The following is a 57,671-nucleotide window of genomic DNA, read 5'->3' as shown; positions in this document are numbered from 1 at the left end:
TTGCTCACGTTGCAGCAACAGATAAGCGATACCAAACATCATTTGCAGTTTTATGCTCAGTGGCTGCGCGGCAGCGCTGAGATGGAGCAAATCAATGCTCGCTTAGTTAGCGCAAAAGAGCATGGGGTGCAACTACAAGCGCACCACAAACAGTGCGAAATCCACAATCAAACGTTGACGTTACGCTGGCATCAGGGCCAAGCGGCCATCTTAGCGGCACAGTTATCTGCTGGCGAGGCGTGTCCCGTTTGCGGCAGTCTTGAGCATCCACAGCCCGCACAAAGTGAGCAGGTCGTGCCTACAGATGAGGAGCGCGAAGCGGCGCAAGCTAATGAGCAGAGCGCATTAACAGCGTTGACCAATGCTCGCTCAGACTATCGTCAGCTAATAGAAAAATTAAAGGATGTTGAGCAAAGAAACCGTGAATTAGCTGAGCAGCTACCCGGTATCGACAGCCTTACGCAAGCTGGCCTTGAAACCACGCTGGGGCAGCTTGAACAACAATTTGCAGCGGCGACGAAAGCGCAGCAACAACTGGTTGATATTGACAGCCGCCTGACGGCCTTACAGCAACAAGAGGTGCTGCTTAATCAGCAGCTTGAGCAAGAGCGCGAACAATATCGTCAACTGGAAAAACAGTTTAATGAAAGCGCAGGTCAGCTTAAGCAGTTACAGGCCGCGATACCGCAAGAACTCGTTGACTTAACGGCACTCGAGCAAGAGATCGATAAGCTGGAGCAAACTGCAGCGCAGTTGAAGCTGCAGATTTCATCTTTGCGTGAGCAACATGCTAAAGCTGAGCGGCAATCCGCCAGCGCAGCGGCGCAACTGCAATCGACGAATGAGACATTGGCAAGAGCGAATGAGCAGCATCTGCTGGCAGTAAGTGAGTTTGAGCGACAGTTACAAACCTCTAAGTTTGACTCCTTAGCCGCCTTTCAAGTTGCCATGTTAACGGACGAGCAAATTGCTGTTTTAGAGCAGCAGATCAAGCAATATGAGCAGCGCTGTATCACCAACAAAGCCAATATCGCGCAATTAGAGACCAAACTAGCAGGCTGCACACCACCTGATATTGCAGCAATCACAGACAGTAAGACACAGCTTGAGGCGCAGCAGCAAAGTGTACTTAATCAATGGCAACAACTGAGCGGCCGTATGCGGCAACTAGAACAAACCGCGGAGCAGCTCAACAGCCTAGACACGCAATCGAAACAGCTTGAAGCCCAGTATGCCGTGGTCGGGACACTGTCTGATGTGGCCAATGGCAACACAGGTAATAAGATAAGCTTGCAGCGTTTTGTGCTCAGTGTGCTACTCGATGATGTATTACTTGAAGCCAGCCATCGACTGCAAATGATGAGTAAAGGGCGTTACCGTTTGCTGCGCAAGGAAGACAAGACTAAAGGTAACAAAGCCTCGGGACTCGAACTTGAGGTAGAAGATGCCTATACCGCAAAAGTACGCTCGGTGGCGACCTTAAGTGGCGGAGAAAGCTTTATGGCGGCACTATCGATGGCACTGGGATTATCGGATGTGGTGCAGGCGTATGCGGGGGGCATTAAACTCGATACCCTGTTTATTGATGAAGGTTTTGGCAGTTTGGACCAAGATTCACTCGAACTTGCCATAAGAACATTAATGGATCTGCAATCGGCAGGGCGTATGGTGGGGGTGATCTCCCATGTAAGCGAGATGAAAGAGCAGATTGGCAGCCGCCTCGATATCATTAAAACGGCGACGGGTAGCACTATTAAAGTGATTTTACCTTAGTCTTAATTTGTTATTGGTGATCAAGTATATTAGTCCCGACTAGATCTGACAGACTTCTTTGTTTTCGTCTTGCTATTACTGCGCAGCCATCATTGCGACAGTGGCTAATATGATGCATATTGAGAATCGTTTGGTAGCAATTTTTCTGGTTACATAGGCGTATCAATCTCTTTTTAAAGACTCTTTTTTAAAGGTACACTGTGTGCAGTACCCACAATTTAAGCCGTCTTTGCGACGGTAAATACATCAATAACAAAGATAGGACTACAAATGGCAAAGGTCGCATTTTTAGGGTTAGGCGTCATGGGTTACCCAATGGCGGGGCATCTGGTGAAACAGGGGCATGAGGTAACAGTGTATAATCGCACTACAGCAAAGGCGTTAGCTTGGGCTGCAGAGTTCGGTGGACAGTACCAAGCAACCCCATTCGATGCTGCTAAAGGACAAGATTTTGTCATTGTTTGTGTTGGTAATGATGATGATTTGCGTGCGGTGATCTTAGGTGAGCAGGGAGCATTGGCGGCAATGCTGCCAAGTAGCGTCTTAGTTGACCATACCACAGCCTCTGCCGACGTTGCTCGTGAGATTGGCACGGCGGCAGCAGCTAAAGATGTTGGTTTTATCGACGCGCCGGTTTCTGGTGGTCAAGCGGGCGCTGAAAATGGCGTATTGACTGTGATGGTTGGCGGTGCACAAACCACATTCGATGCCGCTAAGCCAGTGATGCAAGCCTATGCTCGTTGTGCGGAGCGGCTAGGTGAGGTGGGCAGTGGTCAACTGACTAAAATGGTTAACCAAATTTGCATTGCAGGTGTAGTTCAAGGACTTGCTGAAGGGCTTCACTTTGCGCGAAGTGCAGGACTTGATGGCGAAAAAGTGGTTGAGGTGATAAGTAAAGGCGCGGCGCAATCTTGGCAAATGGAAAATCGTTATCAGACCATGTGGCAAGGGGAGTATAATTTAGGCTTTGCTGTTGATTGGATGCGTAAAGATTTGGGCATTGCATTAGATGAGGCCAGACGCAATGGCTCGCAACTGCCTCTAACTGCCTTGGTTGATCAATTTTATTGTGATGTACAGGCCAGTGGTGGCGAGCGCTGGGATACTTCTAGCTTATTATCGCGTTTAGAGCGACACCGAAAATAGTCGTCTCAGGCCGCAGTGTTCTGCAGGCATAGTCGGTTATGTCACTTAGGTGGGCCCAGAGAAAAAGGACTGCAATGCAGTCCTTTTTGTTATGCAATAAAGGTATTTATTGGCTTGGATCGAGCACGATATGTTCAAGTTCCACAGGCGCTGAAGCATGCAAGGCGTCCATAGAGGCTCCAACCAAGGAGATTTTTCCCTGACCAGACTCGACCAATACTGCCCGCTTTATCTCACTAAAGTCACGGTTGTGACGCACCATGGCTGATAAGGCCATCTGCATCGGTAGCATAGACGGGTTAAAGGCGGCGTTTTCGGCATAACGCCCACAGAAGGTTTGCCCATCACGCGTTTCGAGCACTACTGCGGCATAACTGCCAGTGTATGGTGCATAACTTAAGCTCGCATGATCTAAGGCTTCAATCACCATGGGATCGGTACTATCGAGCGCAAGTTCATGTTGCTGCTTAGACAACAATGGCTGAGTAATATTAAGATCGCCAGGGCCAAACGCGTAAGGTAAATAATGTGACAGTGGTTGAGTGGCCTGATTAGGTAGGTGGATTTTGATGTGCTGGCCCGCAACTAATTCATTCATAAATTGGCGACAATGCCCGCAAGGCGACTCGTTGACTATGATATCTTCGATGACGCTTTCGCCACTTAACCAAGCATGGCTAATGGCACTTTGCTCGGCATGTATACTGTGAAAAAGGGCTTCGCCATCCAGTTCAATATTTCCCCCCATATAAATGTCGCCGCTTTTACCCTTGGCAATGGCGCCGACATAAAACTCACTGATGGGCGGTTTTGCAAGCGCCGCAGCCACAGGCAACAGTGCTAAGAGCAGTTCATTAACGGGTAGTTGAGTCGCTTTGACTAAATCGGCAATTTGTTGTGCATCGAGATGACCGGCAAAGTCGTCATTTAAGAGGGGCACTAACTTATCAGCCAAGGTTGACGGTAGCTGAGCTATGCAGTGAATAAATCTATCTTGCATGAGCTTTTCCTTAATGGTTAGGCGATTGATAAATCATTTTAGTAATTAAGTTACTGAGTAAATGCGATCAGGGTCGCATTTACTCTGCTTGTCAACTATAGGTTGCTAAGATAATGACATAAGGCTTGAAGTAATTTCTGCTTTTCTTCATCACCTGCAGTATCGTTGAGCAGAGTTTCCAGTTTTATCATGTAATCGGGATCATTGAGGCGCTGCTGACAAAATTCACGCCAGCGGTATTGCTCAGAGTCATCTAGCGTCTCTGGGTAGTTGCGTGCGCGATAGCGAAAGAGCATCTCTTTAAGGCGAGGATCATCAAAATTGAGCTCCAGCGCCGCCAGATTGTGGGGCTGGGTATGACGAATGATCTCCATCTTATTCTTATCGGCGCTACTGAAAAAACCACCGCTATACAGTTGTAGATCGGGGTCAGTTATTTCGTTTTCATGGTCAGTATCGAAAACAGCTACCAGTTTTTCTCTGATCTCAGGATGTTGCCTTAAACGTTTGTATTGCTCTCTGGCAAACATTTTATCTATATCTAACCGCTGGGCATTGTCATCGGTCAGGGTTTTTGCTGGCGCAATAAACGGGCATTTATTGATGTGAACCTGTTTTAATCCAATAGGAAGTTCATCTGGTGCTAAATCTGCGCGCGGCGTATACATACGTTGTTTTATCTGTTCAACATCGAGCTCGATAAGGGGGGTCACATCCATGGTCAAATTGACACAAATAATCGCGTTTTTATTAGTATTGTGATGGGCAACCGGCGCAATGAGAGTAGTGCAGCCATGTAACGCGCTGATTTTTGAGCTGACATGCAGTAAAGGTTGCATATTGAGTACATCGATATGTTTAGCCACCTCAGCCTTTTTGCGTAGCCCAAAGTAAAACTCAAATAGCTTAGGTTGAGCCTGTTTAATCAGTTTAGCCATGGCAATGGTAGCGTATACATCTGACATCGCATCATGTGCTTTTTCATGACTGAGATTATTAGCTTGTGTAAGATGTTCGAGTTTAAAACTGGGGCTGCCATCATCTTTTATTGGCCAATTGATGCCTTCAGGGCGCAGTGCATAGCAGGCCCTGACCAGATCGATAATGTCCCAACGAGAATTACCTTGTTGCCATTCCCTAGCGTAGGGGTCAAAAAAGTTACGATAAAAACCATAACGGCTGACTTCGTCATCGAATCTAATGGAGTTGTAACCTGCGACACAGGTGTTGGGCACCGAAAATAGCTCATGTATTTTAGCCATAAACTCGGCTTCAGGCACTCCTTTCATGTTAGCCAGTTGCGGCGTTATTCCTGTGATCAAAATCGCTTCTGGAGACGGTAAATAATCACTGGCGACTTTACAATAAAAGGTAACAGGTTCTGAAATGATATTGAGATCTAAATCAGTACGGATCCCAGCAAATTGTGACGGCCTATCCTTCGCAGGATTAGCGCCAAATGTTTCATAATCGTGCCAAAAAATTGTTGCGGAATGAGTCGATGACATAGAAAAAACTACAGAGTGAATATTGTTGTCTATCATAGCATCGACACACTGTTTAGTGCCATTGTAAGCCAGTATTTATCGCTACCAGATTGAATTTAGGACATTTTAGAATTAGCAGAAATGTTTCATCGAAGGTACAATAATCCTCTATCTATAGGGAATGTCATGTTTGAATCGTTATTTACTCAACCGCAGCTAATCCATATTTCGACCGCTTCACGTCTGGTGTTAACCCTAAAGGAAAATGTGAGCGAGCAATGCCTTTTACAGACAATGGATGGCCATATTGCTGAATTTATTGTGGTTGATGATTCTGGATTAGCGAGTGGATTAATCGCACGTCTGCATCCCTTATTGCAACTTAACCTAGCACCGTTCGATGATGCTCCCGCGCCATATTTAACACCTTCGTTGCTGCGTGGGCTTGGTCAAGGTGTTCGCTTATTTACGGGACTAGGCTATTCACTCTCGTTATGTATCAGTTTACTCCGTCAAGGATTGATAATTTACATTGAGCCAGAAGGGGCACAATTTCGTTTTGCGACTGACTCTGGTAACAAATGGCAGCTGCTCGAACTCGAAAAAGATCTTCGTTTATTTGGAGGCCCTAGCGCTTTAACACGTGCACAGACGATTCTTGCCCAGCCGTTTGATTTTGAAACGAGTGTGCAAGGTTTATTATTGGCGCTTAGTGAGCTCGATATGGTGCGTAGAGAGTTGACCCGCTTTGCCTGTGATAATGGAATTGAGTCTCAAAGTACCATTATCGATATGGTGGCCAGTCTCGATAGGCAATTGCATCGCCGCCAGCAATTGATTGCCAGACATTATCAGCAATCGGCTGAGCGTACTCATTGGCATTACGCCGCTAATCAGGTGGAACATTCAGACTTATTACAGCGTAAATTAGCATCTTACCAGTCGCTTGCAACGCCAGAGCTCAACGCCATGGTCGAACAAATATTAGTTGATGATAACGACGATTCATTATCGTTAATGACAAACGTGATCCCTATTTGATTTTTGACTGTTTTACATCTTATTTTTAAGTTTTTCTTTTGGACATAACACAATGAACTACCGTTGCCCAATTTGTCAGCAACCTTTAAGCCTTAAGCAAACGACTTGGAGTTGCTCGAATAACCATAGATTCGATTGCGCTAAAGAGGGATATGTCAATTTATTGCCCGTACAGAAAAAACGCTCAAAAGATCCCGGTGATAACAAAGAGATGATGTTCGCTCGTCGCGAGTTTCTGAATAAAGGTTATTATCAAGCCATGAGCGATAGAGTTAATCAGCTCGCGGCAGAATATGCTGCTCAGGCAACATCAGGATTGGATATTGGTTGTGGTGAGGGGTATTACTCACACCGCTTACACCAGGTGATGTCGCAGCGTGGAGCATTTACCTTAAATGGCGTGGATATTTCTAAATCGGCGTTAAAGTACGCGGCAAAACGTTACCCCGATATCGATTTTTGTGTCGCCAGTAGTTTTGAGATGCCTTTTGAGGATGAGAGCTTTGATCTGATGCTCCGCATATATGCGCCTTCACTGGATGCTGAGCTTAGGCGGGTAGCTAAAAGTGGTGCCACGTTAATTACGGTGTCGGCTGGACCGCAACATCACTTTGCTCTTAAAGAGTTAATTTATGATAATCCTCGTCCACACCCAGACATTATCAGCCAAATTGCGGGGTTTACCCATATCTATAGTGAGCGGGTAGAGCAGAGATTACAGTTAAGCGATAGTGACGATATTCAACATTTTTTGACCATGACGCCATATAGTTGGAAGTTAACGGATGAACAAAAACGGGCATTAATGAGTCAGCCTTTTAATTGTGAGCTTGATTTTAAAATTGAGGTTTTTTGCGCTAGTTAAATTGTTAGCTATTGTTTAAGTTATTAATTTTTTTGGTTCGAAAAAAATGGGTTTTCTGTTGGAACTCATTCTTTGGCATGATTTCAAACAACTGACAGAAATTAAAGTAAAAAACCAGATTTAGTATGCCTACTGACTGTTGACATACCGCCAGAATGATTTATAGTGATTACAGCTTGAAAGTTGGGCTTAACTTTATGTGTTCAATACGACCAGTTCGTCCTGTTAACATAAGTAATACCGGCATTTTCCAGCTCTACTGCCGTTTAAGGCTTTATTTTATTTAGTTACAGGATTTATATCATGTCTCAAGTTACTGGCGTTGTTAAGTGGTTCAACTCTGACAAAGGTTTTGGATTTATCGAGCAAGAGTCTGGCCCAGACGTTTTCGTACACTTCCGTGCGATCAACTCTGACGGTTTCAAAACTCTTGACGAAGGTCAGAAAGTACAGTTCACTGTGACTCAAGGTCAAAAAGGTCCACAAGCTGAGAACGTAACTGTTCTTTAAGCTGACCTTTAGTAGCATTAGCTACTAAACAGAATTGTAAGAGCTGCTATTTATAGCGGCTCTTTTTTTGCCTAATGGTTTCCTTTTCATCATCTATCAGCCATCCTCTCCACTAGCTTTATACTTTTATATTCATAAAACATAAACAACCGGAGCAAGCCGCATTTTTATAATAACTGAGTATTTACTTAGTTTGCCTTTGAGCTTTTAATGCTGCTCAGCCCTTGCTTCACTGAATGAAGTTAAATCTATTGTTCGCCATACCATTGTCGCTGTTGATTACGATACGCATTGACCACCGACTCAATCAATCTGAATCATCGAACCGACATCGACAAGGCTAGCACTAAGCTCCTAGCTTGATAATGTGCCGTTTAATAATATGTAATGGGTTAATCATATAGATTACTGGGTAAGCGTTAAATGAACCCTAATAAAAAAGCCAGCGCATTAGCACAGGCTTATTAAATACAGTAATTGGGTTACTCGTTAGAGAACAGTTTGTCTTCTAAGGTTCTACCGCGTTGTAATGTGCGATATGTCCAACCTTGGGATGAAAAAAGTTTAAATAACTGATTTTCTAGCTCAAAATCTTGCATTAAGTTGTACCGAATAACAAATTCGTTGTGTTGATTGCTCTTGATACTGTTAACTTGTGGCCAGTGTGATAACTGGGTCATTAATGCCTCTGTATCGCACTCTTGCATAGTTAACGTTAGGTAGTGTGCTGCTTGATTGTCTTTAATCGATATTGACTGATTTAAGATGCCTTTATCAAGGTAGAGCACTTTATCGCACAGCTTTTCCAGTTCATCTAGGTTATGAGAGCTGATCACAAAGGTAGTTTGGTGTGATTGGTTTCGTACTAGCTCTCTAATGGCTTTGGCATTGGCAGGATCGAGTCCTGCGGTGGGTTCATCGAGTAACACTAATTGAGGTGAACCAATCAAGGCTTGCGCGATGGAAACCCGTTTACTCATGCCATGGCTGAGTGCCAAGGGCTTATGTTTGGCTATCTCATTAAGATCCACAAGGTTAAGCACGCGTTCACATTCAACTAAGGCTGCTTGTTTATTAAATCCTTGTAATTGCGCAAATAAGACCAGTTGTGATTCTATCGTCAAATTTGGGTCTAAGCGTGCGTCTTGCGGTAGAGCGGCAACTTTTCCGAGCAGTGCTTTACTGCCTGGGTGATGACCTAAAATGTGGATCTCACCTTGGGATGGGCAGATGTAGCCACACAATAATGAAAAAAGTGTGGTTTTTCCCGCACCATTGGGGCCCACTAATGCGACAGCCTGCCCAGCCTCAAGCTCAAAACTGACTTGATCTAATGCGCGTTTATGGCCGTAGGATTTACCGACGTTGTGACAGCTAATAAGGCTCATAATGCGATCCTCGCCATGTAAGTTTTTCCTAATATCAATAGTACCGCCGCTTGAACTAGCGGAATGGCCGCGATAGGCAGGCTGCTAACCCCATGGGTATTGATCATCATCGACAGCTGTGCGCCTGGGGCAACCCACTGTAATAGGCTACTCAAATCCGGTAGGTAATAATCCAAAATATTGTTAATGATACTGATGCCAGCCAGCAGGAGTACAGCATAGATGGTGGCCTGACGTGCAGAGTTAGCGTAGAGCGATAAAATGGCCATTAAGGCGGTATAGGGCAGTAGCACTATCATGATGTTAACAAACACAAAGAGACTTGAGCCTAGAGCGGGTAATATGGCACTGATATCACGGTAGGCGACGAGTAACAAAGTCGCAAATAAGGTCAGTAACAGTAGAAGTGCTTGGATCAACAAGTAGCCAGTAAAACGGCCAAAAAATAGCGTATTCCGGCTGGTACGCAAGGTTAAAAAGCGAAAAGTACCTCTCGCTCTGTCTGAGGCAAATTGGTCTGCGCTGACTAAAATACTAAATAGAGGAAACAGGTATAAGGCTGCAACCCACACAATTGCCATTTCAGGCACTTGCCAAGTAAACAGTTCGCTGACTGAGTCTTCACCAAATAGAGCAGTAATAAATTGTTTAAATTCAGTTGAAAACAGGTACACAGAAGCTTCTTTTACTGGATACCATAAAATCAGTAACCAAACTAAGGCAAATGCGATAACCGCGATTAATCCTCGCGTGCTGAACAAGATTTTTTTTAGCTCAAATTGAGCTAATAACATTACCCCAGAAATGGAACCTTTTGGGCTGACAATATCCAATGATTAATCCTTAATCTAAAATTGACCGTACTACACTCACATGAGGTGTAATGCTGCACAGTATTGATGTTATTAATGGTGCTTAATTTGTGTAAATGATACCAATCACCTTAGTTTGGTCGTTATCAAGCAAAGGGGAATATGCTTCTTCGATACAGTAAATTTATAATTAGAATAACTTGTTATCTCAATTTACGTCTTGATATAAACCATTCTAATTATGAATAAATCACTTATTCTATTTAATCGGTTTTATTACTCAGTAGTTGTGCTAGCTGTACTTTTAACTCTGCCACTTCTAGCTCTAATTGTTGAACACGGTCAATCAGTGGTTGTTTATTGTTTGACGATTCTGAGTGGATGGCGCCGCTTGATATCTGTGTTGTGCTGCTGACGCTATGTTGACTGTATTCGATGCCGGGTTGACTGATTAACTCTGTGAAGCGGCATTCACGCTTACCGGGCTCTCGTGGTAACTGTTGTGCAAGTGGGGTTTGCATATTACTGAGGTCCTTTAAGGCTTGATCGACTTCGGCGACATCGGCAAAGGTGTGGAGACGATTACTACGTGTTCGCAGCTCACCAGAGGTTTGTGGACCACGCAGGAGTAATAAACAGATAATGGCGACTTGGGCAGATGTTAATTGCAGATCGCTAAATTCGGTATTGCAAAAGCGGTGTTTATATTTTACGACCCGTGAGCCGAAGCCGCTTTGCTCGGCAATAAGGCGTTTTTTACTCAGAGAATCTAAGGTGATTTGGGTATCGTTTTCACTCAAAGCCATCACGGGATCTCGGCTCGATTTTTGGTTACACGCTAGCGTTAAGCTGTTGAGTGACAATGGATATTGTTCTGGAGTGGTGATTTCTTTTTCTAAAAGGCAACCAATGACACGTGCTTCATAAGGGGTCAGATTCATAGGTGTAGGATATTCCGCATAAAAAAAGCATAGCTTTGTTATATCAGAGCTATGCTTTTATGCAAAGGCAATCGTCGTAAAGGACGGCTTACTGCTGGTTATCTATTCAACTAAACGAATACCGTCGGTGTCGATAGTGATTTTTTGCTGCTTATATAGGCCACCAATGCTCTTTTTAAATGCTTTTTTACTCATGCCCAGTGCGGCATATATTTGTTCTGCATCGGTTTTATCTGTAAGTGGTAAAAAACCGCCAGCTTGTTTGAGTTTGATAATAATGGTGTTGGCATGCTTGTCGAGTTCTTCTTTAACACCTCGTTGTAATACCAAATCAATTTTATCGTCACTTCTGACACGCTTAATAAAGCCTTTGAGACGTTGACCAAAACGTAGCTCTCTAAAAACTTCATTTTTATAGATAACGCCCCAATGAGCATGGTTAATGATGGCTTTGTAGCCCAAATCCGTCGTCCCACCTATGATTAAACTGACCTCTTGGCCATTGCTGTAAGGAGGGGGTGTTTTGTCTAAAAACTTATCTACTTTTGATGAGGCAACAATGCGTTCATCGGCGCTGTTAAGGTAGACGTAGACTAAGTAAGAGCGACCGACTTCAATCTCTTTATGTTGTTCACCGAAGGGTAAAAACAGATCTTTATCCAGTCCCCAGTCCAGAAATGCACCAAATGGACCGGTAGCCACGCATTTTAAGTAGGCAAATTGGCCCACTTCGACTTTAGGGATCTTGGTTGTCGCAATCACCATGTCTTCAGAATCAAGATAGAGGAACACATCGATTTTATCACCGATGTTAAACTGTTTTGGTGCCACTTTTTTAGGCAGTAGCACTTGGCCTAATTCGTGCGCATTAAGGTACACACCGAAATCGACTTGTTTGACGATCTCGAGATTACAGGATTTTCCTATCTCAATCATGGGATTCTCTATGGTATTGGCTGACAAACTCGACTGCGGATTATAGTGGAATTTTACTTAATATGCTGCATTGCACTTAAGTTAACATGGTTTATTTTTTTATGGGGTTAATCGCTGCACCCTGAGTGTCATAGCCCTAAAAGTTAGTTGCAATACAGTGTAATCCCCCTTGTAATAAATTATTGTGATAATGTTACTTGCATTGAGTGAGTTTCGAGGGTTTAATTGCGCGCCTTTTTTACTTTAAAACAGAGTCAATCTAGGCAGTTTAATGACGGGGACTCGGAGTCATTTCTTCGATAGCTGACACTCAAAAATGGTGTTGATGTTGCGGCTTATTTACCTGATATGGTGCGATATTGAGTAACATTAATGTGTTGGTAAGCAAGCAGCTTACTGAATATAAATGTCAATAGACAGGTTGAGAAAATATGAGTAATTGGTCTATTCAAGATGCTTACGCTGGTTATAACGTAAATTACTGGAGCTCTGGGCTCTACGGCATAAGCGAGGCCGGTGAGGTGACCGTATCGCCCGATCCGAATCATCCTGAGCACAGTATTGGGTTAAATGAGTTAGCCAAGGATATGGTTAAGTCTGGTGTGGCTTTGCCGGTATTAGTCCGTTTCCCACAAATCCTTCATCACAGAGTGAATAGCTTGTGTCATGCGTTTAACCAAGCGATCCAACGTTATGAATACCAATCAGATTATTTGTTGGTTTATCCTATTAAGGTTAACCAGCAACAAACTGTGGTTGAAGAGATCTTAGCCAGCCAAGTGTCAAAAGAGGTGCCGCAATTAGGGCTAGAAGCCGGCAGTAAGCCTGAATTAATGGCCGTTCTCGCCATGGCACAAAAGGCCAGTTCGGTGATCATCTGTAATGGCTACAAAGATGTCGAATATATTCGTCTGGCCTTGATCGGTGAAAAACTGGGACATAGCGTCTATATCGTGCTCGAAAAACTCTCTGAGCTGAAAGTGGTACTCGAAGAAGCCAAAAAGTTGGGCGTCACGCCCCGTTTAGGGTTACGGGTACGCCTGGCGTTCCAAGGTAAAGGCAAGTGGCAAGCCAGTGGTGGAGAAAAATCCAAATTTGGTTTATCTGCGGCGCAAGTACTAACCGTTATTGACTCGTTGAAAGCCAATAATATGTTGGATTGTTTACAGTTATTGCACTTCCACTTGGGTTCGCAAATCGCCAATATTCGCGATATTCGCAGTGGTGTAAGTGAAGCAGGGCGCTTTTACTGTGAGCTGCAAAAGCTGGGCGCGAATGTTAAATGTTTCGATGTGGGCGGCGGCTTAGCGGTTGATTATGATGGCACTCGTAGCCAAAGCAGTAATTCGATGAACTACGGCTTAACCGAATATGCCAACAATATTGTCAGTGTGCTAAAAGATATGTGCACCGAGTATGGCCAACCTATGCCAAGATTGATCTCTGAGTCTGGCCGCTATTTAACAGCGCACCATGCCGTGTTGATCACCGATGTCATCGGCACAGAAGCCTATAAGTGTGAACAGATTGAGCAGCCTAATGACGACGCTCCACAGCAACTGAAAAACATGTGGCAATCATGGACAGAGGTCAGCGCCCGCGCCGATCAACGTGCCCTGATTGAAATTTATCATGATGTGCAAAGTGATTTATCTGAAGTGCATTCCTTATTTGCGCTTGGTCAAGTGAGCCTTGCCGACCGTGCGTGGGCCGAGCAGATGAACCTGCGTGTTTGCTATGAACTCAAAGGGGTGATGAGCAGTAAATATCGTTTCCACCGCCCAGTAATCGATGAATTAAATGAAAAATTAGCCGATAAATTTTTTGTTAATTTTTCACTGTTTCAGTCGTTGCCCGATGCTTGGGGTATCGATCAGGTTTTCCCTGTGATGCCATTGAGTGGTTTAGATAAAGAACCAGAGCGCCGGGCGGTGATGCTAGATATCACCTGTGACTCAGATGGGATTGTCGATCAATATGTTGACGGTCAAGGTATTGAAACTACCCTACCGGTCCCTGCATGGAGCGCCGAAAGCCCCTATCTGATAGGTTTCTTCCTTGTGGGTGCATATCAAGAGATCTTGGGGGATATGCACAACCTATTCGGCGATACTAATTCTGCGGTTGTGCGCCTAGAAGACAATGGTGTAGTCAACATCGAATCTGTGCTTGCTGGCGATACTGTTGCTGACGTATTGCGTTATGTGAACCTTGATGCTGTCTCGTTTATGCGAACGTATGAAGAGCTGGTCAATCAACACATTGAAGAGGGTGAACGGGCCAATATTTTAGAAGAGCTGCAGCTAGGTCTAAAAGGCTACACCTATTTGGAAGATTTTTCTTAAGCGCTCATAATAATAGTGTGCAGCATAAAGCCAGAGATAAGCCTACGCTAAAGCTGGCTTTATGCCGTTTGATGAATTTTAGGTAGTTAAGACTATGTTGTTTGAAGGCGCAGAGAAGCGGTTAGAGATGGTGATTGACGATGCCAGTGCATCGCTGCGCGGGTTTACTGGTGAATTTTGGTCATCAGCCTTGGCGAAAGCCGGAGCCGAGATATTGTCGACCCAGACTAATGCCGACTGTGACGCTTATGTATTGAGTGAGTCGAGCTTATTTGTTTGGCATAACAAACTGCTATTGATCACCTGCGGTAATACCAGTTTAGTCGATACGACTCTGCATATCGTAAAAAGCATTGGTATTGACCATATTGTCTGGTTTAGCTATCAACGCAAGAGCGAACTGTTTCCTCATCTGCAGGCAACTCGCTTTGAAGAGGATATTGCTCGATTAAAGCAGTCTATTGCTGGGCAGGCTTATCGTATCGGTGATCTGGACAGCCATCATCACTATCTTTTTTGTAGCGCACCATCTGCCCACAGTCAGTACAGCTGCGCGTTACAGCTTTACCATATAAAGGGTGACGTGGCCGATTATCTGTGTGGTCCGCAGCAGTCTAAAGACACCATTTTATCCTTATTACAGCTGGGCGTTATCTGGCCTGAATTTACCTTTGATGACTATTTATTTGACCCTATGGGATATTCGATTAACGGCATTCATGGGCGCGAATACATTACCCTGCACATTACGCCACAACAACCCAGCTCTTATGTCAGCATAGAGACCAATATGAGGGCGGGGCACCGGCTAATGGATGGGTTAAACTCATTAATTACTGTTTTTAAACCAAGTAGTTGGGATGTGGTGGGGATTAATGCTTCGTTAAGTCATTACGAGTTTATGGCTTCGCAATTATTGGCGCAAACCCACTTAGTATTAAACGATACCAATACCCTTTATATTAGCCATTACAAACCACGCGTTAGCGAACCACTAACGGTAGTGAGCTTGTGATCATTAGTTAACAACATATGGAGCAACCATGACCACGATTGCAGATAAGCCTGACTATTCGCTTTATTCCAATGCATTTGGTTATTTAAGACAACCTTTGGATTTTAAACCACTGCAAAGCGATGCCGATGTGGTGATATTAGGTTTACCGTTCGATATGGCAACCACTGGTCGTTCTGGTGGCCGTATGGGACCTGGTGCTATTCGTCAAGCTTCGGTTAATCTGGCTTGGGAAGAGCAACGCTGGCCTTGGGATTTTAAATTAAGCGAATGCCTTAAAATGGTCGATGCCGGTGATCTAGTATACGATTGCGGTGATGCAGCAGATTTTACCCAACGCGTAGAAGATTTTGCCACGGCAATTATCAGTTCAGGTAAGGCGATGCTGAGCTTTGGTGGAGATCACTTTGTGACTTTACCCTTGTTAAGGGCACACTATAAAAAACACGGAAAAATGGCCTTGCTACATTTTGATGCCCATACAGATACCTATTCTCAGGGGAGCAAGTACGATCATGGCACTATGTTTTTCCATGCGCCCAATGAAGGCATTATCGATGCAGCTCATTCTATCCAAATTGGGATCCGCACCGAGTTCGATACCAGTAACCATCTATTTCAGGTGATTGATGCCGCGACTGCCAACGATTTAAGTGCCGATGATATTGTGGCGCAAATTAAGGCGCGAGTGGGGGATATGCCTCTTTACGTCACCTTTGACATTGACTGTCTCGATCCAGCCTATGCTCCAGGTACTGGCACCCCAGTGTGCGGCGGTTTAACCAGTGATAAAGCGATGAAAATCATTCGTGGCCTGCGCGGTATGAATGTTGTGGGCATGGACGTTGTAGAAGTGGCCCCGGCTTATGACTCGGCTGAGATCACCGCCTTAGCTGGCGCAACCTTAGGGCTAGAGATGTTGCATGTTTGGGCAAGTGCGCATAAAAAGTAACCGTTATAATACAGTTGACGACAAGGGTTTGATTACATACCGCAAGGAAAGGTTGAAAGATGTCTAAGATCAGTGATATCAGGCGAGAATATACTTTAGGCGGCTTACATCGCGATGAGCTGCCTGAGCACCCTATGGCACTATTCGAGACCTGGCTAGAGCAAATTCGTGATGCCGAGGTGTTGACCGATCCCACCGCCATGTCTGTTGCTACGGTGGATGAAACGGGGCAACCTTTTCAGCGTATCGTATTGCTTAAACGGTTTGATAATGACGGATTTGTCTTTTTTACCAATCTTGCGAGTCGTAAGGCGGAGCAGATTGCCCACAACGCCAAAGTGAGCCTGTTGTTTCCTTGGCATGCATTAGAACGGCAGGTGGCGGTTACGGGGGTTGCCGAGCCGCTGTCGACTGCAGAAGTGTTAAAATACTTTATGACTCGCCCTAAAGAGAGCCAGATAGCCGCTTGGGTCTCGAAGCAGTCGAGTAAAATTTCGGCAAGACAAGCACTTGAAAGCAAATTTGCAGAAATGAAAGCCAAATTTAGTCAAGGTGAAGTGCCTTTGCCAAAGTTTTGGGGCGGTTATCTAGTGCGTCCATCGAGTATCGAGTTTTGGCAAGGTGGAGAGCATCGTTTACACGATCGCTTTTTATACACTAGGGCGGACAAAGGCTGGGAGATTGACCGTTTAGCGCCTTAAATTTGTTGGGCTGAACGAATCATCTCGTCTTCCTCGTTACGCTTGTGACTTGCTCGTATGAAACATAAAAAAATCGCCCATCAAGAGGCGATTTTTTTATGGATAGCATTTATGGGGCGCTGTTAGTTTGTGATTAGCACTACCACTTTTTCTTTGGTTGGAACAATACATCAATATCGTCATCATCATTTTTAGGCTGAGGTGCGTTAGGCGCAGCTTGCTTCTGTGCTCCCATGATCTCATCGAGTAATATTTTAGCTTCATCGACTTTTTTGGTAATAAATGGATCGTTAGGCGTCATGGCTTTAATGGTATGCAAGGTCGCCAGCGCCTTGGTCACCATCTGTTTAGATGAGCCATATTGCTTCATAAAACTGGCACTGCGGGCGCGCGATAACATAGAGTCGACATTAATTCTTAATTGTAAGCTGTCGATACGAGCCTCTTCTTGAGCAAAAATGGTAGGATCAATTTTGCCTTTGTTATGCTCGGCTCTCAAAATGGCCTTAAGCTTTTTAAGCACTTGAACTAAGGTGAGGATCTGTTTATCGGTATCGGGTAAGCGAAAACTCTCCACCGACGGATTCTGTTTTGTACCGTTATTGAGGGTTTCGATTTGAGCATTAATGTCTTGTAAGCGGCGATGGTAATCCGTTGCCTGATTGCCACCTAGGCTTACCGACAGTGACAACGCCTCTTGAACGCGTTTATAGAGAATAAGCACGATATTGGTCGAGCAGGGAAACATACCGGTGCAAGACAATACGGTTTCAGTTTCATCTATTATGGCTCTCTGTCTGGCTAATTCTGTTCTTCTTTCTGCCTCGGCACGTTCTTTCTGCTGTTGGATAACATTGATACCGATAACCAGTAGAAGTAATGCACCGATGAGGATCAGAACCAAAGTAAATATCATAGGTCTACCATAATTTATGCAATTCCGTTAATGCTACTATAAATCAACACTCTAGCATAGCTATCTTAGTCTAGCTTTGCGCTAAAGTCGTGTGATCTGCCACAACTCTATGCTATATTCTATTTGCTTTAATTTTTTTCGTATACTATAACTAATTCTTATACTTAGCTTCCTATTTAGGCGGTGTTAAGCCTTGGAGCACAGACCTTGCTAAAGGATAGACGATGAAGCTGCAGCAACTTAGATATATCGCCGAAGTGGTTAATCATAACCTAAATGTTTCTGCCACAGCTGAAAATTTATATACATCGCAGCCGGGGATCAGTAAACAAGTCAGGATGCTCGAGGATGAACTGGGCATTCAAATCTTTGGCCGCAGTGGTAAACACCTTACCCATGTCACACCCGCAGGTTTGCAGGTGATCAGTATTGCCAATGATATTCTCGGCAAAGTCGAGAGTATCAAAAAAGTGGCTGAGGAATACACTAAGCCAGATCAGGGCGAGCTGAATATTGCCACCACAGACACGCAGGCACGTTATGCCTTGCCTAATATTATTCGTGGTTTTATCGACCGTTATCCTAAAGTCAATTTGCATATGCATCAGGGTACTCCCTCGCAGATAAGTGAATTGGCCGCCCGCGGTGATGCCGATTTTGCTATCGCAACCGAAGGGATGCATCTGTATTCAGACTTAATTATGTTGCCGTGTTACCACTGGAATCGCTCGATTGTGGTGCTTAAGGATCATCCTTTAGCAACACGGTCAAAGATCAGTATTGAGGATTTAGGCCGCTTTCCATTAGTCACTTATGTGTTTGGGTTCGATAGAGAGTCAGAAATCGAGAAAGCCTTTAATCAGGCGGGCATCGATCCCAGAGTCGTGTTTACTGCCACCAGTGCTGATGTATTGAAAACCTATGTTCGCTTAGGCTTAGGGGTGGGGGTGATCGCTTCAATGGCTATCGATCCTGTAATCGATAAAGATTTGGTGGCGATTGATGCCAGCCATCTTTTTGCCCACAGCACCACTAAAATTGGTTTTAGAAAAGGTAACTTCTTACGGACATATATGTATGAGTTCATCGAACATTTTGCGCCACACTTGACCAAAGAAATCGTGGAGAAAGCGGTGGCATTACGGGATCCACAGCTGATTGAAAATCTGTTTGCCGACATAGAGTTGCCTATACGTTAAGCCCTTGGATGTTACCTTAGGTGTTGCGACTAAATTTTAGGACAAATACCAAAAGTGATACTCGTCAGAGACAGTCGATAACAGCATTTGATAGTGACACAAACCGATAGTAATAAAAAACTCGCCAAGGCGAGTTTTTTATGGGGATTTTTTTAGTAAAAGCGGTGGGCTTTAGGTTTGCTGCCTGCGCGTCTATGCTTAAGCTCCATAATCGAGCGAGGCTGAGGTTATGGATAATAACCTCGAGAGCGTGCTCGGCTAAAGGTTAAGTTAACTGCTAACATCAGGGCACAGTGACAAGCTGAGCCGGAGGCGGCAGATGCAGTATTGTCAGCTTAACACTCTACAATGTTAACCGCTAAACCACCTTTGGCGGTTTCTTTGTATTTGCTGCGCATGTCTTTGCCGGTATCCATCATGGTTTTAATCACCTTATCTAATGACACCTTATGATTACCATCACCGCGCATCGCTAGGCGAGAAGCATTAATTGCCTTAACAGCCCCCATAGCGTTACGTTCAATACAAGGCACTTGCACTAAGCCTCCAACCGGATCGCAGGTTAAGCCTAGGTTATGCTCCATACCAATTTCGGCGGCGTTTTCTACGTGTTCTACCGTGCCGCCCATGATCTCGGTTAGCGCTGCAGCGGCCATAGAGCAGGCTACACCGACCTCACCCTGACAACCCACTTCAGCGCCAGAAATTGAAGCGTTTTTCTTATATAAAATTCCGATAGCGGCTGCGGTTAATAAATATTGGCAGCAGATGTCGATATCGACCTCTTGAACAAAAGTATCGTAATAACATAATACCGCAGGAATAATGCCCGCCGCGCCGTTAGTGGGGGCAGTAACCACGCGATCGCCTGCTGCATTTTGCTCATTAACGGCTAATGCAAATAGGTCGACCCAGTCCAGTGCCGTTAACGGATCGACAGTATTTTTACCTTCGGCTTTAAGGCGACGATAAAGGGCTGGAGCACGACGGCGTAATTTGAGGCCACCAGGTAAAATGCCTTCTTTTTGATAGCCACGCTCCACGCAAGTTTTCATGGTTTGCCATATATGCCATAAGCGCTGCTTAATTTCTTGCTCTTCACCCACTGAGCGCTCATTTGCCATCATGAGTGCAGATATGCTCAAACCGTTGTCGACACACATGTTGAGTAGTTCAGCTGCACTATTAAAATCGTAAGGTGCAGCCTCAATGGGCGCCGCAGGTGAAGCATTTTTAGCTAAAATTTCATCTTCATCGAGAATAAAGCCGCCACCCACTGAGTAATAAGTACGTTGATAGATACACTCGCCTTTTTCATAGGCATAAAGCGTCATGGCATTAGCATGTGCAGGGAGGCTCTTGCGTCTGTGGTAGGTAATGCCATGCTCGCGGCTGAAGCGAACCACTTTTTGATTTGGCATGTTTAATGATTGAGTGTCATTAACGTGAGCTAAAATCCCATCGATGGCATCGGTGTCGACCGTTTCTGGTTCTTCACCCATTAAGCCTAAAATTACGGCTTTACCCGTACCGTGACCTTTACCAGTTTGTCCAAGAGAGCCAAAGAGTTCAGATCTCAGTTCATCAGTTGCTGCCAAATGACCATGCTTTTCTAAATCTTTGATAAAGATATTACCTGCTTTCATCGGGCCCACAGTGTGTGAGCTCGATGGTCCAATACCAATTTTAAACATGTCAAATACGCTAATCATTTATAAAACCCTGCTTGTGTTCATGGTGATCGTTATTCAATCTTATTATTTTAGGTCTATTCGTCAGTTTATGCTGACCATACCCGTGAAAATGTTGTGCTAAACGTGTCAGCAAATTAAGATTGATAAAGTAGCAGTATCCCATACTTCTGCACTATATTTCGCATTAGTTATTTTTGGGGTAGGCTGTTCGGATTAGGCATATTATGCATATGTGTATTGTAGCGTGAAGCAATTTTACACAATTGAATCCATTTCTTTTTAGATACATATATTTATAGATAATCGTTATTTTTTGATTTTTACATTACAGCATAGAGAGCCGTAGTGTTTAGCGTGTTTTAGGGAGATAAAGTGAGCTATTTAATGATGGACCTGCTGTCCACAACCTTGTCTGAGCAGGAGAAAACCCAGTTACTGCATCCTATGGTCGGCGGTATTATTTTATTTAGCCGCAATTATCATGACCGGGCACAGTTATGTGAGCTAGTGGCATCTATCCGTGCGCAGCGGCCAGATCTGTTAATTGCCGTTGATCATGAAGGTGGGCGAGTACAGCGCTTTCTCGATGGTTTTAGCCGCATACCTACCATGGGTGACATCTTGCCAAAAGCCAACGGCGATATTGAGCAGGCTAGCCTGTGGGCTTGCGAGTTGGGTTTTTTAATGGCAGTTGAGCTATTGAGCTGTGATATTGATTTGAGCTTTGCCCCCGTGCTTGACCTTAATCGAATAAGCCAAGTGATAGGCACTCGCGCCTTTAGTGGCCAACCTCAAGAAGTGATCCGCTTAGCCGATGCCTTTATTCAAGGAATGAGCAGTGCAGGTATGGCCGCGGTGGGTAAACACTTTCCCGGACACGGTAGCGTTGCTGCCGACTCCCACATTGCACAACCGGTGGACTCAAGATCCGAGCAAGAGATTAGGCAACTCGATATGCTGCCCTTTAAGCACCTCATTGCTCAGCAACAATTGCAGGGGATCATGCCTGCTCATGTGATTTACGATAGCGTCGATCCTAATCCCGCAGGCTTTTCTCATTACTGGTTACAAGAAGTACTGCGTAGCGAATTGCAGTTTAATGGGGTGATTTTTTCTGATGATCTTGGGATGAAAGGTGCCGGTGTGGTGGGGGGATATCGACAGCGCGCTAAAGCTGCCCTCGATGCAGGCTGCGATATGATTTTGGTGTGTAACGATAACCGCGGTGTCACCGAGCTGCTCACCGACTTCAGTTGGCCAGTGTGCTCGCCTAAGGCTTCGGCTTCGCTATTACGTGCCGATCCGGTGCAAGTGGCTAAGGCATTACAAGATGAGGCTCGTTGGCATAAGGCAAAATTGTTAGCCGAGCAGATTGTAATGAGCTAACTTTGATATAGCGCAACGAGTAACAGCGGTAAGTTAGCTAAGGTTAATGTTCAATCTTTACCAGTAGGTGACAGGATGATCCTCTATTTTCATGGCTTTGATGCAACCAGTCCGGGTAATCACGAAAAAATGCGTCAATTACAGTTTATTGACAATGATGTACGCTTAGTCAGTTACAGTACTCTGCATCCAAAGCATGATATGCAGCATTTGCTTAATGAGGTGAGCCGCCAGTTGCAGGTGTGCGACGATCCGCACCCCATGGCCATTGGCGTAGGCTTAGGAGCGTATTGGGCTGAGCGTATCGGCTTTCTTAATGGGCTCAAAACCGTGCTGATTAATCCTAATCTTCATCCTGAAGTCACTATGGTGGGGAAAATTGATCGCCCAGAAGAGTACGCCGATATTGCCAATAAGTGTGTCAGTCAATTTCGAGAGAAACATCGTGGAAATGGTTTGTGTATTTTATCTCGCCATGATGACGTGAATGACAATCAAGCTGTGGCTAGTGCGTTAAGCCCTTATTATGAAGTGGTATGGGATGAGGAGCAGCACCACAAATTTGCTTCGCTGGCGGCCCATCTCGCTCAGATTAAAGACTATAAGTTAGCCTAAACCTCTCTTGACTGAGCCACTTCGCGATAGCCTGATTGAGCTAAGTAAGATTGTTGCTCTGCACTATTGATCCAATCAGTTTATCTGCCTTGGCTGAGTCATTTGGTATCGCTTTGGTTTCTCGCAAGCCGGTTCCCCATGAGCTTGTTTAACGATTATTTATTTTCAGTATTTTTTCCTTAGTGTCTTTACCGTCAGCACTGTTATCTAGGGGCATTGCGCGTGTTCGTATGGTTTTTGTTGTGTGAACGTTTTTTGGGCAACAAGATAACCCTTTAAGTGCAGGAGAATAAAAGTTTACGCTTTTTAGTGTGTTTCCTCTGCCGAGATATAGCTTTAACAATAGGTTTTGTGATACAAACTGATACATATTGTTTCGCTTGGGTCTAGTATAGACCGTATCCGTTTGCGTATGTCGCCCGATGCAGCTAACCACTTTATTCGTTAGCTGTTTTTTTTGTCTGAATTTTGCCCATCTTACGACTTTAGGTTATCTTCAAAGGGGTGAGTCGAGTAAATGAGGCACAAATGAAACGGGTATTATTGACGATATCAGGTAAAGTTCAAGGTGTGTGTTTTAGGCGTTATAGCCTGCAAAAAGCCAATGAATTTGGCCTGACAGGTTATGTGAAAAACTTGGATAACGGCAACGTTGCCGTGTTATTACAAGGCGGCAGTAATGCGGTCGACCGATTCATCGCTTGGAGCCATGAGGGCGCACCTCAATCTCGTGTGCAAGATGTGTTAGTGGAAGAAGATGATGCAGATAATATCTACCTCGATTTTTCGATCCATTGAGGCCGATGTGCTGCTTGTTGTGCCCAGCAGCAAGAGGTCAAGCCTTGGCCTTATCATCGATTCTTTGTGCAATTTGGTACACACCTACATTTAATGTACACCTAGGGTATTGATTAAAGACGCGGTAACATCATTTGAAACAGCGTGTTAGTCAATGAGTTATAAGCCATAATAGGTGGAAAGATAGATAAGTATCGCTTCGTGATCTTCAGCTGTTAATTCATTCATTCCCTGCTCATCGACCATCCACTGCAAGGTCTCATCCCAGCTTGCTTTGCTTAATCCTTGTTGTGCAACGAGATGCAGTGAGTGACACGAAGAGCAAACTGCAGCGACGAGCTCCATGTTCTCTCCCGGGAGCAAAATACCATCCCCCGCAGATTTTACTGGCAATTGGGCTGCTGGAGTGAGCCAATTTGGCGGTACAGGGTTTTGAGTGGCAAGCCACGCAATGATGGCTGCGCGGGTACCTGGATCTTTTATACCCGGAAATGTCATCTTGGTGCCTGGGGCAAATTCACTGGGGGATGCCAAAAATGCATCGAGCCTTTGCGCATTCCATTTTCCCTCATATTGCTTTAAACCATCACTGTAATTAAAGCTGTTAATACTGGCTATTTCTCTCTCGGCTAACCCCCACAGTGGAGGGCCTACTAACGTGACCCCGTTGGGCGTCATTTGATGGCATGACTTACAAACCATGGCTTGTTGTCCACCGGCTAAAATGAGCGCCTCGTTTGCTGAAGCTGGTAAGCTAATCAATATAAATAGACAAAATGAGAGCGGGAAAACCCGCTCAAATAATTTCAGTTTGTTCATTACTGTCAACCTTTAACCACTAATGCCACACGGTGAAAGGTATTATTGAGGTAGCCTTTAGGATTCCAAGCAATAGCAAATGGTTGGCTAATTCCATGATCATCAATCGCTTTAGCCCACACTTCATAGTATCCAGCCTGAGGGAACTTCACTTTAGTGTTAAAGGTTTGCCAAGCCCCTTCATTGGATGGCGCAGAAAGCTTTGCGTCCATCCAAGTTGCGCCAAAGTCGATAGAAACCTGTACTTTATCAACCTTGCGATCGCCAGACCAAGCATGACCTCGAACTAATACTTCGCTGCCATGGACTTGGGTATTGGTTTGGGGAGAGGTGATCAATGACTTCACAGGCATACGTTCGATAATCTCGAAGTCTTCATTAGCGACTTTTTCACCCGGTGCAATAGGTCGATTAGGTACACGGTAAGCGGTGCCAGTCATTTTGGGGCCATCATGTATTTGATCTCGAACCTGTATGCGTGTGAGCCATTTTTGCGAGCACGACCCTGGCCAACCGGGCACGACTAAGCGAAGAGGAGCCCCATTCATCGGGTGAAGTGGTTTGCCGTTTTGTTCAAAGGCGATAAGGTTTTCACTGCCCATGGCTTTCGCGATGGGGAGACCCCGGGAGATAGGAAGTTTTCCCTCCTCGCCAGAGAGGTGCTTATCTGCACCGTAGTGAGCCGTGTAAACTGCGCCATCCTTAACTCCAGCGGCTTTAAGCACATCAGCGAGTCGCACGCCTGTCCAGTTCGAGCAAGCTACAGCACCGTAGGTCCATTGATTACCTTTGGCTTTGGGGTCAAAGAAAGCGCGGCCATTACCTCCGCACTCCACTAATAGTTGTTGCTCCACTACATCGAAATTTTGCTTGAGATCACCGATGCTGAGTGTCAAAGGCTTATCGACCAATCCATTAATGGTAAGGGTCCAGTGTTCGGGGTTGACCGCAGTTGGTGGAATACCGTTGTTTCGAATAAAATGGCGCGAGGTTGGGGTGATGTCGTCATTCAAGAGGTGAGGTGGCGTCTCTGCGTTCATCGGCCTGTCGTTGAGTACCGTCAGCCCCTCTTTTCCTTCGATCATAATATCATCGAGGCCTTCTGCAAACGCCGCTGGGATAATACCTGCTGGCATATTACGATGAAAGGGGATAGCGCCGCCAAGTACCGCGGCCATGGTCGCCAGCCCCGCCCCTTTCAAAAAGCCTCGACGGTCGGGATAACTGACTCTGCCGAAGATTTTTTCATCGGCTGACTCTGGGTGTTTCGCGTAATACTCGTAGATCCCTTTGTGATTTTTGTGCTTTCTGTCATCCATATAAGGTTCCTTTTTAGTCAACGTCTAAGCGGCACGCGTTTATTGAAAGTCAGGTGAGTCGGTTTCAATAACATACGATCCAATGATGCTGCTAACCTGTAATATTAGTTGACTATACGGCCTTAACAAGATTGATTGCTAAAATGCTTTAGTAAAACGGCAAGGGATATTTGCTGAAAAGAGTGGAGTCTTTAATTGTTTGATGGCTACACATTCGGTCTGATAGAAGAGGGCGTTGCGGTAGTGAAACCTTTTTGTATGAATATGGCCTAAGGTGATACCCATGCATTAGTATCATGGTGTCACAGCTTGCTGCAAGAGTGTAGATAACGCTAACCACTAGCGTTATCTATCAATCATACCTTAATACGATAAAGTCTGATGAGCCGTGTTACCTGCTTGTTCTAGGCTATCTGTTGCAGGCGTTGGCGAGGTGGTATCGAGCGTTACCCCCATCTGTTTTAAGGTATCAGCGCTGATCTCGCTCGGGTGAGTCATTTTTCTGATTTGTAAAATAATGCCCATATTCGGGTGATCAAAATAATGAATTTCATCACTTTTAACACGTCTATTTTGCGCCATCCAGATCTTAAAGAGATAGGGTACTTTAGCCTCAGCGTTATGGGCGGGCAGGCCGTCAGTGGTTTGTGCTGGCAATACTTTGGTACCTTCTTCGCGAAGCGTTAGCGCGGTTTCGACATATAAGTAATGGTTAAGATAGATATTGATCTTCCCATCGAGCTGCCACAATGGTGCAGGCGTGGTGGTTGGGTTGAGGCCAAGTTCGAAATTGAATTCAGGGATCTCACTTGGTGTTATCTGCTGAGATATCGACATACCATCGGGGTCATAACGGCCAGAAAAGTCTTCACCAGCAAACAAGCGTACAGGAGTGGCTAAATGGCGTGGCAGCATCGACTGTTGCCATGTCATGTGCAGTAAGCCGCGATGGCCTGACTCTCGATTGAGTTTCTTGATGATGTCGCCAAATTGTGCCTGAGATTGCGCCAATAACACCGTCGACTGGCCGACTTTGGCATATTGAGGAGTGCTGGCGGCGACCGTCATCGGGATGCGACTAGGATGACTGACTTGGTTCGATTTAAGTTGCTGATCGCATCTATTGGCATCGTCGATCCACTCTTGGGCGCTGCAGCCTTCAAGCCCAAGACTCGCCCCAGTAATATCAGTGCTAAACAGTGGCGTTATCATATCTATAGGCGCACGTTTATTGATATTGGCGGGGTTTTTTACCATCTCTTCAAATGGCGTGCCTTGGCGCTCAAATAGATAAATCTCCACTTCAAACCAGCGCTCATCGGCGGCCAATACTGAACTGGAAAGGGTGAGCAGTGTGGTGACCAATAATAGACTTTGTTTAAGCACGTGGTTCTCCAAGGCGGTGTTGCATCAGTTGCGAGATCAGCAATGAAAGTAAGGCTAATCGCTCTTTATCGGTTTCTGTAGGCATGATGAATTTTAACTTACTTGGTCCATCCATACGATAATTTTGTGGCTGGCTTTGCAGCAGACCGATGATAAAGCCGGGATCAACAATATGATCGTCTCTAAATTCAAGGCTGCCGCCTTTGGCGTGCATCTCGATTTTTGCGATACCAAGAGCCGTGGCTTGATGTTTATAAAGGGTTAATTCGAGTAAGTTTTTGGCGGACTGTGGTAATAGACCAAAGCGGTCGATCAGTTCCACTTTTAACTCATCGAGGGCGTTTTCATTACTGCAGTTGGCAATACGCTTATACAGCGATAAGCGAATATTGACATCATGCACATAATCTTCAGGCAGCAGGGCTGGTATGCGCAGGTCGACTTCACATTGGCCTCTAAGCATCTGCTCTAATGACGGCTCTTTGCCCTCTTTAAGCGACTTGACGGCATCTTCTAACATTTCCATGTAGAGGGTAAAGCCAATTTTAGAGATGTGGCCGCTCTGTTCATCGCCCAGTAGTTCTCCAGCGCCGCGGATCTCTAAGTCTTGGGTGGCGAGCATAAAGCCTGCGCCGAGATCTTCCAGTGCACCAATGGCTTCAAGCCGTTTTCTGGCATCTTTGGTCATGCGTTTGGGGTGCGGTGTCATCAAATAAGCATAGGCTTGATGGTGCGAACGCCCCACGCGGCCACGCAGTTGATGCAATTGCGCCAAGCCAAAATGATCGGCGCGCTCAATCACAATGGTGTTCGCACTGGGCACATCGATACCGGTTTCGATAATCGTGGTGCACACTAACACGTTGTATTTTTGGTGATAAAAGTCAGACATGACTTTTTCGAGTTCACGCTCGCGCATCTGACCATGGGCGGTGATCACCCGGGCCTCTGGCAGCAGGAGTTCTAATTCTCGCGCGCGCTTTTCAATCGTCTCGACATTGTTATGCAGAAAATAGACCTGACCCCCACGCAAGATCTCACGCAGTAGCGCTTCGCGCACAGTGGCTTCATCGTATTCACGCACAAAGGTTTTTACTGCTAAGCGCTTAGCTGGTGGGGTGGCGATAATAGACAGATCTCGCATGCCCGACATGGCCATATTCAAGGTGCGGGGGATGGGCGTAGCGGTCAGAGTAAGAATATCGATATTAGCCCTAAGAGCTTTGATTTTTTCTTTTTGTCTTACACCAAAACGGTGCTCCTCATCGATGATGAGCAGGCCTAAATTGTCAAATTTCGCGTCAGTTTGCAGCAACTTATGGGTGCCAATAACGATATCCACTTGACCATTGCTGAGTTGCTCGAGAATGGCCTGTTGCTCTTTGGCCGTTTTAAAGCGCGATAGTACTTCAATTTTAATCGGCCAATCGGCAAACCTGTCTTTAAAGTTTTCGTAATGTTGCTGGGCAAGCAAGGTGGTAGGCACCAGTATGGCGACCTGCTTGTTGTCATTTACGGCGACAAAGGCGGCGCGCATGGCCACTTCGGTTTTACCAAAGCCAACATCACCACACACTAAGCGGTCCATGGCGATAGGCGAGCACATATCGTTGAGTACCGCTTCGATAGCCGTTTCTTGGTCGACGGTCTCCTCAAACGGAAAACTGCCAGCAAACTGCGCATACTCTTCTTTGTCGAGTTTACAGGCGGTGCCGGGTCTAGCTTGGCGTCTGGCGTAAACATCTAATAGCTCGGCGGCCACATCGCGGATTTTTTCGATAGCCTTGCGTTTTGCCTTGGTCCAGCTTTCGTTACCCAGCTTATTAAGGTGAGCCTCATCATCGGGGCCGACGCTGTAGCGGCTAATCAGATTGAGTGACGCCACAGGCACATAAAGTTTATCGCCACCCGCATATTCCAGCTTTAGGTACTCTGCAACCAAGCCGCCGGTATCTAAGGTTTCGAGGCCTTGATACAAGGCCACACCATGATCTAAGTGCACTATGGGTTGGCCAACTTTGAGTTCGGCTAAATCTTTAATCAGTGCATCGCTGCTAATTTGGCGCTGTTTATCGCGGCGGCGTTGCTGTGAAATCCGTTGGCCAAACAGCTCGGTTTCGCATACCAATGCCCAGCGTTTATCATTTTTGCCGCTAATAATCGCGCCCTGAGACAAGGGCGAGACAATCAAGCCAAAGGCAACGGGTTGGTTGACATATTCATAAAAGTGCTCAAACAGCGTGGGCTTGATGCTTATTTTGGCCAGCAGTTCAAGTAAGGCTTCTCGGCGTCCTTCAGATTCGGCGCAAAACAATATCGGCATACCCGATTGCACATATTGCTGCAGCGCCAACAGTGGTTGCTTTAATTTATGGTTGGAGGCGATATCGGGTAAGGCTTCAACCTTGGCAGCAATACTGGTGCCTTGATAATCAGAGCCTTTACATAAAATGCGGGGCAGACGTTTGAAGGCTTCAAAAACTTGCTCTGTTAACAGGTATAAGTCTTTAGGCGGCAGCAGTGGCCTTAAAGGATCGACACGGCGATTTTCATAGCGCTGGCTTACCTCATTTAAATGGCTCTTGGCGGCGGTATCTAAGTCACCAATGCCCACTAATTGAGTATGCTCTGGCAGATAATCAAACAGCGTGGCCGTTTCATCGAAAAATAGCGGTAAATAGCTTTCAATGCCTGCGGGCATCACTTTTCGGCTGACCATTTGGTAAACCGATTCGGGCTCTTTAACCACGACCTCAAATTGACGGCGATAGCGCTGACGAAACCCTTCTATAGCGGCATCGTCGGTGGGGAACTCTTTGGCTGGTAATAGTCGAATGGCGTCAATTTCACCGCTGGAGCGTTGGGTCTCTGGGTCAAATTGGCGAATTGACTCCACTTCGTCATCAAACAGTTCGATACGGTAAGGGTGGTTCGATCCCATAGGGAAGATATCGATAATAGAGCCGCGCACTGCAAATTCGCCGTGTTCGTAGACCTGCTCGACCAGTTGATAGCCAGTGTTTACCAACTGTTGACGCACCTGTTGCAGCTGATACGTATCGCCTTTATTGAGCAATAGCACGTTACCGGTTAAAAACGACTGCGGCGGTAATCGCACCATCAGGGTGCTAATAGGCACAATCACCACACTCTTCTTCGCGCTGGGTATACGTGACAGCGTTTCTAGGCGTTGGGAAACCAAATCTTGATGGGGTGAAAAGCTGTCGTAAGGCAAGGTTTCGCGGTCGGGAAACAGCAACACAGGTATCGATTTCGCGCCCAGTAAATAGTGAAGCTCAGTGTCGAGTTGCAAGGCGCTGGGCGTATCGTGAGTGACCACTAAGGTTAAGCCATCATGGGCATCACAAATATTGGCGAGTGTGATGGCCTGAGCGGCGCCATGCAAGTGGCTCAGTGTTTGCGGCGTTTTAACCCCTTTGACTTTCGGGGGCGTTAAGACTGAAAAAGCATTCATTGGGATGAGACTAGTGGCCAAAAATCGACAAAGATGCCCGACATTGTAGAGGCTTAGTCTCGCTAGTGCCAGTGAAAACTAGGGGGCGGTTTGATTGTCTTTTTTCCGTTGTTGTAACTGTTTTTGTTGCACATTAAGGCTGGCTTTGACCAATTGTTCAATATCTTCATCGAGGATTTGGCTAAAGCTTAAGTCACAGAGAAAGCCGTTATCTTGGTCATCATTGCCGGCAATGGGGGCGCAAGCGGTGCATTGCGCCATGCACAACATCGAAATCAATGCCTCTTTTATGTGTAGCGTGACCCTATATTGACGCCCCACAAGTAAAGGCTGATCACTGATGACCCGAATGCCACTGCCGCCAAAACACTCTCCAAGGCATTTATCACCTTCATAGGTTTGTTGTTCAAGCACATGTTGCAATACTAAATCGATTTTACGCGATTGCAGCTTTAAGTATTCGACCACGGTACGGGCGTCGTCATCGAGATTTCTCAGCTGTAATAAACAGCCTGCTTCCATGGCTTTTACTTCGCTGATAAGTTGCAGCCCTAGGGGCAACATCGCTTTGAGCTGGCTTTCAGAGGGAAGAGGCTGATCCTCTGGCCACGCCGACAGGTATACCGAAAACCTGTGCTTGACGCTAAAAAAGGAGTTTGAGTCGGTGTTCACAGGATTGCCTCTTGTTTTTATAGTGCTATTACCCCTATTATCGTGCGCATCTCAATGATTTATCAAGGCTCCTGAGCAAAGAGACCCAGCGAAACATGAATTTAGCGTTATCTTGGACCATAGGTTACCGATATTGGCGTGCACGCAAAGCCAACTCCTTCGCCTCCTTTATTACCCTTTTTGCCGTGTCAGGCATTGTACTTGGTGTGGCAGCGCTGATCATTGTCAGCTCTGTGATGAACGGCCTCGAAGGCCAATTAAAACAGCGTATTTTAGGCGCAGTGCCGCAGTTAACCGTGTATAGCGAACAGGATATGGCGCAGTGGCAACAGGTTGCGGCTAAGCTCATGCAACTGGATGATGTGGTCGCGGTGAGCCCCAGTATCTCGACTCAGGCGATGTTGCAGTCGCCGAGCAACATCAGCGCGGTGCAAATCTATGGCATCTACCCCGAAATAGAACAACAAAACGTGGCCCTGATGAACCCCCGTTTTCATCGTTCATTAGCGGTATTAACGCCAGGCGATTACCAAATCGTGCTGGGCGCCGAATTGGCTCGCCGTTTAAGCGTTTCTCCAGGTGATAAAGTCAGGGTGCTCAGTGGTGATGGCGTGGTCTATTCTCCCTTAGGACCTGTGCCAAGCCAACGTCATTTTTATGTGGCAGGCGTGTTTGAGATGGGCTCGCAAGTCGATGCTAATTTGGCCTATGTACACCATGACGATGCCCAGCGCGTGATGCGTCAACAAGCTGGAGAGATCAAACAGTTAAGGTTATATCTGCGTGACCCGTTTAACGCTTCGACTCTTCAACCTCAAGTGGTGGCCGCTTTTGCCGAGGAGGGGGTTAGCGTCACCACCTCAGATTGGCGCGATAATTATGGCCACCTGTTTTCGGCGGTGAAGATGGAAAAAAATATGATGTCGTTAATGCTTAGCCTTATCATCGCGGTCGCGGCGTTTAATATCGTGTCGGCTTTAGTGATGATGGTGGTTGATAAAACCACCGATGTAGCCGTGCTAAAAACCCAAGGGTTACCCACCGCCAGCGTGATGGGCATTTTTATGATCCAAGGCTCGCTCAATGCGATATTAGGCTTAGTGGGCGGGGTATTATTGGGGGTACTTATCACCCTCAACCTTAATAGCATTATGTCGAGTTTAGGCATCTCCATCTTAGGGGCAGGGCAGTCGTTGCCAGTGCAGTTAGCTCTATCGCAGTTGAGTGCGATTGTGATTGGCACCTTGTTAATCACCTTTTTAGCCACGGTTTATCCAGCATTACGCGCGGCCAATGTTCAACCCGCCAGCGCATTAAGGTATGAATAGTAATATGACACAACAGCAAGACAAGAGCTTATTGTTACAAGTTAACAATGTCAGTAAACGCTACCATGAAGGCAGTATTGACACCCAAGTGCTGCAAGGTGTTAATCTCGATGTGTATCGCGGTGAGCAGCTCGCCATTGTGGGCACATCGGGCTCGGGCAAGAGTACCTTGCTGCATATCATGGGCACGTTAGATCAACCCAGTAGCGGTACAGTGACCCTGCTTGGCGAAGATTTATATCGGCTTTCGGCGGCGCGCCAAGCTAAGGTGCGTAATCAAGATTTAGGTTTTATCTATCAGTTTCATCATCTGCTGCCTGAGTTTACCGCGTTAGAGAACGTGGCGATGCCGGGACTGATTCAGGGACGACCCCGTCAAGAGGTCGAGCAGCAAGCTAAGGCATTGCTGGAACGAGTCGGCTTAAGTCATCGATTGCAACACACTCCCAGCGAAATGTCAGGTGGTGAGCGGCAACGCACCGCCATCGCACGCGCCTTGATTAATCAACCCAAATTAGTATTAGCCGATGAGCCCACGGGTAACCTAGATGCGGCCAGCGGAGAGGCTGTCTACCAACTTATACGCGAGCTGGGTAGTCAGTTTGGGACCGCATTTGTGGTGGTGACTCACGATCCTAAACTGGCTGAACGTATGGACAGGCAATTGCAAATGCAAGATGGCATACTTTATGAGCAAAGTCAGCCATTAAGTGTGGAGAACTCATGAGTCAGATGCTCTCCTTGTGGGTTGGTTGGCGGTTTTACCGTGCGCGTCAATCGAATCGGTTTATCAGTTTTATCTCTTTTGCCTCAACAGCTGGCATCGCCTTAGGGGTGGCGGTATTGATCATTGTGTTGTCGGCAATGAATGGCTTTGAACGTGAATTAGAACAACGCCTGCTGGGCGTCGTGCCCCATGGTGAGCTGACCGGAGTCAATGAGCCTATTCGTGATTGGCCACAAATAGCCAAAGATGCGCAGCAAATCGCCGGGATTGTTGCCACTGCGCCTTTTGTGCGTTTACAAGGTTTAATCCAAAAGCCGGGCGGATTCCAAGGGCTCACCGTTATCGGTATCGAGCCGAGCCTTGAGTCCAAGGTGTCTAATATTGCCCACTATATGAGCCCACAAAGTTGGCAGTCACTGCAACAAACGGGTAATAATATTGTGCTGGGCCGCGGGCTTGCCGACAGTTTATCGCTGCAAGTCGGTGATAGTTTAAGCCTTTACACCCCTAATTTGAGTGCGAAATCAAATGAGACTAAACGCATTGGCGCGGCTAAAAACCATCGATTTGTGGTGTCGGGCATTTTTGAAATTGGCGGTGAATTAGACCTGACCACCGCCTATATACCGCTGCAATATGGTGCGACCATTTTAGGGCTTGCTGACGGGGTGAGTGGCGTGCGCATTAAAGTGGATGACGTATTTGCCGCGCCTAGTTTGATCCGCAGCCTTGGTTATAGCCAGCAACAATATATGTACCTTTCCGACTGGACCCGAACCCAAGGGCATCTTTATCAAGATATTCAGTTGGTTAGAGCTATAATGTATTTAGTGCTTGCCTTAGTGATCGCGGTGGCCTGTTTTAATATCGTCTCGACCTTGGTGATGGCGGTGCGCGATAAACAGTCTGAAATTGCCATTTTGCTGACCATGGGTATGGCTAAAGCCACGGTAATGGGGATATTTATTGTGCAAGGGGCGTTAAATGGCATGCTTGGCTGCCTCATTGGTGGGGGGCTAGGCGTCACTATCGCACTGAATTTAAGCATGATTGCCAGCAGCATTGAGCAACTCTTAGGCATACAACTGCTGTCAGCCGATATCTATTTTATTGATTTTTTACCCTCGCAGCTGTATTGGTCAGACGTGGCGATGGTGATCGCTTTAGCCTTGGTGATGAGCCTTATTTCGACCCTGTATCCCGCGTGGAAAGCCAGTCGTATTCACCCAGCGCAGGCTCTTGCTGGACGTTGAGTTTAAGGTCAACATGTAGAGATAAAACAAAGGCATTGGTGCAATTAAGTGCCAATGCCTTATTTTTTGCAGGTGCTGAGTCTGCTACGGTTGACCATGCTTATCGCTCAATACTGTCGTTTCTTTCGCTTCCACTTGAATAAAATCGAGTATTTCCACAAGTTGTGAACCACAAAGTACCCTACGGTGGCAAAAATGATCGCAAATGCCAAGCATCCCAGCAGAAAGGGCGGGCCTATGGTTGAAAGCGAGGCTTCAATCCATTGCCAGCTGGCTTGAAAGGTAAACTCTTGTGGCGGATGGCTGAGTAATTTGGCACCAAAAAGATAGGCGGCGTAAAACATAAAGGGCATGGTAACGGGGTTTGTCACCCAGACTAAGGCTACGGCGATGGGCAGATTACAATTAAATATGATGGCTAACGCCGCCGCGAATACCATTTGAAACGGCATAGGGATCCACGCGACAAACAGACCTACGGCAAATGCCATTGGCGCCGAGCGACGATTAAGCGCCCATAAATTGGGTTTATGCAACAACTTCCCAAACATCTGCAAGTGTTTATGATTTCGCAGTGTTTCTGGTTTTGGCATAAATCTTTCGATGATTTTTTTTGGCATAGCTTAGGTTTGCAGTCTTAAATGATTCAATATGAATCCATTTATGTTCGGTTACTGTGCCACTGTCATCACGGCACTTCTCTGGCCCTCTCTACTGACAACAACCCAAGCTTGGTGCTGTGTAGCGGCCGCTATTGTTATCATTCGCTGGTCAAAACTCTTGGCAGGCGGTGTGTTTGCACTCGCTTGGGTAAGTTTGTTTAGCCATCAGTTATTAGCGTTGGAAACGAGTAATGATGATGCCACGATCTCAGTGAGGGCGGAAATCATATCACTAGTTCAGCGAAACAGCGACCAGATAAGTGTCGATATTCGCGTGTTAGACGATAATTCTTATCTCTTTTTTAATAAATTTATGCGTTTAGAGTGGCAAGTCTCCCACCCTGTAAGCCTAGGCGAGGAGTGGTTACTCACCCTCAAGCCTAAGTCGATTTCTAGCCCACTGAATCAAGGGGGCTTTAACCGCCAGCGTTATTACCTTGGTCATCATATTATAGGTAAAGGTAAGGTGGTTGCGGCGCAGCAATTACGCAGTGCCAGTGGTTTACGCTTTAAACTGATTGAGCGACTGCGTCAGCAGGTGAGCCATTTAGCCAATGGTGACTTGATGTTAGCCTTGATGCTCGGGGATAAACAGCAGGTAAGTGAAGCGCACTGGCAAGGGCTGCGCCAAAGCGGTACCGGGCACCTTATTTCTATTTCAGGCTTGCATCTGTCTGTGCTGGCGCTGTGGTGTGTGGGGCTCGCGCGTTATGCGCTCAATCGTTGGCGCCTTACGCCCTCAATGACTAATTGGCATTTAGCAGGCATCATCGCTTTGGTAATGTGCAGCTTTTACGCCTATTTGGCGGGATTTGCCCTACCGACCCAGCGCGCCTTAACTATGCTGCTGTTAGTGATAGCGCTAGGAATGCTGCGCCGTTTTTCAGCCCCGTTTGAGCGTTTGTTGTGGGCGCTGTTTATTGTATTAGTACTCGATCCTTTAAGCATTATGAGCGCCGGATTTTGGCTCTCTTTTGGCGCGCTGGCGATTATTTTGTGGTTTGCTCACCGTCAGCAGAAGAGGGGGAGTCGCATTGATGAGCATGAAACGGGTGGCTGGCGAGGTTATAGGCAAGGGCTTTGGCAAAAGCTGGTTCAACTCTGGTCAATTCAGTGGCGTCTAAGTCTGTTGCTTGGCCTATTGCAAGGCTTGCTGTTTGGCGGTATTGCACCCTATTCATTGATCTTTAACTTAGTGTTTGTGCCTTGGTTTAGTGTGGTGGTGATCCCCTTAACCTTTGCTGTGATGCTGATGTGGGGCTTGGCCGACCTTATGCTAAGCAGCATAGGTTTAAGCAGCTTGAGCATGGCGCCACTGCTCAGCTTGTTAGATAGTGCCATCATGCCACTCACGGCGAGTTTCTCTCTGTTAGGCTCATTGCCTCTAAACTGGGTAGCCTTGCCAGCTAATGTCGCGGTAGCACTGATATTTGCCTTATTAGGGGGTTTTTTGCTGCGGCTGTTATATGCAAGCATCATTCCTGCGCTAACAATGCACGCTTTTTTAAATGGCCGCGTACATCCGGTGCCCTTAAAGGGAGCTGAATCTGATGGTTCGGCTTGGGGTAATTCAACCACTAAGGTGGCTCGCGTCAGCGATGCCAAGCTTTCGGTAAGTGCAGTGATTGTGGTGGGTATCTTATTATTGCCCAGTTTATTATTGCTGCTCACTCCCCGGTTGGCTCAATATGACAAGCGATGGGCGCTGCATTTACTCGATGTGGGCCAAGGCTTAAGTGCGGTGGTGATTAAACAGGGCCGCGCAGTGGTGTATGACACTGGCGCCGCCTTTGGCAGTCAATTTAGTTACGCTAAATACACGGTTATTCCTTTTCTGCAACGGCAGGGGATAACGGAGGTGGATTTTCTGTTTCTGAGCCACGGCGATAACGATCATGCCGGTGGTGCCGATGTGCTGATATCCATGTATGCGCACACTCAGGTGGTAACTGATCTTGATCATCCTGGTGCGATTGCTTGTCGTCCTCAACGTTGGCATTGGCAAGGGCTGGTGATTACGCTGCTTGGACCACAGCAACCCCAGCAAGGCAACAATGGCTCCTGTATCGTGCGTATTGGTGACGATAGACATCAAGTATTGTTACCTGGCGATATTGAAGTTGAAGCCGAGCAGCAATTAATTGAACGAGCCAAGAGGCAGGGCTTGCTTATGGCGGATATCAGCCAAGGCACGGCATCGCGCGGCGATGGTGTGAGTGATGATGTTACTAATAGTGTTAAACATGACGTTAATAACGGCAACGGCTTTGATGATGCATCTAAGGACCCAGCGAGCGGCAGGTTTCATGGCGGACTGCGCAGCAGTATCTTAGTCGCCCCTCATCATGGCAGTAACACCTCGTCGAGCGAGGCGTTTATCCGAGCCGTATCACCCGCCGTTGTGCTGTATGCGGCGGGCCTGAATAATCGTTATGGATTTCCTAAAGTAAAAGTGATTGAGCGCTATCAAATGGCCGAGGTTGAGCAATACGCTGTGGGACATAACGGCCAGCTCAGCGTGATTTTTGACCAAGATGATGTGAAAATAAAAGGCTATCGGTATGATTTTGCACCGTTTTGGTATAATAGAACGTTTGAATTTGGTCAGATGCTCAATACAGAGTAGAATGTGTTTCTTTGCACCAACATATAGAATCGTGAATGACAAACTCTTCTAAAAGTGAAGTGAGCACTGTTTTTTTCAGGTTGCTGACTTATCTTGTCCCCCTTAAAGGGGTGCTATTTTTGTCTATCGTTGGCCTAGTGTTATACGGCCTTGTAGACGCAACGTTTATCTATTCGATCACCCCGTTTATCGATCAAGGATTTGCTAGCAATGTGCCAAGCACACCAAGCATAGTCAACGGCGTTGATATGGGCTTAAGTGGTGGCTTTAATTCCGATAATGATGTGCTAAAAATAGCTCCCTTTGTGGTGGTTGGCTTATTTACCCTGCGGGGATTAGCGAACTTCTTATCCACTTATGGCATCTCTTATATTAGTGCGCGCATGATAATGGATATGCGCCAGCAGGTATTCGAACATTATCTTAAGCTGCCTGTGGGCTATATCGATTCTGAAAGCAGTGGCAATCTGATCTCCAGAGTCACCTATGATACCGAGCAGATCGCCAGAGCTTCAGGCAGTGCGCTGATCACCATAGTGCGTGACGGTATTACGGTTATAGGTATGCTTGGGGTGATGTTTTATAACTCGTGGAAATTATCCCTGTGTATTCTGATTGTCGGCCCCTTGATTGGCGTTGTGATCACTGTCGTCAGCCGTAAGTTTCGTAAGGTATCTAAGCAGATCCAAACGGCCATGGGAGGCGTTACCTCTGTGACCGAACAGATGATCAAAGGTCATAAAAACGTGCTGGTCTTCGGTGGACAAAAAACGGAATCTGCACGTTTTGCTCAGGTGAATAACGAAAACCGCTCACGCACCATGAAGCTGGCCCTAGCGCAAGCGATTAGCCAACCTTTGGTGATGGTAATAGGTTCATTTGCATTGGCATTTGTGCTCTATGCGTCAAGCCTTGACAGTATGAAGGCCGACCTTACCGCGGGTACGTTTGCCACCATATTGGCCGCCATGATGGCGATGCTACAACCGATTAAGAGCTTAACTCGCGTGAACGCCGAGTTTCAGCGTGGTATTGCTGCTTGTAGCACCATTTTTGAAATTTTAGATACGCCAGCGGAAGTCGACACTGGTACCTATGAAACCGATCGCGTTGAAGGCCGTTTACGCTTTGATAACGTCTGTTTTCGTTATAATAACCAAGAAAACTTGGCGCTTAATGGCGTGGATTTTAGTGTTAACCCTGGCGAAACTTTGGCCTTGGTTGGGCGTTCGGGATCGGGTAAATCCACTATTGCTAGTTTGATCACCCGTTTCTATTCCGATCTAGAGTCGGGCGATATCACTCTGGACGATATCAGCTTACGAGACTACAAGTTGGCGTCATTGCGCAACCAAGTGGCGCTCGTGTCACAACAAGTGACCTTGATCAATGACACCATAGCAGCCAACATCGCCTATGCCTATCCGGGTGAAGTGACCGAAGAAAAAATCATTGAAGCGGCTAAATTGGCCAATGCGTATGAGTTTATCGCCGATCTGCCTGAGGGTATTTACACTCAAGTGGGTGAAAATGGGGTGATGTTATCGGGGGGTCAACGTCAACGTATCGCCATTGCCCGAGCCATATTACGTGATGCGCCGTTATTGATCTTAGATGAAGCCACCTCGGCGTTAGATACCGAATCGGAAAAAGCGATTCAGGGGGGCTTAGATAATCTAAGGCAGAATCGCACCTCGATTGTGATAGCCCATCGATTATCGACAATTGAGAATGCCGACCAAATCTTAGTCATAGATCAAGGCCGCGTGGTTGAGCGTGGCTCACATGCGGAGCTACTGGAAAAACAAGGCATCTATTACAACCTGTACCAAATGCAATTTAGTAGCTAAGTCAATGCAAGGTTTTGTTAATCGTCTCTGGTACGCCAAGGCAAGTGTGGGTTATCGACTGCTTGCCTTAGCCTTGCTGCCACTTTGTGGGTTGTTTTATCTGGTGACGGCCACTCGGCGGCTGTTGTTTCGAGTTGGCATCAAGTCAGCGACTCAGATGCCAGTACCGGTTATCGTAGTGGGCAATATCACCGTCGGTGGCAGTGGCAAAACGCCTACCGTTATCTATTTAATTGAGCTGCTACGGCGTCACGGCTATCGTCCCGGTGTGGTGAGTCGTGGTTACGGCGTGGACTTTAACGGCGTTAAGTCGGTATTACCGGGCATGCCCGCCCGAGAAGTTGGTGACGAGCCCGCGATGATAGTGGCGCGAACCCAAGTACCTATGGTAATTGGAGCCAAGCGAGTTGAAGCCTGTCATGCCCTGCTACAAGCACATGATGTTGATATCATCATCTCCGATGATGGCCTACAGCACTATGCGCTGGCCCGAGACATTGAACTGCTGATTCTCGATGGCGAGCGCCGTTTCGGTAATGGCTATCTGTTACCCGCAGGCCCGCTGCGAGAAGGGCGCTGGCGTCAGCAGGCGGTTGACTTTACTTTAGTTAATGGTGATGAGTGCCAAGAGGGTGAATGGTTAATGCAACTGCATGCAGCTCAGTGGCAACCAGTTAAGCCCCCACAGGGTGATGGCTTATCGGCAGCGGTATTTAGTGTTGAACCACAGGCGGTCGCCATTGCTGGCATTGGCAATCCTCAGCGTTTTTTTAATACTCTAAACCAGCTGGGGATCACGACGCAAAAGCAACATGCATTTGATGATCACCACCCGTTGACCTTAGCCGATATCGATGCCATTGCCTGTGGTGCACAGGTCTTGATGACAGAGAAAGATGCGGTTAAATGTCGCGAATTTGCAAAGCAAAACTGGTGGTATCTGCCAGTAGATGCCAAGATAGCTCCACAGTTTGAACAGCAGTTGATAGCTCAGTTACAACAGCGTAAATCAGTACAACAAGGAAATTCAAATGGCGTTTGATAAGAAACTTTTAGAGATAGTGGCCTGCCCAGTTTGTAAAGGCAAACTTGAATATAATAAAGCTAAACAGCAGCTTATCTGTAAAGCTGATCGTCTCGCTTATGCAATAGATGATGGGATCCCGGTATTATTAGCCAATAAAGCTGAGCCGTGGACCGACGAGGCTTAATTTGCCACAGGCGCGCTTGTACAGGCGCGCTTGCTTTATTTCTCATCTGTTATCTTGTCCCCATTGCCTATAGTTACAGCAGCTAAACGGCGATATATTGATTTTCTCTAATCGACTGCCCATAATCCCCCCTCAGCCTAATCGGAGTTCAACGTGTGACTAAACCTGCTATACAAGCTGTTATCGATAAAGTGTTAGCCGACAATAAGGGTAAGCGGGTAGTCAGTTTCAATTTTGAAGGCCAGACTTACTGGTTGAAGCAACCTGAGCGGTTAACTGGCGCCATGCGATGGTTAAAATCACAACCGTTACAGTCGTTTCAACTTGAAATTAGCGCACTGCAAAGCTTAGCTGCGAAAGGCGCACCAGTGCCAGAATTGGTCAGCTTTGGCGATGATTATTTCGTGGTCGCCGATGCCGGTATGCCTGTCAACGGTCTGTTGGCCGATAGTGATGACCCACAACAAAAGTTACAGATTTTAAAAGACAGTGCTAAAGGTTTAGCCCAATTGCATCAAGCCGGTTTTGCCCATGGGCGCCCAGCACTGCGTGATATATGTTGGCAAGATGGCAAGATCACCTTTATCGATTTTGAAGCCAACCAGCAAGATAAAAATATGGCGCGCCAGCAGGTACGTGATCTACTTGTGTATATCCATAGCCTGTATCGTTATTTAGGCGCCGATCATCAGCTGATTGATCCGGCACTAGCCTATTACCGGCAATGCGGCGGCGAAACGTGCTGGCGTTATGCGCAAAAACGTCTGTCGCCTTGGCAATGGCTAGGCCAACTTTTATGGCCATTTCGTTATAAAGGTGGCAAGGATCTTAAGCCAATGTACTGGGTGCTTAAAGCCTTTCGTCGCCGCTAATATCAAGCCATACCGATCCCATCTGCTTTATCTACCGTTTGTTTATCACACTGGCTGTAAAACCCTATTGTCAGCGGGTGTCACCTCGCCAAGGCGCTGCCAGGATTACAATGTTTCGCGGCATATGACGGCTTGGTGAGCACCTCATGTGACTAACGGCTCATACGGCAATACTGATGATGTTGCCTCGCCTTATCGAGATGATGTCATCGCCCTTGAATGTTGCGGTAACGTATTTTTGGTTATCACCTATAGCAGGTTGTTTTGTTATTGTTGCCACCGGGCTTTGCCTATCGTATGGCTATTTCGTGACAACAGATTATTTTATTTTTTTCTTTGACTTTGATTCCGATACTAATTCATAAAAAGTATATTTGTTAGTTCAAAAAAACATCTTTATTTGGTTGAAATATCACCACTCGCTTTGCTAGTATGCCGGCTGTTTTGCTCTCAACGCCAGTATATATCAAGGGTTGCCCCTATGATGGTGTGAGTAAACTCGATCTCACCATTTAACTCATCTGCCCCGTTTATTTTCGGTGTTGGATTAGTTTTATTTTGTTTTTAGGGAATGTAATTGAATATCACTACTTTGACCATGATGCATACATTGTTTGCTGTGTCATGTCGCCGAAATCTGGCATTAACCCTGTCTCTACTGCTCTTAACGTCTACATTGGTTATCGATGTGGCCATGGCGGTTCCTCGTGAAGCCGATAACGATAATATAGATGTCACTGTCGGTAATGCACAACGCTTCTTACATCAGCGGCAAGTTGAGCAACAGACCCTTAAGTTAACCCGTTTGATGGATCACTATGGTCGCGACTCAAAAGTAGAAAAACGTCGCACACTCAACTCAATTAAAGCATTGGCCGCGCAGCGTCAATTAGCACAGCAAGCGTTACTAAAGTTGGATCCCATGGCTGCGGTACGTAGCACTGTACCTATGAGTAAACGAGCGGCGATGCCAGATGACGTATTAAGCCTGTTAGCGCAAAAAAAGCAATTGCAGGGGCAGTTATTCATCGTATATCAGGATTATACTGATAGTGCTTCACACCGTCTACGCTACGAATTAATGACCAAAACAGGGCGTATTCAATTACACCTGCCGCAGAGCATTGATACTACGCAATTACAATCGGGTATGACTGTTAAAGCAGATGGCTGGTTATTTAATCATCAGTCAGAGTCAGAGTCAGAGTCAGAGTCAGAGTCAGATCAACTCGGCACGTTAGTGTTAGATGATAGTCAAGAGAGTATTTTTACACTGGCAGCCACAGAGGACGTCAGTAATACCGACGAGCCCCTCAGCAAAAGTACGAGCGTCAATAACACCTTGGGTGAGCAGAAAGTACTGGTGCTGATGTTGAATTTTCAAGATAGCCCTAATTTACAGCCCTGGAGCAAAGAAGATGTTCAACAGATGGTATTTGGTCGAGTCAATGATTATTACCAAGAAGCCTCTTATGGTCAGACATGGCTTAGCGGTGATGTGAGGGGGTATTACACCTTACCGCTAGACACCAATTGTGACTACTTTGGCATGGACCGTTATGCGCAACAATTGGCTACTGATGATGGTATTGATTTAAGTCAATATCAACGTTTGGTCTATCTGCTTCCTCAAAACAGCAGTTGCGGTTGGCGAGGTCAAGGTACACTTGGGGGGAATCCTTCTCGTGCTTGGATTAATGGCGAATTGAACCTGCTCACTATCGGCCATGAGCTAGGGCACAACTTGGGCTTAAAGCATGCTAAGGAGCTTAGTTGTGGCGATGGTTATCTGAGCGATGCTTGTGTCGCGATCACTTATGGTGACACGCTGGATATCATGGGCAAATCTGAGGGACACTTTAACCTATTTAACAAAGAACGTTTAGGGTGGTTAACGCCGGAGCAGGGCGATGTAATCAGTGCCGATGATGATGGCAATTATCTATTATCGCCTTATGGCAGTGCGCTCGACGGTCAAGCAAAGGGGCTCAAAGTTCGCCGTGGCAGCGACGCGCAAACAGGTGAGCCCTTATGGTATTACTTAGAATATCGTCAAGGTACGGGTTTTGATAGTTTCCTCGCCGGTAAAGCTGTGACGCAAGGTGTGCTACTGCATTTGAATCAAAGCGATGAGGATATTGAAAGTAGCTTGTTGCTGGACATGACACCTAAAAGTGGATTGAGGGATCTCGATGATGCTGCCTTAATCGTGGGGCAAAGTTATACCGATGCGGCTGCCGGAGTGACGATCACTACGGAATGGGCGGATAAAAGCGGTGTGTCAGTTAACGTGAGTTACGCTGGGCAAAGTTGTATTCAATCGGCTCCGAGCCTCAGTATCACCCCCAATGAAAGTCCATGGGTTGAGGCCGGTAGTAAGGTCGATTATCGAGTGAATATCACAAATAATGATAGTGTCGGCTGTGGCGATGCCAGCTTTGCTATTAGTGCCAATGTACCTAGCGGTTGGTTATCGCAAGATCAAAGCTTGTATCTCGCGCCAGGTGAAAGCGCTGCAACTTCTGTCAGTGTGACTTCTGCAACATCAGCAAGTGAAGGATTTTATGATATTGCTATTAGTGCCACAAATGTCGCTAACACTCAATATAGTCAGGTATCTAAGGTAAGTTATGTGGTTGAAGAGCCAGAATTGGCCTGTGTGTTAGCCGCGCCGAGTTTTAGCTTAACGCTCGATAGTAGTGAACCATTAATGGCAGGAACTCAAGTCGTGTATCGGGGGACGCTTATCAATCGAGACAATAATGCGTGTAGCGCAAGTGATTATGAGATAGCGGCCAATGTTCCAACGGGGTGGACCGCCAATCATCAGAGGATCAGTTTGTCGCCCGGTGAGCAGCGCGATGTGAGTATCTATGTTACTTCACTGCCAGAGGCGAGTGCCGGTATTTATGATTTTGACATTAGCGCCCAACATGTCGATGAACCGCTTTATCGTGTGACAGACAGCGCGACCTATACGGTAGCTTCTCCAGTGGCGGTATGTGAGCGTGCAGCCCCTATCCTGACGCTGATCAGTGCTAATGACACCGAGGTCGTAGCAGGGACACAGGTAAGCTATGGCATTAGCGTGACCAATAAAGATACCGAAGCTTGCGACAGTAGTTCGTTTGACCTGTCAGCCCAATTGTCATCAGGGTGGCACAGTAGTCAGAACCAGTTACTTTTAGCCCCGGGACAAACCAGCCAAGCTAATATTGTAGTGACCTCAGATCTTAACAGTGAGTCAGGCGCTTATGAGGTGTTACTGACTGCGAGTAATAGCCAAGACGGTCGTTACGTTGCAAGTTATAGCACCCAGTATACCGTCAAGCCAGTAGCGAATTCGGCCCCCATCGCTGTCGATGATAAGGTCAGCATGACATCGAAAAATGCGGTGCTTATCGATGTGTTGGCCAATGATAGTGACGCAGAAAATGAACTGGTAATAGTCTCTGTGACTCAAGGGGCTAAAGGGAGTGTTGAGATAACCTCCGCTGGCCAAGTTCGCTATGTACCAGCAAAGAGTTTTAAGAGTAGCGATAGCTTTAGCTATACCATTTCTGATGGTGACACCACGGCAACGGCTAGAGTGATACTTTCATTAAGCAGTTCGGGTGGTAATGGTGGAAATAAAGGTCAGGGTAAAAAATAGAGATGCCCTGATAGCAGAAGTAGCACGAGGCAAGGCCTCGGCTACTTCAGTCATTGTAGGTAATGGCAGGGTTATTCGATAGTGTTCACTTCAATAGCCACATCATTGGTTGAAACATTACCTTCATCATCAGCAACACTGACGATAACGTCATCGAGGAAAGTAATCGGATCGGTATTTTCTAATCCTGGTTTTAACTCGATAGTAAAGGCACAACTATAGGTATCATTGGGCGAACCATTATAAGTCAGCTCTTGCCCCTCATTGCAAGCTGGGTAGCTTATGCTGTCGTGCATTCCGCCGTCATTGATTAACATGAAGCTGGCCGTATCATCTTCTGTAAATACGTTAGCCCCACCGACGGTCATCAATGTTAGGTTCACATTTTCAATGCCCGCATTATGTAGCTCTAATACCACGAGTAGACTGGCAGCGAACTTCATATCGGTAGCTGGTTGGCTTGGTAAGAAGGTCACTGTCGCATCGTCGAAATCTGATACGGCTTGACCATCGTCATCGACACCATTAATTGTTGCTACATTGACATGCACATCGCTTGCATTACCGGTGAGCGATTTCGCAATGGTACAACTTGCATTATGGTTAGGGTCGAGCATAAAGCCATCGAGTGGCGTAGGTGTAATAGGCGCACCATCAACGGTATCAACCATACATTCAGCGGTAATATTACCAAACATGTCATCGGTTAAACTGCTAAAGGTCACAGTATCGACACCGGCCGCATCCACACTGAATAGGAAAGTGTAGTCAACCGAACGTGAGACACTCGGATCGTCACCCGTTTCGAGTACTTCGATAGGATCTGCGGTTTTCTGGAGATCGATCATCGAAGGAACATCGTTAATGACCACGGTTTCTGAATCCGCATTGCTGGCTTGATCATTTTCATTGTCGAGAGCTTTAGCGGTCACAATATTGGTGTGTGAGCCCGCTTGGCTGCCACTGATAAATTGACTAAAGCTACAACTATAAGTGCCGCCTTGTGCGATATAGCCGTTAATAGCACAGTCACCTTGGCCATCTAAATTACCAAATTTATTATCCATTAGTGAGCTAAGCAATAATGGAGAATCCCAAGCATCAGAGGTATTAGTGACATCCACGGTATAAGTGACATTGCCGCCCGACTCTGGTACTTGATCTGGGCTCGCTGTTTTCAAGACCGTGATGCTTGGTGGTAAGTTAGTTACGTTAACCTGCCGCGTTTCACTACAGTGTTCGCCATCGATACCACTGACGGCTGCGCAAGAATTACCATCAACAACTGGATCGCCATTACGGTCAATTAAGGCCAGTTTGACTAAGTCATTATACAATTCTGGTTGTTGATCGTCGGGTAGATCAGAATCAACGATATGTACACTGAATTGACAGCTGTAGGATGCACTGGGTAAGACCTCACCGGGGCCATTACCGATATCGGCGGGCTGCGCACAGTTAGTGTTTGTGAGATAAATACCATCAGCTGCGCCGACTGGCACAGTTGCTCCCCATAAATCGATAGAGGTTTCATAACTGCCATCGGCAGCAGTATCTATTTCATCGCTGAGCGAGGTGATAAAAATGGATGTTTGTGCATTTGGATTAGTGAAATTAACCGTAAAGGTATAGAGGCCGCCCGGTTCGGTATGGGTATTGGTACCGACAAGGGTTTTTATCACTTGAGGAGGATTGGGGCGAATAAAGACATCAATATCGAATGCATCACAGCGACACTTAGAAGGTGTACCAGGTGCGGCTGGATCATTTTCACTACAATCGGCGCCCGTTTTATTATGCCAAGCGGCACAATAATTAAACTCGGCTTTGCCTGAGTTATCGTCATCACGACAAAATAGGGTGATCTCCTCCTGTTCATATAAGTGAGTGGGCGAGAAGCCACGTGCCTTACTGATATCGGCGCAGCTATCTAACCCTTCCTCAAGGTCAACGCCGGGACCATCGGTACGACCCAGTAAGATAGAACATTCGTTATTTGGGTTGCTATCTTGTGCGCTCCAATTACCTTCTGGAAGATAAACGGAATAGTCATACCTTTCATTGGCCGTTGTGGTAATGGTGACATCGGCAAGGAAGGTGACTTCTTCACCGAGCACACATTGTACAGCTTCGCCAGGGTTATCAATATTAGTGATGTTATCCACTTTACTGACCCTAACGTCGTTAGCAGTACAATTGAGCCCAAATCCAGCTTGTTCGGCCATACAGGCCGCATTCATCTGTTGTGGAAAAAAGGATGCGTTGGCAGCTGTGTGGTCAGCGCCATATAAGATGGTGCTGCTGACTAAGCAGATACCGAGCGCCTTGATAAGTCGATTACATTTAAAACGTTTCATAATATTTACCTTCATATCAGTGAATATGGATAAAACGAGCGTGCTTACTTAATGCGTTTCATGAGCCATATACCGGCTATCGTGTTGATGCATAGCGTTGATATTCGTGACTGCTATCTTGGGCACACTTTATCGTGCCAGCGCAGCGACAGAGCCTAAGTGCTTGGCTGAACAACGCAGTGCTTTATCTAAAGCAAGCATCAGGCCATAAGGTAAGCTTTTGATAATTAGCTGCTTTATTCTTTTGGGGACGATGAGGTTCGATGAAAGTGTTACTTTTCAGTAACACTAAGAGGCTAGCGAGAAGAGGATGTGACAGGATGGTATGTACGCTTTTGTTATATAGTGGTTTTTATTGAATGGTAGCGGGTCTAGCTGTTCGCTTTAGTTAACAACGATTGTAACAGCGCCTGACCGATGGCCGCCTGGGTTGCAGATGGTGTCGGGGCTGCATTTTGGGGGCTTTTATGATAAGGATTAATTTCTTCACTGGTCACTGCTTGGTGACTGTAGCGCTTCAATAATCGTATTAAAGGTCTGATAGTTTTGTGCTCCCACAATTAATTTAGGATTGATGATGCGGTTATTCTCTATATTACCGACTAAGAAACTGGGTGTGCCACGAATGCCTAATGATGAGCCGTAGGCGACATCTTGCTCTATTTTCGTTAACGTGCCCGGTGCCGATAGACACTCGGTAAATTGTTTAATGTCGAGCGATAATTCGCTGGCACTGTCTTGATAGAGTTTGTCACCTAGCGATCGGATGTTATTAAACAGCAAGTCACGCATCGGCCAATAGGCATTTTGTTGCAAACTACAGTTGGCGGTCATCGCGGCTCCTTTGGCTTTAGGATGAAAATTTAGCGGAAAATCACGTGCGATATATTTCAGCTTTCCGGTGTCGATATATTGAGTTTTTAGGAGGGGAAATGTTTGATCAATATAACGTTTGCAGTAAGGACATTGGTAGTCTGAAAATTCAATAATCGCCATTTTTGCATCATCATCGCCCAGTGTTGGTAGCTGACCATTGTCATCAATATTATCTTGAGTCGGCAAGGTTTTATATTGAGGCGTGGTCGATGCCATGGCAACACGGTGAATATCGTTCACTTTACTTGCCATCATGCGAATATCCTGTTTGAGTTGCCCTAGCTCTTGCTTAAGCATGGTGAGCTCATCTGGTTGAGGCGGGGTCTCTTTTTGACAGGCGACAAGCAGCAGAGTGCTCAGCACGAGGGGAATGACTTTCAGTGATGGTTTAAACATAGTAAGACTCCTCAGTCTGACGGATGTTGTAGTTGAGCGTCAGAGTTTTATCTTGCACTTTTTGATGAGCCGATAAAAAGTTGTGCGGGAAATATTGAGTTCTCGCGCTGCCGCTGAAATATTGTGATTGTTGCGTTTAATGGCATCGAGCAATAACTCGGTATCGATATCGGTACGATGCTGAGCTAGATCGATAACATCTTGATTGGTTGTTGGGCATTTACTCGATGTTAGGCCCAGATCGATTTCGCTTAGGTGTTCACTACTGGCCATGATCACCGCGCGATGGATACGATTTTTTAATTCGCGCACATTACCAGGCCATTCATATTGCTCCATCACTTGGCGTGCTTTATTGGTGAGGCAGTAATGGGTTCTCGGTGGTGAGAATTTTTGTAAATAGGCATTAGACAATAGATTAATATCTTCGCAATGATCTCTGAGGCTGGGGATCTCAATATGAAGAATATTGATTCTATAATATAAATCCTCTCTGAAACGCCCTTCATCGACGGCGGTTTCTAAATTAATATGACTGGCAAAAATGATGCGGCAATCAATGTCAATTTTCTTGTTACCCCCGAGGCGCTCAATATAATGATCTTCTAGGAAGTGTAATAAATTAATTTGTAAATCTAACGATAAGTCGCCGATTTCATCTAAGAAGAGAGTGCCGCTATTGGCTCGTTCAATGCGGCCAATATATTGCTTATCGGCACCAGTAAACGCCCCCTTTTCATGACCGAATAGTTCGGAGTGGATCAAGCTTGCGGGTAGGGCACCACAGTTAACAACGACGAAAGGGCCAAGGTGACGTCGAGAGAGGTTGTGAATTAAATTGGCACACAAGCCTTTACCCGTGCCAGTTTCACCACTCAACAGTATGGGTTCGTCCGCAGCGGCAATTTTGGTTATTTGTGCTTTTAAGTTGCAGATGGCGGCTGAATCGCCAAGCAGCAAGTTCAATGACTTATCCGCAGTGCAGTGCTGATGGCGCGTGTTCATTATCGCAACCCCGTAGGCATGACCTAATGTGTGCTGCAACTTTTCCCAGTCGATGGGAAAATGGTGATAATCAATGAAGAAATCAGTTAAACAAAATGTGAGTCGGTTGGTGATGCATTTATCATCGGTACACAGGGCTACCCATAATAGTTGCTCAAACTGGCTTTGAAGTCGTTCAATAGCATGGGTCACTTTAATGACAGAGGCTGTCGAAATGAGCGCTATTGCGACATAACAGGCGTGTTCTTGAAGTAATTTAAAGGCGCACTCAAGCGAGTTGGCATGCATGATATGCCATTGATTATCGCTCAAGGGCTTGTCACAAAAGTGGTCTTTATTCGTAAGGTTTAACACCAAAAGTGTACGATTGCCTTCGGTGATATTTTTGCTTATATGAGTCACAATAATTCCTATATGGAATTTGGTGATGGTGCAGAGTGATAGATATCATTAAGTCTAGGAAACCTTCTCCATAGTGCAAGTCACTTCCCGACCGTCAGCATTCTATAACAGATCACATAAAATGGAGACGGCGGCATGTTAGCTTGGTTAATTAAGGTGATTCAGGGGATATAAATCATTTAAGATCTGCATCCGTTTTACACCAAGGAGTCAAACGCTGTGCGCGCTGCTGTGCCGTAATGAGTTTGATGCCGGCTTGGTGGCGCAGGCGATATAGCGCTTGATAACACAGCGGCACCAGATAGAGGCTAGTGATGGTGGAAAAACTTAAGCCGCCTATGATGGCAATGGCCATCGGCGCGTAAGCAGGGCCACCGCCACCGAGTTGGGTGTCACCCATCGCCAAGGGGATTAAACCGAGTACAGTCGTTGCCACCGTCATCAACACAGGACGAAGACGGGTAATACACACCTTGTGTATGGTGTCAGGCAGCTGTGATAATTGCGGTGTTTGCTGATTAATTTGATCCACCAAAACGATGCCGTTATTGACCACGATCCCCATTAAAATCAATATGCCAATCATAGACATAATATCCATAGGCGTATCGGTTATTAGCAGTGCCCAAAACACGCCAGTGATGGAAAACAAGATCGAGGTGATAATGGCTGTGGGCAGCAGCAAGGACTCAAACAGCGCCGCCATGACTATGTAGATCATCGCCACCGCCAATATCATGTTGGTGGCCATAATTGCTTGGTCTTCATCTTGGCGCTCAAATCCGCCGCGCAGTGAGTAACCGTATCCAGGAGGGAATGACACCGCCTGCATCACATCTAAGATGGCTTGCTGCGCCTCTTCAGTGGTGATGTCGTCAAGATTAGCGCCAATTGATAATGCCGTGAGTCGCCCGTAATGGCGGATTGTATCGAAGCGCGGCTTAATGCTGATGTCGGCAAGGCTTTGCAGCGGATAAACGCGATTGTCGATACGTACTATGGGCAATTGCTTGAGTTTTTCAAGTGAGGTTTGCCACTGCTTTTCATAGGCAAGTTCGATACGCAGCTCACCGTTGGGATCGTGTCGAAATGAGCGCAGAGGCACGCCGCGCAGTGCGAGAGATACGTTTTGCGCCAGCTCAGTCAAGCTTAGCCCGAGCCTCGCCGCTAAAGTACGGTTAAGCTGGATCACAACCTCTTGCTGAGTGCCATTAAGCTCAGAATGGACATCCGTTAGCCCTTTGATGTTGCTTAATAAGGGGACCACTTGTTCGCTGATCTTGATTAAATCTGATGTTGAGCGGCCTGTTAAGGTGACACGTATGCCGCTATTTTCATCGCCCCAGCCAAATTGCGGCGTAGCGATCGAGAACTTAGGAAAGCCATCACGAATTTGGCGTTTAAGTGCCTTGATATCGATATCCATATCTTCTTGCAGTAATAACGTGGATTGACCGCGATCGGCCGCGTAGTAGCTGTAAACTGAATCGATATAAAACGCCTCTTTGTTGGCGTAGAGATAGTCCTCCATACGGTTTATCATCGCTTCGGTGACGGCTAAACTATGACGCCCATCGACTTGATAATTAATATAAAGGCGATTATTGCCTTCACCGTCAGATTGATCTTGTTTCACTTGGCTCAGGGGCAGTGTGGTGGAAGCCAATATAAGCAGCGCAAAGACGCCAGCACGTTTTGGCCGGCGTAAGATCCAGTCAAGGCTTTGCTCATAATAGGCTTGTAATGTGCTGGATGTTGGCGTGCTATTTACCTTGAAGTGCAGTTTACTAAGCATCAAGGGGATTAAGGTTTTCGCGACCAGCAGTGATGCGGCCAATGAGATACAAATGGCCACGGCCACATGTTCAAGGAAGATGGTCAACTGCACTTTGACCCCAAAAATATTGGGTAAAAATACAATGGCGGTGGTGAGCGTGCCAGCCAGCACCGCTAAAGCCACCTTGTTCACGCCATTTTGTACCGCTTGTTCTGCACTGGTGTTATTGGCGTGTTGTTTTTCCTGTAATACGCTTTCTGTCACGACCACGGCATTATCAATCAGCATGCCGACGGCCAGCAGTAAGCCCATCATGGATAAAATATTTAAGCTGTAACCTAAAAAGTACATGCCGGCTAACGTCATACACAGTGAGATAGGCACCGAGGAGACCACCACCAAGGTCATTTTGAGATCCCGCAGAAACAGGTACAGCACAGCAAAGGAGAGCAGGGCGCCCATTAAGCCGGCCAGCAGCAGATCTGACAATGACGACTTTACCCCATAAGCTTGATCTTCCATGATAAACAGCTTGATCCCTTGAAATTGGGGATCTTGTTTGGCCGCGTCAATTACCTTGAGTACGCGCTCAGAGACATCGACTAAGTTGGCTCCCGACTCCTTAAACACATCTAATCCTACGGCATAATTTTGGTCCAGATGGCGGCCATCGAGCCGTTCGGGCAGGGCGTAACGCACGCTGGCAATATCGCCTAAGGTGATGCCCGGCGCTAAGACTAAGGCCTGGATCTCATCTAAGCCACGAAACTCGCCTTTAGGCGAAACCTGATACACCTTATCATTGGCGCGTATTGTGCCAGCGCTGACAATAAAGTTCGCTTGGCGCAGCCGCGCTTGTAATGTGTCAAGGGATAGGTTGCTGGCTGTGAGCTTATCGGCATCGAGCCTTATCTCTATCTGTTTTTGCTCCACGCCATACAGGGTCACTTGCGATACCCCCTCGACCCGCTCCAAGGGCCTTTTTAACTGCTTATCGAGCAGGTCAAAGGCGCCAGATAATGCACGGTCGCTTGAGATCCGCACCGTCAGCAGTGGCATATCGGCGGTGGAAAACTGCCTGATAAACACCCGCTCAACATCTTGGGGCAACAGGTGGCGCACGGCATCGACCTTTTCTCGGGCTTCTAGGCTTTTCGTGGCGACGTTCTCGCCCCATTTCATCCGCAGTTCAATTTCGGCGCCATTTTGTGATGAGCGCGATCTTAACTCCTCAATCCCGCCCATGGTCGCCAATGATTGCTCTAAAATATTGGTGATTTCGCGCTCTACTTCGGAGGGAGTTGAGCCCTTATAAGGCACCTCTATCAATACCTGAGGAATATCGATACCGGGAAACATCTCTAGCGGTAACAGTCGGCTGGAGGCAAGGCCAAACAGTAAAATGGCGACAAAAAACATGCTGGTGGTCACGGGACGCGCAATCGCTAAGCGGGTGATATTCATTGTGCCTCTCCCATGGCTGGCGCAGCTGATGCAGGCTCAGGTTCTAGCTGAAACTGCTTACGGTCAAAGAGTGAGTAAAGGGCTGGGATCACCACCAAGGTTAATAGGGTGGCAAGGCTCAAACCAAAGATGACGGTTATCGCCATAGGCGCACGCACTTCACTACCATCACCCAGCCCTAATGCCATCGGAGCAAGCCCCAGCGCGGTGGTCATGGTGGTCATGATAATAGGGCGCAAACGGGATTTGGCCGCTTGTTCTATCGCCTGCGCTTTTTCTATGCCTTGCTGGCGCAGTTGATTAATTCTATCCACCAAGACGATGGCGTTGTTGACTACTATGCCGGCCAGCATGATTAGGCCAATAAACACCACCACGCTTAAGTGGGTTTGTGTAATGTATAAGCCCAATATACTGCCGCCGACAGCCATGGGCACGGCAATTAAGATAAGTAGCGGATGGATAAGGGATTCAAATTGACTGGCCATCACTAGGTAGACCAAAAATATGGCCAGCACTAAGGCGATTTGCAGTGACATGAATGAGTGTTCCATCTCTTCATTTTGGCCGCCAAAGCGGATCTGTATGGTGCTTGGTATGGTTTGCTGGCGTATGAGTACCTTGGCTTCAGCTACCGCCTCACTTAAGTCACCAAAAGCCAAGTTTGCCGAAACAATGGCTACACGTTGCTGACTGATGCGATTAATCGCTGACGGTCCTAAGTTTAGTGACACCTCTGCCACAGCGCTCAGTGGAATGGGCTGGGCGCTGTTGGGGTTGATTATCATCGAATCGATATCGCTTATCTGGTTACGCTCTTCAATATGGCTGCGCACCAAGATATCAATTTTACGATCTCGCACTGTGTATTGGCTGGCGATAGTGCCGCCAATGCGCTGGGCGATGCGGTTAGCAACCGTTGGGGCATCCATCCCTAAGGCGGCAAGCCGTGCATGATCGAAGCGAATACTCAGCTCGGGTTGGCCATCGCGTAGGCTGGTGTTGAGGTCGGCAAAACGCGCTGACTCAGATAGGGTATTAACTAGGTTATCGGCCGTGTGTTTTAACTGGGCTAAATCGTAGCCAATCACTTCGATTTCCAGCGGTGTTTTAAAGCTAAACAATTGAGGGTGCTCGATAGTAGCGTTGAGCGCTGGAATGCGCATGGCGGCGCTTCTGAGCGCTTGACTGACTGCAATAAAGGCATGGTGATCGGCTAAAACCACCTGTAATCGGCCCCAGTTTTCGCCGCCGCGAGAGGTGTCGGATGTCATTAAGCCACCGCTACCGGCTTGACTATAAGCGTGCTTAACATCACTGCGGTCTTTAATCGCCAAGGCGAGGGTTTGCAGCACCTTGTCGGTTTCGCTCACCTGTGTCCCTGGGGGTAACTCGATCTCTAGGTAGAATTCGCCTTGATCCATCACCGGAATAAGTTCCATGCCTAAACGAGGCACTAAACTCATGGTGCCCGCAGTCATGACCATGGCAATAACGACGGTAAGCCTGCTCTGCTTGAGCGCAAAGGGGAGCAAACCATGATACGCCTGCTCTAATAACTGATAACCGCGATTAAATAACTGACTGATGGGGCGCATAATAAGGCCGACTAACCACGCAAGTACCCGAGTGAGCATTAAGCCTAAGGTCAATATTAGCGAGGGTAAATAGCTAAATAGCAGTACAAATGGCAGCGAAAATACAGTGGTAGTGTAATGTTTTGCTTTCGCCATCTTAGTGTCTGGCAGCGGCTTTTTAGCCTGGGGTAATAGTTGTGGCAGGGCGCTAAAGCCCTTACGCGAAGCAAGCATAGGGATGGTGGTTAATGCCACCAATAATGAGGCGAGCAGGGCAAAAGTGACAGTTAATGCCTGATCTGAAAACAGCGCCCCAGCGACCCCGTCGACAAAAACCAAGGGCACAAATACTGCCAAGGTGGTTAGGGTCGAGGCAAAAATGGCGCCTGCGACCTCTTTGGTGCCAGTGACGGCCGCGTCGAGTTTACTCATGCCAAGCTTTTTACAACGGTCGATGTTCTCTAGTACCACAATCGCGTTATCAACCAGTAAGCCTACCGCCAAGGCAATACCACCAAGCGACATGATATTGAGGCTGATGTCGGCAAAATACATCATGTTAAAGGTGGCGATAACCGAGAAGGGAATAGAGATGGAGATTATCAATGTGGGCAGAATATCGCGTAAAAACAGATAGATCACTAACATAGACAATAGGCTGCCCAGTAGTGCAGCCATGGTGACTTCACTGACCGCGCTTTCGATAAATTCAGATTGATCGTAAATGACTTGCAGCTGAGTTTTTTCGCTGAGCTTATTGAGCTTTTCCAGTTCAGCTTTGATGTTGCGCGCTACCGCGACCGTATTGGCATCACCTTCTTTATAGATAGCCAGCTCGATAGATTCTTGCGAGCCGATGCGGGTGATGTCACTGCGCTCTTTGTGGCTGTCGATAATGTCGGCGATATCTGACAGTCGCACCAATGTGCTGTTATCACGGTAGATGATGATCTGCCCGAGATCTTGCAAGGAGTCAAATTGATTTAGGGTGCGTACCAGATATTCTTTCTCGCCTTGTACCACCTTACCAGCAGATAAGTTAATGTTTTCAGAGGCTATGCGCTCACGTATGGTGTCGGCGTTAAGATTAAGTTGGTTTAACTTTTGTTGGTTTAATTGAATATGAACCTCTTGCTCTAGGCCGCCTGATAGCCTAACCGCCGCGACGCCACTTAATGCCTCAAGCTGGCGTTTAAGCTCCTCTTCGGCAAAGGTGCGCAGTTGTTTGAGTTCAATGGGCGTAGCCTCTGGTTGCGATAAGGCTAGACGTACAATAGGGTCGAGGTTAGGGTTAAAGCGTAGTAATAGGGGTTTATTCACATCGAGTGGCAATGCGATAGTGTCGAGTTTTTCACGCACATCGAGACTGGCCATATCCATGTCGGTGCCCCATTCAAACTCAAGCACCACATCTGACATACCAGAGCGTGAAATTGAGCTGATTTTACGCAGCCCTTTGACAATGCCAGCGGCCTCTTCGATGGGTTTAGAGACTAACTGCTCAACTTCAACGGGCGCAGCGCCGATATATTGCGTGCGAATAGTGATGGTAGGGTAACTCAAGTCTGGCAGCAGTTTTACCGCAAGGCGAGAAAAGCCCACCATACCAAATAGCAAAACCGCCAACATGAACATCCATACCGAGACAGGACGCTTGACTGATGTAGTAATTATTGACATAAGCTCAACTCCTGTTATTGCTGCGCACGGGCAACATCGAGTGCACTTATGACATCAACTAACGATTGATCTTTCAGGTTTTGCTGACCTCGAACCACAATTTGCTCACCTGGTTTGATCCCCGAGATCACTTCGACTGTGTCGGCTTCACGATACCCGAGGCTGACTTGGCGACGAGTGGCATTGTCTCCTTCAATCACATAAAGCGCATACTGGTTATCTTGATTGATCACTGCGCTGTAAGGCACAGTGATCACATTGGTGTGCGTGTCGTATCTGAGTTCAACCCGGGTAAACATGCCGGCTTTTAATTGGGCCTGTTGGTTGGGCACCGACAGAGTCACCTTAAAGGTGCCACTTTGGGCATCGACAATGGGGCTGATCCGCAGCACTTGGGCGACAATGCCGTTATCGGCTTGCTGACTGGCAAACAGTTGTGCGTCTTGCCCCAGACGCAGGCGATCGAGCTGCACTTCAGGCAGGTGCACTATGGCATATAATTCATCTTGGTTGACCACGTAGAAGAGCTCATCAAACTCTTTAGCCATATTGCCTTGCTTAACAAAGCGGGTGGCGATGACCCCGTCGATAGGCGAACGCACCAGACTCTCCTCTACTTGCAATGCAGCTAGGTCACGTTTTGCGCTGGCCGCTTGCAGGTTATATTCAAGTTTTGCCATCGTATCGGCGCTGATAAAGGCTTTATCGGTCATTTTGTTGAGCCGGTTGAGTTCTTGCTCGATGATCTCAACCTCGGCTTGAGAG

At 46.6% G+C, this 57,671-nt stretch carries 42 protein-coding genes (2 of these 42 running past the window's edge); 22 read left to right on the top strand and 20 right to left on the bottom strand.

The window, feature by feature from the left end; genetic code table 11:
- Positions 1-1,773 carry the 3' portion of an AAA family ATPase gene (locus DVO77_RS01695; protein ID WP_119977032.1) on the top strand. Its footprint begins 1,284 nt before the window's first position, so 1,773 of the gene's 3,057 nt are visible here — the last part of the coding sequence; its start codon lies off the left edge, out of view; its stop codon occupies positions 1,771-1,773.
- Between the two features lie 270 nt (positions 1,774-2,043).
- Positions 2,044-2,919, top strand: coding sequence for an NAD(P)-dependent oxidoreductase (locus DVO77_RS01690; protein WP_119977031.1), 876 nt, complete (start codon positions 2,044-2,046; stop codon positions 2,917-2,919).
- Between the two features lie 106 nt (positions 2,920-3,025).
- Here DVO77_RS01690 and cdd read toward each other — a convergent pair whose 3' ends face one another.
- Entirely contained in the window at positions 3,026-3,919 is an 894-nt protein-coding gene (gene cdd / locus DVO77_RS01685) for a cytidine deaminase (RefSeq protein ID WP_110456682.1), read from the bottom strand.
- Between the two features lie 95 nt (positions 3,920-4,014).
- The gene (gene sbcB, locus DVO77_RS01680; protein ID WP_110456681.1) at positions 4,015-5,427 is read right to left on the bottom strand and encodes an exodeoxyribonuclease I; all 1,413 of its coding nucleotides are present in this window, start codon (positions 5,425-5,427) and stop codon (positions 4,015-4,017) included.
- A gap of 165 nt (positions 5,428-5,592) precedes the next feature.
- Here sbcB and DVO77_RS01675 point away from each other — a divergent pair, with 165 nt between their 5' ends.
- From DVO77_RS01675 to DVO77_RS01665, 3 genes are all read left to right on the top strand, one after another.
- A complete protein-coding gene (locus DVO77_RS01675; protein WP_119977030.1) occupies positions 5,593-6,447 on the top strand; it encodes a hypothetical protein in 855 nt (284 codons plus the stop codon).
- 52 nt (positions 6,448-6,499) lie between these two features.
- The gene (gene rlmA / locus DVO77_RS01670) at positions 6,500-7,312 is read left to right on the top strand and encodes a 23S rRNA (guanine(745)-N(1))-methyltransferase (RefSeq protein WP_119977029.1); all 813 of its coding nucleotides are present in this window, start codon (positions 6,500-6,502) and stop codon (positions 7,310-7,312) included.
- 303 nt (positions 7,313-7,615) lie between these two features.
- Entirely contained in the window at positions 7,616-7,822 is a 207-nt protein-coding gene (locus DVO77_RS01665) for a cold-shock protein (RefSeq protein ID WP_028764848.1), read from the top strand.
- Positions 7,823-8,304: 482 nt separating this feature from the next.
- Here DVO77_RS01665 and DVO77_RS01660 read toward each other — a convergent pair whose 3' ends face one another.
- From DVO77_RS01660 to DVO77_RS01645, 4 genes are all read right to left on the bottom strand, one after another.
- A complete protein-coding gene (locus DVO77_RS01660; protein WP_119977028.1) occupies positions 8,305-9,210 on the bottom strand; it encodes an ABC transporter ATP-binding protein in 906 nt (301 codons plus the stop codon).
- A complete protein-coding gene (locus DVO77_RS01655; RefSeq protein ID WP_110456811.1) occupies positions 9,207-10,004 on the bottom strand; it encodes an ABC transporter permease subunit in 798 nt (265 codons plus the stop codon). Before DVO77_RS01655 ends, DVO77_RS01660 begins: the two co-directional genes overlap by 4 nt.
- 281 nt (positions 10,005-10,285) lie before the next feature.
- Entirely contained in the window at positions 10,286-10,963 is a 678-nt protein-coding gene (locus DVO77_RS01650; RefSeq protein WP_119977027.1) for a YceH family protein, read from the bottom strand.
- 102 nt (positions 10,964-11,065) lie between these two features.
- Complete coding sequence (locus DVO77_RS01645; protein ID WP_110456676.1) at positions 11,066-11,899, bottom strand: CvfB family protein; 834 nt, start codon at positions 11,897-11,899, stop codon at positions 11,066-11,068.
- A 431-nt stretch (positions 11,900-12,330) separates the two neighbouring features.
- On the opposite strand from DVO77_RS01645, the gene speA reads away from it, so the two are divergent.
- The 4 genes from speA to pdxH all read left to right on the top strand — a co-directional run bounded on the left by speA (position 12,331) and on the right by pdxH (position 16,912).
- Positions 12,331-14,244 carry a biosynthetic arginine decarboxylase gene (gene speA, locus DVO77_RS01640; protein ID WP_119977026.1) on the top strand — a complete coding sequence of 638 codons (1,914 nt, stop codon included), beginning with the start codon at positions 12,331-12,333 and terminating at the stop codon, positions 14,242-14,244.
- Between the two features lie 94 nt (positions 14,245-14,338).
- Positions 14,339-15,259 carry an adenosylmethionine decarboxylase gene (locus DVO77_RS01635; protein WP_119977025.1) on the top strand — a complete coding sequence of 307 codons (921 nt, stop codon included), beginning with the start codon at positions 14,339-14,341 and terminating at the stop codon, positions 15,257-15,259.
- A 28-nt stretch (positions 15,260-15,287) separates the two neighbouring features.
- Positions 15,288-16,211 carry an agmatinase gene (gene speB, locus DVO77_RS01630; RefSeq protein ID WP_110456673.1) on the top strand — a complete coding sequence of 308 codons (924 nt, stop codon included), beginning with the start codon at positions 15,288-15,290 and terminating at the stop codon, positions 16,209-16,211.
- A gap of 59 nt (positions 16,212-16,270) precedes the next feature.
- Positions 16,271-16,912: a pyridoxamine 5'-phosphate oxidase gene (pdxH, locus tag DVO77_RS01625; RefSeq protein WP_119977024.1), complete on the top strand. Its 642-nt coding sequence runs from the start codon at positions 16,271-16,273 to the stop codon at positions 16,910-16,912.
- 139 nt (positions 16,913-17,051) lie between these two features.
- Here the strand turns inward: pdxH and DVO77_RS01620 are convergent, their stop codons facing one another.
- Positions 17,052-17,828 carry a hypothetical protein gene (locus tag DVO77_RS01620; protein WP_119977023.1) on the bottom strand — a complete coding sequence of 259 codons (777 nt, stop codon included), beginning with the start codon at positions 17,826-17,828 and terminating at the stop codon, positions 17,052-17,054.
- 224 nt (positions 17,829-18,052) lie between these two features.
- On the opposite strand from DVO77_RS01620, the gene cysB reads away from it, so the two are divergent.
- On the top strand, positions 18,053-19,027 hold the full coding sequence (gene cysB, locus DVO77_RS01615; RefSeq protein WP_110456670.1) for an HTH-type transcriptional regulator CysB: 975 nt from the start codon (positions 18,053-18,055) through the stop codon (positions 19,025-19,027).
- Positions 19,028-19,362: 335 nt separating this feature from the next.
- Here cysB and DVO77_RS01610 read toward each other — a convergent pair whose 3' ends face one another.
- Positions 19,363-20,739, bottom strand: coding sequence for an L-serine ammonia-lyase (locus DVO77_RS01610; protein WP_119977022.1), 1,377 nt, complete (start codon positions 20,737-20,739; stop codon positions 19,363-19,365).
- Between the two features lie 354 nt (positions 20,740-21,093).
- Here DVO77_RS01610 and nagZ point away from each other — a divergent pair, with 354 nt between their 5' ends.
- The 3 genes from nagZ (at position 21,094) to DVO77_RS01595 (ending at position 23,520) form a co-directional block, all read left to right on the top strand.
- Positions 21,094-22,107 (top strand): beta-N-acetylhexosaminidase, encoded by a 1,014-nt coding sequence (gene nagZ / locus DVO77_RS01605; RefSeq protein ID WP_119977021.1) that lies wholly within the window; start codon positions 21,094-21,096, stop codon positions 22,105-22,107.
- A 75-nt stretch (positions 22,108-22,182) separates the two neighbouring features.
- Positions 22,183-22,722: an alpha/beta hydrolase YcfP gene (gene ycfP / locus DVO77_RS01600; RefSeq protein WP_119977020.1), complete on the top strand. Its 540-nt coding sequence runs from the start codon at positions 22,183-22,185 to the stop codon at positions 22,720-22,722.
- Between the two features lie 528 nt (positions 22,723-23,250).
- The gene (locus DVO77_RS01595) at positions 23,251-23,520 is read left to right on the top strand and encodes an acylphosphatase (protein ID WP_110456666.1); all 270 of its coding nucleotides are present in this window, start codon (positions 23,251-23,253) and stop codon (positions 23,518-23,520) included.
- A 159-nt stretch (positions 23,521-23,679) separates the two neighbouring features.
- Here DVO77_RS01595 and DVO77_RS01590 read toward each other — a convergent pair whose 3' ends face one another.
- From DVO77_RS01590 to DVO77_RS01570, 5 genes are all read right to left on the bottom strand, one after another.
- Positions 23,680-24,339 (bottom strand): c-type cytochrome, encoded by a 660-nt coding sequence (locus tag DVO77_RS01590; protein WP_110456665.1) that lies wholly within the window; start codon positions 24,337-24,339, stop codon positions 23,680-23,682.
- Between the two features lie 5 nt (positions 24,340-24,344).
- Complete coding sequence (locus DVO77_RS01585; protein WP_110456664.1) at positions 24,345-25,658, bottom strand: molybdopterin-dependent oxidoreductase; 1,314 nt, start codon at positions 25,656-25,658, stop codon at positions 24,345-24,347.
- Positions 25,659-26,021: 363 nt separating this feature from the next.
- Entirely contained in the window at positions 26,022-27,044 is a 1,023-nt protein-coding gene (locus tag DVO77_RS01580) for a peptidoglycan binding protein CsiV (RefSeq protein WP_119977019.1), read from the bottom strand.
- The gene (mfd, locus tag DVO77_RS01575) at positions 27,037-30,519 is read right to left on the bottom strand and encodes a transcription-repair coupling factor (RefSeq protein WP_119977018.1); all 3,483 of its coding nucleotides are present in this window, start codon (positions 30,517-30,519) and stop codon (positions 27,037-27,039) included. Before mfd ends, DVO77_RS01580 begins: the two co-directional genes overlap by 8 nt.
- Positions 30,520-30,597: 78 nt before the next feature.
- Positions 30,598-31,191, bottom strand: a complete 594-nt coding sequence (locus tag DVO77_RS01570; protein ID WP_110456661.1) for a hypothetical protein — start codon at positions 31,189-31,191, stop codon at positions 30,598-30,600.
- Between the two features lie 95 nt (positions 31,192-31,286).
- Between DVO77_RS01570 and DVO77_RS01565 the strand changes: the two genes are divergently transcribed.
- From DVO77_RS01565 to lolE, 3 genes are read left to right on the top strand one after another with little or no spacing between them, the layout of a single operon-like run.
- The gene (locus DVO77_RS01565) at positions 31,287-32,519 is read left to right on the top strand and encodes a lipoprotein-releasing ABC transporter permease subunit (RefSeq protein ID WP_119977017.1); all 1,233 of its coding nucleotides are present in this window, start codon (positions 31,287-31,289) and stop codon (positions 32,517-32,519) included.
- Between the two features lie 4 nt (positions 32,520-32,523).
- The gene (gene lolD, locus DVO77_RS01560; RefSeq protein WP_162924122.1) at positions 32,524-33,246 is read left to right on the top strand and encodes a lipoprotein-releasing ABC transporter ATP-binding protein LolD; all 723 of its coding nucleotides are present in this window, start codon (positions 32,524-32,526) and stop codon (positions 33,244-33,246) included.
- Positions 33,243-34,499: a lipoprotein-releasing ABC transporter permease subunit LolE gene (lolE, locus tag DVO77_RS01555; RefSeq protein ID WP_119977015.1), complete on the top strand. Its 1,257-nt coding sequence runs from the start codon at positions 33,243-33,245 to the stop codon at positions 34,497-34,499. Before lolD ends, lolE begins: the two co-directional genes overlap by 4 nt.
- A gap of 107 nt (positions 34,500-34,606) precedes the next feature.
- Here the strand turns inward: lolE and DVO77_RS01550 are convergent, their stop codons facing one another.
- Positions 34,607-35,119, bottom strand: a complete 513-nt coding sequence (locus DVO77_RS01550; protein ID WP_119977014.1) for a DUF2062 domain-containing protein — start codon at positions 35,117-35,119, stop codon at positions 34,607-34,609.
- A gap of 31 nt (positions 35,120-35,150) precedes the next feature.
- On the opposite strand from DVO77_RS01550, the gene DVO77_RS01545 reads away from it, so the two are divergent.
- The 6 genes from DVO77_RS01545 (at position 35,151) to DVO77_RS01520 (ending at position 45,372) form a co-directional block, all read left to right on the top strand.
- Entirely contained in the window at positions 35,151-37,787 is a 2,637-nt protein-coding gene (locus tag DVO77_RS01545; RefSeq protein WP_119977013.1) for a DNA internalization-related competence protein ComEC/Rec2, read from the top strand.
- Positions 37,788-37,822: 35 nt separating this feature from the next.
- Positions 37,823-39,637, top strand: a complete 1,815-nt coding sequence (gene msbA, locus DVO77_RS01540; RefSeq protein ID WP_110456655.1) for a lipid A export permease/ATP-binding protein MsbA — start codon at positions 37,823-37,825, stop codon at positions 39,635-39,637.
- Between the two features lie 4 nt (positions 39,638-39,641).
- Positions 39,642-40,679 carry a tetraacyldisaccharide 4'-kinase gene (gene lpxK, locus DVO77_RS01535; RefSeq protein ID WP_119977012.1) on the top strand — a complete coding sequence of 346 codons (1,038 nt, stop codon included), beginning with the start codon at positions 39,642-39,644 and terminating at the stop codon, positions 40,677-40,679.
- The gene (locus DVO77_RS01530) at positions 40,669-40,848 is read left to right on the top strand and encodes a Trm112 family protein (RefSeq protein ID WP_110456653.1); all 180 of its coding nucleotides are present in this window, start codon (positions 40,669-40,671) and stop codon (positions 40,846-40,848) included. Before lpxK ends, DVO77_RS01530 begins: the two co-directional genes overlap by 11 nt.
- A gap of 155 nt (positions 40,849-41,003) precedes the next feature.
- On the top strand, positions 41,004-41,720 hold the full coding sequence (locus tag DVO77_RS01525; RefSeq protein WP_119977011.1) for a BUD32 family EKC/KEOPS complex subunit: 717 nt from the start codon (positions 41,004-41,006) through the stop codon (positions 41,718-41,720).
- Between the two features lie 577 nt (positions 41,721-42,297).
- A complete protein-coding gene (locus DVO77_RS01520; protein ID WP_119977010.1) occupies positions 42,298-45,372 on the top strand; it encodes an Ig-like domain-containing protein in 3,075 nt (1,024 codons plus the stop codon).
- Positions 45,373-45,443: 71 nt separating this feature from the next.
- On the opposite strand, the gene DVO77_RS01515 is transcribed toward DVO77_RS01520, so the two are convergent.
- The 6 genes from DVO77_RS01515 to DVO77_RS01490 form a co-directional block, all read right to left on the bottom strand.
- Entirely contained in the window at positions 45,444-47,729 is a 2,286-nt protein-coding gene (locus DVO77_RS01515; protein ID WP_211328744.1) for a hypothetical protein, read from the bottom strand.
- A 486-nt stretch (positions 47,730-48,215) separates the two neighbouring features.
- Positions 48,216-49,001, bottom strand: coding sequence for a DsbA family protein (locus DVO77_RS01510; RefSeq protein ID WP_110456649.1), 786 nt, complete (start codon positions 48,999-49,001; stop codon positions 48,216-48,218).
- Positions 49,002-49,040: 39 nt separating this feature from the next.
- Entirely contained in the window at positions 49,041-50,408 is a 1,368-nt protein-coding gene (locus DVO77_RS01505; RefSeq protein ID WP_220741442.1) for a sigma-54 dependent transcriptional regulator, read from the bottom strand.
- 175 nt (positions 50,409-50,583) lie between these two features.
- Positions 50,584-53,649, bottom strand: coding sequence for an efflux RND transporter permease subunit (locus DVO77_RS01500; RefSeq protein WP_119977009.1), 3,066 nt, complete (start codon positions 53,647-53,649; stop codon positions 50,584-50,586).
- Positions 53,646-56,906, bottom strand: a complete 3,261-nt coding sequence (locus tag DVO77_RS01495; protein WP_119977008.1) for an efflux RND transporter permease subunit — start codon at positions 56,904-56,906, stop codon at positions 53,646-53,648. The genes DVO77_RS01500 and DVO77_RS01495 overlap by 4 nt, the downstream gene beginning before the upstream one ends.
- A gap of 14 nt (positions 56,907-56,920) precedes the next feature.
- Positions 56,921-57,671, bottom strand: the 3' portion of a protein-coding gene (locus DVO77_RS01490) for an efflux RND transporter periplasmic adaptor subunit (RefSeq protein ID WP_119977007.1). It continues 320 nt past the right edge of the window; 751 of the gene's 1,071 nt are visible here — the last part of the coding sequence; its start codon lies off the right edge, out of view; its stop codon occupies positions 56,921-56,923.

It is taken from the genome of Shewanella algidipiscicola, assembly GCF_003605125.1.
Classification (GTDB): domain Bacteria; phylum Pseudomonadota; class Gammaproteobacteria; order Enterobacterales; family Shewanellaceae; genus Shewanella; species Shewanella algidipiscicola.
The sequence above is the reverse complement of the archived record's forward strand: the minus strand, read 5'-3'. Positions and strand labels throughout refer to the sequence as shown.

Bases quoted from the DNA above. Each gene is read 5' to 3' on its own strand.
- lpxK (WP_119977012.1), top strand. From the start codon at position 39,642: ATGCAAGGTTTTGTTAATCGTCTCTGGTACGCCAAGGCAAGTGTGGGT.
- sbcB (WP_110456681.1), bottom strand. From the start codon at position 5,427: ATGTCATCGACTCATTCCGCAACAATTTTTTGGCACGATTATGAAACA.
- DVO77_RS01495 (WP_119977008.1), bottom strand. From the start codon at position 56,906: ATGTCAATAATTACTACATCAGTCAAGCGTCCTGTCTCGGTATGGATG.
- DVO77_RS01550 (WP_119977014.1), bottom strand. From the start codon at position 35,119: ATGCCAAAAAAAATCATCGAAAGATTTATGCCAAAACCAGAAACACTG.
- DVO77_RS01610 (WP_119977022.1), bottom strand. From the start codon at position 20,739: ATGATTAGCGTATTTGACATGTTTAAAATTGGTATTGGACCATCGAGC.
- DVO77_RS01510 (WP_110456649.1), bottom strand. From the start codon at position 49,001: ATGTTTAAACCATCACTGAAAGTCATTCCCCTCGTGCTGAGCACTCTG.
- lolD (WP_162924122.1), top strand. From the start codon at position 32,524: ATGACACAACAGCAAGACAAGAGCTTATTGTTACAAGTTAACAATGTC.
- ycfP (WP_119977020.1), top strand. From the start codon at position 22,183: ATGATCCTCTATTTTCATGGCTTTGATGCAACCAGTCCGGGTAATCAC.
- DVO77_RS01500 (WP_119977009.1), bottom strand. From the start codon at position 53,649: ATGAATATCACCCGCTTAGCGATTGCGCGTCCCGTGACCACCAGCATG.
- DVO77_RS01655 (WP_110456811.1), bottom strand. From the start codon at position 10,004: ATGTTATTAGCTCAATTTGAGCTAAAAAAAATCTTGTTCAGCACGCGA.
- DVO77_RS01635 (WP_119977025.1), top strand. From the start codon at position 14,339: ATGTTGTTTGAAGGCGCAGAGAAGCGGTTAGAGATGGTGATTGACGAT.
- DVO77_RS01665 (WP_028764848.1), top strand. From the start codon at position 7,616: ATGTCTCAAGTTACTGGCGTTGTTAAGTGGTTCAACTCTGACAAAGGT.
- mfd (WP_119977018.1), bottom strand. From the start codon at position 30,519: ATGAATGCTTTTTCAGTCTTAACGCCCCCGAAAGTCAAAGGGGTTAAA.
- DVO77_RS01620 (WP_119977023.1), bottom strand. From the start codon at position 17,828: ATGATATTTACTTTGGTTCTGATCCTCATCGGTGCATTACTTCTACTG.
- rlmA (WP_119977029.1), top strand. From the start codon at position 6,500: ATGAACTACCGTTGCCCAATTTGTCAGCAACCTTTAAGCCTTAAGCAA.
- DVO77_RS01545 (WP_119977013.1), top strand. From the start codon at position 35,151: ATGAATCCATTTATGTTCGGTTACTGTGCCACTGTCATCACGGCACTT.
- DVO77_RS01590 (WP_110456665.1), bottom strand. From the start codon at position 24,339: ATGAACAAACTGAAATTATTTGAGCGGGTTTTCCCGCTCTCATTTTGT.
- DVO77_RS01595 (WP_110456666.1), top strand. From the start codon at position 23,251: ATGAAACGGGTATTATTGACGATATCAGGTAAAGTTCAAGGTGTGTGT.
- cysB (WP_110456670.1), top strand. From the start codon at position 18,053: ATGAAGCTGCAGCAACTTAGATATATCGCCGAAGTGGTTAATCATAAC.
- DVO77_RS01585 (WP_110456664.1), bottom strand. From the start codon at position 25,658: ATGGATGACAGAAAGCACAAAAATCACAAAGGGATCTACGAGTATTAC.
- DVO77_RS01650 (WP_119977027.1), bottom strand. From the start codon at position 10,963: ATGAATCTGACCCCTTATGAAGCACGTGTCATTGGTTGCCTTTTAGAA.
- DVO77_RS01675 (WP_119977030.1), top strand. From the start codon at position 5,593: ATGTTTGAATCGTTATTTACTCAACCGCAGCTAATCCATATTTCGACC.
- DVO77_RS01690 (WP_119977031.1), top strand. From the start codon at position 2,044: ATGGCAAAGGTCGCATTTTTAGGGTTAGGCGTCATGGGTTACCCAATG.
- DVO77_RS01515 (WP_211328744.1), bottom strand. From the start codon at position 47,729: ATGAAACGTTTTAAATGTAATCGACTTATCAAGGCGCTCGGTATCTGC.
- DVO77_RS01645 (WP_110456676.1), bottom strand. From the start codon at position 11,899: ATGATTGAGATAGGAAAATCCTGTAATCTCGAGATCGTCAAACAAGTC.
- cdd (WP_110456682.1), bottom strand. From the start codon at position 3,919: ATGCAAGATAGATTTATTCACTGCATAGCTCAGCTACCGTCAACCTTG.
- pdxH (WP_119977024.1), top strand. From the start codon at position 16,271: ATGTCTAAGATCAGTGATATCAGGCGAGAATATACTTTAGGCGGCTTA.
- DVO77_RS01660 (WP_119977028.1), bottom strand. From the start codon at position 9,210: ATGAGCCTTATTAGCTGTCACAACGTCGGTAAATCCTACGGCCATAAA.
- lolE (WP_119977015.1), top strand. From the start codon at position 33,243: ATGAGTCAGATGCTCTCCTTGTGGGTTGGTTGGCGGTTTTACCGTGCG.
- DVO77_RS01565 (WP_119977017.1), top strand. From the start codon at position 31,287: ATGAATTTAGCGTTATCTTGGACCATAGGTTACCGATATTGGCGTGCA.
- msbA (WP_110456655.1), top strand. From the start codon at position 37,823: ATGACAAACTCTTCTAAAAGTGAAGTGAGCACTGTTTTTTTCAGGTTG.
- speA (WP_119977026.1), top strand. From the start codon at position 12,331: ATGAGTAATTGGTCTATTCAAGATGCTTACGCTGGTTATAACGTAAAT.
- speB (WP_110456673.1), top strand. From the start codon at position 15,288: ATGACCACGATTGCAGATAAGCCTGACTATTCGCTTTATTCCAATGCA.
- DVO77_RS01530 (WP_110456653.1), top strand. From the start codon at position 40,669: ATGGCGTTTGATAAGAAACTTTTAGAGATAGTGGCCTGCCCAGTTTGT.